This window comes from Paenibacillus sp. GYB004, from assembly GCF_036577605.1.
Classification (GTDB): Bacteria; Bacillota; Bacilli; order Paenibacillales; family NBRC-103111; genus Paenibacillus_AB; species Paenibacillus_AB oceani.
Map to the genome: position 1 here is coordinate 115,344 of NZ_JARBDB010000059.1, position 53,957 is coordinate 169,300.

Genomic DNA, 53,957 nt, shown 5'->3' on the forward strand with positions numbered 1-53,957 from the left:
CTGACAATCGTCTCCTGCAATTCCCTCAGCTGCATCTTGACCAGCTTTAATTCGGCTATGATTTTGTCCGGTTTGGCGGCTCTTTTGACGATTGCGGCTACGATTGCGAAAAAAATAACATTGATTAGCAGAAACATAATAATCGGTCCGAACGCTATGATTGACATAGAATTCTCCATGAATCTCATCCTCCCCTTAACATAAGTGGTATATAGTCCCATCGACCATACTCGTTATACCATATTCAGGCAGGAGAGTCTATTATTCGACCTATAGGAAGAGTAAGGGATTCTGCTGTTCATTGCCGGCATTTCGTCCGGTGTTCGCAGGGAGGCTATCCGATCTATGCGTCGCAGCGGGGCACTGCGCCGGATGGCGGATGGACATTCGCGGGTAAAAGAAACACCGGCATATGGCCCACGTGGGGGCGATACCGGTGCTTCCTTGTGGAAGGCTGACGGAAATGGCGGTTAGGCCGCCGGTTCAGCCGGTGATCCAGTTACTCCGCTGCAGCGGCATTCAAGACGGTGATACGTCCTTCCAACTGCGGAGAAACGGTCGGGTGTTTTTGTAAATATTCGTAGAAAGCGTCCCGCAAGTAGCTTTTCGTCTTCGACAGCAGTTTCGTCTCGTCCTTCAGCATCGTGAACTTGTCCCCGCCTCCGGTCAGGAAGTCGTTGGCTACGACTTTGTACATTTTCGTCCGGTCGATGGGCTTGCCGTCGACCGTCACTTCGATGAGGCGCGAGCCGGCTTCCTTCGAGGCGTCGATCGTATAGCTCAAGCCGGATACTTGCAAAAATCCGCCGGCTGCGCTTGGGTACCACGACACGCCGTGCTCCAGCGCGTCCCACACCGTCTGGCCGCTGGCTTCGACCATGACGACGGTATTGTCGAACGGCAGAGCCGCGTACACGTTCTCCAGCGTAATGTCGCCTTCATTGATACTCGCGCGGATGCCGCCGCCGTTCTGCAAGGCGATGTCCGCTCCCGTCATCTCGCGCAGGCTGTCGGCGACCGCATTGCCCAGATTCGATTCCTTCAGGCGTACCGTCTGCCGTTCGCCGTCCAGCGCCACACGGGTCTTGCCGACGACTTCCTGCATCTTGCCATCCAATTGCCCGCGGTATTCTTCAATAATCGAGGCAACCGCCGCATCCCCCTCCAAATTTTCCGTCAAGAAAATATGAGCGAAGTTCAAGCCGAGCATGTTGCCGTTCATCATGTTCAGGTTGATCTGATTCAGTACCTCGGCATGTTTGCCTGGAGAGATCAGCCACGTATCGCCGATAATCTGCGGAAATTCGACCACGTCTTGTCCCCCGCCGATCTCTACGTCGATGCCGCTAACCTTGGTCGGCAAAACCGGATTGTCGCCGTGCATATGCGCCAGCGCAATGACGACGTCCGCGCGGTCTTTAACGGTGTCTACCGCTTGCCCGGCCGCTTCGAATTCATTTTGAAAGCTGACGCCTTCGACGTTTTTCGGGTGCGTATAGTAGTGGCTTTCGTCGTCGGTAATACCGACGATTCCGATCTTGATGCCGTCGAGCTCTTTGATCACATAAGACTGCAAAAATTCGGGATTTGCCCCTTTGTACAGCGTATTGGCCGATAAGAACGGAAAGTCGGCGCGCTTCGCGTTGCTCTCCAGAACATGAAACGGAAAGTCGAAGTCGTGATTGCCGAGCACCATCGCATCGTATTTCATCGCATTCATGACGTCGATCGTAGATCTGCCCTCGAACAGATTGCCGATGTTCGTATTGTACGGGGCGTCGCCGCCGTCTACGAGAAGCGTGTTCGGCTGGATCGCGCGCGTATCGTTAATGATTTTGCTCATATGCGCCAGTCCGCCGATTTCGCGCTTCGCGTCCTTCGGCTTGTAAGGCTCGAGATGGGAATGGATGTCCGAGGTGGCGAATACGGTAATAACCTTGAAATCCGGATTAGCGACCAGCTTGGCCAGTATGGCTGCGGCTTCTTCCCGCGAGATCAAGTCCGCGCTTGCCGCGTCTTCCTTCGTTGCGATTCCCAACTCTACGGCTTTATCCGCCATATTCACTTGCTGTTCGGCTCCATATACGGTGCGGACGATCATCCCGATCCATTTGGACTTGGAGATGGCTTGATCGGGCATGTACATCCCGCCGTCGGATTCGTCAGCGCGCACTTTCAGAGCGCCCTCGATATAGGCCGAGCCCCAATGACTATGAATATCGGGCGCCGAAGGCATCGTGAACGAATCGTCAATCACGCCGAGCGGATCTTCGTAACGGAACGATTTTTTGAGGGTCGGGTCCTCGGCCGGCAGGGAATGAATTTGCGGCAGCTTTAAGGCGCGTACGAGCATCGCCGCCGCCTCCGCCTTGGTCAGAAGCCGCTTCGGATGGAAGCTGTCGCTGCGTTCCACGACACCCTTCTCCTGCAGGGCAAGGATCGCTTGCCGGTGCGGGGAAGCCTGAATATCTTCGAACCCGACTGCGGGCGCTGGCGCAGCGTATAGGGTTGCTCCCAGAGTGGCGGCCAGTACGAATCCGGTCATACAGCTTGCGAGTTTTTTCTTCATGTCTGTAACAGCAGCTCCTTGTAAGTAGTGATCAGAAGATAAACCGATCGTCCCATAACTGTGTTAGGCGGGTGTTAACGTCATGTTAAGATTTGGATAACCCCGGGACGGAGGGCAATCGGAATTCGGATGGTTTTACCAGCAGTCCGGAAACATTGAAGCTTTGCAGCCGGTAATATACAATGAGCGAATAGACATCTTTGCGAAATGAGGGGATCCCATTGACCGAACAACCACGAAGCTGCTGCGGTTCGACAAGCCGGGCGGCAATGACACCTTCGGCACATGCCGAAGAGACGGCAAATGTTTCGTCAACTGTTGAAGCCGAGGCCGGCAGCGGAGCGCAAACGTCCGAAAACCTGCATGCCGCTGGCCCGGACAAGGCGCGGGAAGGGATGATTTTGCTTCCCGGAGGCGCGTTCTGGATGGGCAATACAGGCAAGGACGGCTTCCCGGCGGACGGGGAAGGGCCGGTTCGGGAAGTGAGTCTGGACCCGTTTTATATAGATGCCTGCACGGTGACGAACCGGCAGTTTGCGGAGTTTGCCGAGGCTACGGGATACCGAACGGAAGCGGAGAAGTTCGGCTGGTCGTATGTGTTCGAGATGTTTGTGACGCCGCGGCTTGCTCCGCATTTGATGGGACGGGTTCAGGGAACGCCGTGGTGGTTCGCGGTGAAGGGCGCTTATTGGTTCCAGCCGGAAGGGCCGGGCTCGGCGATCTCGGACCGGATGGATCACCCGGTCATCCATGTCACGTGGAACGATGCCGCCGCCTACAGCAGCTGGGCCGGCAAGCGGCTGCCCACCGAAGCGGAGTGGGAGTACGCCGCACGCGGCGGCCTGGACCGGAACACCTACCCGTGGGGCAACGAGCTTACGCCGGACGGAAAGCATATGTGCAACATCTGGCAGGGGACGTTCCCGGAGAAAAATACGGTCAGAGACGGCTATGTCGGAACGGCTCCAGCCAAGTCTTTCGAGCCGAACGGCTACGGCTTGTACAACGTGTCGGGCAACGTCTGGGAGTGGGTGTCCGACTGGTTCAGCCCGAGCTACTACAAGGAAGGTCCCGCGGACAATCCGCAAGGGCCGGCTAAAGGCGACCGGCGCAGTATGCGGGGCGGGTCGTATTTGTGCCACAAATCATATTGCAACCGGTACCGCGTAGCGGCGCGTAATGCAAATACGCCCGACAGCTCGTCGGGAAATATCGGCTTCCGGTGTGCGGCGGATGTGAAGCGGTAAGGGGAAAGAGGGGCATGACGTGATTGCCGGAGAATAGCCGAATAATAGCCGAAGAATGCCGGAGAATGCCGGAAAGTGACAGGACGCAGGGCGGACATTCGGCCGGTTGCGGCGTTCTCGCAGGCGGGGTTTACTTGTGCACGGTGACATCTGAGCGAAGCGGAGAAGTCTGAACGCTGGGGAGCGGATGTAAGATGTCCAAGTTTATGAACGGGAAAAACGGCACACGACCGCAGCCGGCAGCCGGACTTGCGGCGGCGGGACCTATAGCCGGGGGCGGGATGCGGTTATGATGACGAGTCTGCTGATCGTTTGTTTGCTGACGGTGCTGATTCATGCGGCGGAGACGCTGTCGTACGCCGTCCGGTTCGCCGGGGTGCGGATGGGCAAGCTTGCTGTCGCGTTGTCGCTTACGGGAGTGATCGTGCTTGTAGCCCGAACCGCCAATCTGGCGCAAGCGCCGCTGACCGGGAAGATGGTCGATCAGGCGTTAAAGGACCCGGGCTTCGATCTGGAGACGGTGCTGCGGCTGATTATCGCCGCGTCCACGCTGGGTACGCTGATTGCGATTACGTTGTTTCCGTCGTTCGTGCGGCTATTTTCGCGGGCCGTCGTTCATCTGGAGGCGGCCGGCTCGATTCCGAAGCTGGTAAGCAGCGTCACGGTGGACAGGCTCCGGTCGGCCCGAACTCATTTTCGCAAGCCGACCTGGTCGATGCTGCGCAGCCTGAGGCTGTATGGCATCCCGAAGCGGTTTCTGCTGCTGAATATGGCGGTTACCGCGATCTATACGATCGGCGTGTTGTCCACGCTGTATGCTTCCTATATGGACCCGGACCATCTTGTCGCAATCTCGCAATCGTCGGGGCTGATCAACGGAATGGCTACGATTCTGCTGACCCTGTTTATCGATCCCCAGGTCGCCATCCATACCGACCGGGCGCTGACCGATCCGAAAGAAAAACCGAAGCTCGGCCGGATGTTCGGCCTGATGATGTTCTCGCGGCTATGCGGCACGATGCTGGCGCAGGCGATATTTTGGCCCGCCGCCTGGTGGGTCGGCGCGCTTGCGAGGTGGCTGCTGGTGTAAATGGGGGAGGCGCGGAGTATTTTGTCCTCCGAAGATCATGGATGCCAAAAGACCAAAGACCGTTTAAGCCTGCGAAGAAGGCTCGGAACGGTCTTTTCGCTGTAAATTCGGCTTGATAGCCAGTTAATGATGCACACGTTCCGTCTGCAAGAAAGCTGCGGCTTGCGTAAGAAGCCGTTGGAGCAGGTCTTTCCGCACCACGCGCAGCTCCCAGCGCGCGGTGCTTCGCTGCATGACGGCGGTCGGTCGAATACCTGCACACGCGCAGGCTTTTGGCCCGCAGAGCCGGTTGATGGGCGGATTCCTGCTCAGCCGCAGGAATTTTTCGCGATATGGCGTCAGCACGGATTCTTCTGGGGGGAATTCCTGCGTTTCAGCAGAAATGCGTTTGGATATTGCCCATGTAAAGGAAGATTCCTGCTGATGAGCAGGAATCTTTAACTACTGCTAATGCTCCCGCATTTGCTCCTCGCCGCGGATCAGCTCATCAAGCTCGCGCCGCAGCGGCTCCAGATCCGGAAACGGCGGCTCGATTTGCAGCAGACGCCGGATAAACAGGCGCACCCCGTCAGGGAGCGTCAGTTCCTCCTCCCAGCCCCGTTCCGGCTGGCCGGGCTGCTCCTCGAAGTCGGCATACAGCATAAACAGCAGACAATGTCCTAGCGCATAAAAGTCGCTGGCAAAGACAGGCTCGCGGCGTATCCGTTTCTCCTCGGGATAGTCGTCGCCCTCTTCCATGTCGGAAACGGCGGTTGGTACGGAGGCCCCGGTCGCTACCGGACAGGCAAGGCCGAAGTCGATCAAGGCGAGCTGCCCGTCCAGCCGGATCATAATGTTCGGGATGCGGACGTCGCGGTGGACGAAGCCCTTGCCGTGAACGTACCGGAGAATATCCGTAATGCCTCGCACGACGCGCAGCGCATCCAGCAGCGTGAATGTACGTCCGTCCGCGAACAAAGCGTCCTCCAGATTACGGCCCCGCATATATTCCATGCACAGAAACAGGTTGCGGCGCTCGGAAAACCGGTTCAGCAGCTTCGGCACGCCGGGATGATCGAGCGACGCCAGTACGGTCGCTTCCCGTTCGAACACCGGGAGCCCTTTCCTCCCTTTTCTGCGGCTGGGCCTCACTTGTTTGACTACGCACTTTTGCCCGATCCGCCTATCTTTGCACAAATAGCTGATTCCGTAGCTGCCGATTCCGAGCACCCGCTCGATCGCATAACGCCCGCCGAGTACGGTTCCGGCCCGCAGCGGGCGGTCCAGCACCGCTTCGCGCACCCGCCGCCACATCTCTTCCGCGAGCGCTTTCCACCTGCCATATCGTCGTGACCCGTGTTCGCTATGCATCGTTCCCGCTCCTTCCAGCCGCCTTCATGTTCATGTCGATTTTAACAAAAATCGGGGCGTATTTCGAACGGGAGCTGCTGAACCTGTAGGCGGGCAGTTGTCAAATCGACTGCAAATTTATGGATTGTCCGGTCTGAAAGGAAATGATATGATCGATTTCGAGGACAAGGACAAGTCGGATGCAACAGGAGGAAGCGGCATGAGCGGTATATCTTTGAATTCCGCGTATTCGCAGTTCAGCAGCAGCGGTCTTCCGCAAGCGATCGGCATTATGATGCTCAGCAAAGCCAAGGAGTCGGCCGAGCTGCAAGGAGCGCAGATGGTTCAGATGATGCAGCAGAGCGTTCAGCCCCATCTGGGCGGCAATCTCGATATCCGCGCATAAGCTGGCAAAGCGGAATAAGCAGTCAGTCCACAAAGCCGATCCTGATCCGGATACCGGATTCATGGGCGGAAGGCGCCAGTTCCTACCGTGAGGTGGGGGCGGCGCTTTTTTTTGACAAGTCTTGATCAGGTGCTAAGTTCTCATCGTACCCAGGCAGACGAGGGGACTTCTTACTTGATAGAGCAGCTAAGTTCTTCATCATACCCAGGCAGACAGAGGGCTCCTTACTAGATAAATCAGGATGTAAAGTTACACCATATACGGTCAGATAAGAGATCCCTTACTTGTCGAGTCAGCTATGTCGTAAGCCGCTCCGTGAGAGGTCGTTCGGCTCTCTGCCCTGCTTCAAGCGGGGAAATCCGCAAAAAGACAACAAACCCCATCAGTGAGTTGAAATAAGGAGTGCAAAACAAACCCCTTCTATTCGTCCCAATTCTCCCCATACGTCGAAAATAAAAGGTGCCAAAGAGGCTGTCGATTCATTATGGACAACCAAGTGGAAAGGGAAAAGATGACCTTCTGGCGAGTTTTGTCTGGAATCCCCTACCTTACAATCCTTATTCAATCAAGGGATTCCGGACAACCTGTTTGAGTAGAAGAAGGTAACTTTTCACTTGGAACGGCCTGCTAACACTTCTACACATTGAATCGACAGCCTCGCCAAAGACTCCTATTTTGTGATAGAGCCCGTACGTCACATTACGCATGGAACATTTTGTAAACATGGAGAAGGATTAAGTTTTCAGCAAAGCCAAATCCGTTTTGTTCGCAAGAAAAGCTACCCTTATGAAGTGCCTTACGCGTGGCAAAAGGCTTCGTATGGTCGTATGGAAGCTTTCCTACAAGGAAGCGGATGTTTCGGGATATAGCGGCTGTTCTCCTCTATATGTAACGGGTCGAACCGAAACGCCGCTGCAGGCAGCCGGTCCAAACAATTTCGCACTCTGGTGTTTCAGCATTCTTCGATCGGGGTAATGATAACCAAGTGGGAAGTGGTGATTATACAAATCAAACGGCGGAAAACAGATCCGAATAAGGATTCAGCTATCCGAAAGGTTGATGGTAACCATGCTATCCCAAGTAAGAAGGAAGCGCTCGAAGTGGTTTCGAGTCGTTACCGGTAAAGTACCCTAGCATATGGAAGACGGCTTCTTAACGTAAGCAAGTCCTAGATCATCACGCGATCCCACTTTGAAGGCCCTTCGACAAGAGCGAAGGGCCTTCTCCAGTTTTGGTGAAGATACGCGGCTCCCGCACAAGTCCGCTCCTGCGCTTGACCATCGTTATGCGCCGCCGCTGCACCGACAGCGCCGGGAACTTCGCGCGGCGCGGGTGCATTCGGCGTTTTCCCCGCCCGTTCAAGCCTTTTCCCCCTCGAATGTAAAGATCCGTGCACCCGATCATAAACTGCAAACCGCCGTTGTAACCGGGCGTACATGGAAAACGCCAACCGGTTATTTCGCGATTCCTCCGCATCCTGTAGCGTTAGAGCCGTGATAGGCGCCGGGCGCGGTTTTGCTCCAGGAAGCCCGCCGTGCCTGATGCGCCTTACGCACAATTGATCAGATCCAAGGGGGATACGCAACATGAATCCAAATCCGAAATGGTTAACAACGGTCGGCGCCGCTGTCCTGCTAGCGCCCATGCTCGCCGCTTGCGGCAGCGACGCGGGAAATTCCGGCGCCCAGCCGGGCGGCACCGAGGCGGCCGGCACGAAGGCGCCTGCCGCAGCCGAAACGGTGTCCGCGAACCCGTTCGCATCCGACGAGAAGGCCGAGATCGTGATCCGGACCGGGATCTCGGACGAGCTGTTCGAGCAGAAGTACCGCAGCCTGCTGAAGAAAAACTTCCCGAACGTGACGTTCACGAAAGCCGGCACGAATATCAAGCTGCAGGATCAGCTGGCCTCGACGCCTCCGGATCTGTTCGACCAGGGGTACACGAACCTGCAGGAGCTGACGAACCTCGACCTGGCGTTGAACCTCGATCCGCTTGTGGCGAAGTATAAGGTCGATCTGAGCCGTTTCGACCCGCATGTCCTTAAAGATGTGCGCTCGTATTCGGTGAACAAAAACGAACTGCTGCTCATCCCGTTCTCGATCCAGCCGTTCGTGCTTCATTACAATAAGGACTTGTTCGACAAATTCGGCGTTCCTTATCCGAAGGCGAACAGCACGTGGCAGGATCTGATTGAGCTGTCCAAAAAGCTGTCGCGCACCGATCAAGGCGTCGCTTACCGCGGGCTGGATGCCGGTCTTAACGTGAACCGGATGCAGAAGCAGCTGTCGCTTCCGTTCATCGACAAGGCCGGAAAGTCGGTTGTAGGCTCGCTGCCGGGCTGGAAGACGCTGTACGAGACGTATGGAAACATTTACGGCGTTTCCGGCAACTTCCCGGAAGGGGCGAAGCACGGGGACGGGCGCAAGGCGTTTCTGGAGACGAGGTCGCTTGCGATGTATCCGCATATCGTCATGCTGACCGACACCGATTTCGTACAGGCGGCGCAAAGCGGGTTCAACGTCGGTATTACCACGTACCCGGTATTTCCGGATAAGCCGGGCGTCGGTACGGGGCTGTTCGGCGGCGGTCTGGCGGTTAACAAGCTGTCGAAGCAGCAGGATTTGGCGTTTAAGGTCGCGATGCACTACGCGTCCGACGACGTGCAGAAAGCGCTCAGCAAGATGGGCTTCGTTACGCCGCTTGTCAGCAAGGAAGTACGCAATGCGTTGTTCGAAGGCAATCCGCTTGCAGCGGGGATCGATCTGAACGCCATCTACGCGACGCGCGTCGCCGATCCGTACGATCGCACCGATTGGGACCAGCTTGCTTTTAACATCGTTAATGCGAGCATGCAGCCTTATTTTACGGGACAAGTGGACTTGAACTCGACGCTGCGGGACGTGGACGAGAAAATTAACAAGATGGTCCAGGAGCAAAAGAGCAAGTAACCGCAGGTCTTAAGTTACAGCATATCCTCCGCGCCCGTCCGGCCGCCTCGCGCAGACTGGCCGGCGGCGCGTCCGCACGTCTTCTTTCTTTCGAACTGCCGGCAATCCGGTCCTTGCTGCCATGCGATCACGGAACGCGGAACCTCTTCCGGTCAACTCGGGGATATTCCAAGCCCGCACCGTTCTGGTATAATGGCGTAAAGCGACCATGCCTCGCATAGAAAAGGGGGACGTCATGGCAAGGGGGAAGCTGAACTCCAAGCTGCTGTACCGGTATATCGTCTCGTATTCAATCGTATTGCTGCTTCCCGTGCTGATCATCGGGCTCGTCGCGTACAACTTCTTCATCCAGCTGCTGGAACGGGAAGTGACGAAGAGTAACATGAATGCGCTGACGCAGGTAAGGGATGCGGTGGACGTCAATATGACGGAGCTGAACAACATCGCCTTTCATATCGCGGGCAATACGAATCTGACGCCTTACAACGTAACGAAAAGTCCGTTCGCCGAGCTGAACACGATCGCCCAGCTCCGCAACTATGTAAGCGCCAACCAGTTTATCGACCAGCTGCTCCTGTACTTTCACGGACACGATACGCTGTATACGCCTTACAGCACGTATGACGTTCATACGTTTACCGATAAAATCGTCGGTTATGACAAATGGAGTCCGCCCAGCTTCGTCCGGGATCTGCAGACGGCAACCTATCCGTATATGCGCGGAGCGGAAGACGTCACCAGCTTCAGCGGAATCCGGGAGCGAATCGTTACGTATGTGATGCCGCTGCCGCCGAATCATCCGACGCCCTACGGAACGGTTGTGTTCCAGCTTAAAGAAAGCGCTTTCCAAAGTTTGCTGGAGAAAAAGTTCGGGGACGACCCGGGCGACACGTTCATCCTGAACGAAAAAAACGAGCTGATCGTATCGACGCACGGCTTCCCGGCCGAAGATGCGAAGCGGCTGGCGGAAGCCGGCTACGGCGTGCCGGCTGCGGATCAGGCGAAGACGGTCCGGCTGCACGACCGCGATTATTTCGTCTACGACGTCCGCTCGGAGCGGCTTGGCTGGACGTATGTCTCGCTGGTCGATCAAGAAGCGGTGCTCCACAATGTGAAGCTCGCCCAGCGAAGGACGCTGTACGCGATATCGGTCGTATTCGTGCTGGGCGGCGTACTGATCTTTTTCGCGACGCAGCTCAGTTACAAGCCGATCCGCAGGCTGCAGCGGTTTGCCGAGAGCAAGGCGAAGCGCGAATTCGACGGCCTCGGCGAGATCGAATCGATCCAGTCGGCGCTTTCGCTGATGTCCGATAGTAACGAAGAGCTGAACCGGAACATCTCAAGCAGCAGACCGGCGATGAAGCATTACACGCTGCTGACGCTTCTTCGCGGCCGGTTGCCGGATCAGGCCGAGCTGAACCGCCGACTGGAGCTTGCGCATATGCGGCTGACGAAGCCTTATCATCTGGTAGCCGTGCTGCAGTTTCCGAGAAGCTTCGCGGTGCAGCCCTCCGCTCGTTCCACATTGCTGGACGATCTGGAGGCGAGCTTTCCGGACGGTGCGGAAGCGTACGGGATGGAGAGCGTTGAAGGCGCAAGCCTGATCTTCATCCTCGGAACCGACGACCCGGGCGGAGTCGAGCATAAGCGGCTGCTGATCGACGCACACCGTACCTTAAGCGATAAATGGCAGACCGGTCTGACGATCGGCGCCGGGACCGCCTACGGCCCATGGAGCGAGCTCGGGAAGTCGTACATTGAGGCGTGTGGCGCGGCCGATTACCGTCTGATCGCGGGTTACGGCCAAGTGCTCTTTTTCTCCGACATCGTCCCGAAAACGGAGCTTCCGCACGAGGATTATTCCAAAGGCGACTGGAACCAGCTCCGGCTGTATATGTACCAAGGGGATGCAGGGAGGATCGAGCAGTACCTGGAAGCGATGATCGGCACGATCCGGGAGCGTCAACTGCCGCTGTTTCTGGTCAAATGCATGTGCTTCGACCTGATTCATGTCATTCTGTCGATGCTGAGCGAGCTCCGGTGGGCGGATGGAGCACTGGCGGAGCAATATCCCGACGTCTGGTCGCTGTCCGAGTTCGAGACGGTCGAAGAGCTGATCGCGCTCGTGAAGCATATATCCGAGGACATCTGCCGGATCGTGGCGGAGCGCAAGGAGAGCGGCAATACGGATCTGGCGAGCAAAATGATGGCTTATCTGAGCGAGCATTACGGCTCGAGCCAGCTGTCGCTGCAGCAGGTCGCGGACGAGTTCGGCATGTCCGCCTCGTACCTCAGCCGGTATTTCAAAGACCAGACGGGCCAGACCGTGTCCCAATACATTCAGACGCTGCGCATGGAGAAGGCCAAGGAGCTGCTGCGCGCGGGGGCGGACAGTCTGCAGGAAGTGGTCGAGCGGATCGGCTACGGAAGCGTGTCCGGCTTTATCCGCAAATTCAAAGAAACCGAAGGCGTCACTCCCGGGGAATTCCGTACGATGCATCAGAAATAACCGGGGAGCTGCATACAGGAATTCCAGACAAAAGGGGGAGCGGCGCATGGAACGGACATGGAGAAAAGCGGCGGGGCTTGGGCTTGGAGTGCTGGCGGCGGTCTGGATCGCAGCCGGCTGCAGCGAAGAGGAGAAGCCGGAGCTGCTATCCGCCGATTCGAGCTTGAATCCGGGCTTTAACAAGACGGGCCTGCCGGTGGTCGACCGGCCGATCAAGCTCAAAATTCCGGTATACCGGCAGCATTATCAGAAGGACTACTACGAGATGGTTACGCTGCAGGCGCTGACGGACAAAACGAATATTCAAGTGGAGTGGGAGCAGATCCCGGCCGAAGGCTGGAAAGAGAAAAAAAACTTGATGCTTGCGAGCGGCAATTACCCGGACGCTTTCTTTACCGGCCTCAACCTGGTCGACGTGGTCAACTACGGCTCCCAAGGGATCATTATCCCGCTTGAAGATTTGATCGACCGTTACGCCCCGAACATCAAGCGGATCATGGAGCAGCATCCGATGCTCCGCCGGATGGCTACCGCGCCGGACGGCCATATTTATTCGATTCCGTGGTTCGAGGATCAGCAGCATTTTCAATACCGCAATACGTTTTTGATCAACAAGAAATGGCTCGACAAGCTCGGGCTGCCGATCCCGCAGACGACCGAGGAGCTATACCGGACGCTGAAGGCGTTTAAGGAAAACGATCCGAACGGAAACGGCCTCGCCGACGAGATTCCGGCCACATTCCGCCACGGTACGACGACCAACGGTTATTACGAGCTGTACGGCTCGTTCGGGCTGATCGACGCTTTAACCGGATTTTCCGTCGACCCGGGCGGCAAGGTCGTCTTCGAGCCGGTGCTGGACGCCTACAAGGATGCGGTCCGCTATCTGCACCGACTGTTCGCGGAAGGACTGCTGGACCGGGAGACGTTCACGCAGGACGTCAAGCAACTGCTGTCCAAGACGAGGAGCGATCTCGACGTCGTAGGGGTGATCGCCTCCTTCAACGGCGTATACGAGCTCGGCTACGAGCGGCTGGAGGACTATGAAGCGATTCCGGCCTTGATCGGGCCGTACGGAGACCGGATCTGGAGACGGCAGGACAACCGGATCATTTTGAACTATTTCTCGATTACGAACAAAAATAAACATCCGGAAGCGACGATGCGTTTCGTGGATACGATGAACGAGCCGAGGAGCGTGCTGGAATTCAAATACGGACCGTTCGGCACCCATCTGCTGGAGAAGCCGGACGGCCGGATCGAGATCGTAAACCCGCCGAAGGGGCAGGATACAAGCAACTGGATCGGCGCCACGACGCCCTCCACCTCGATCCCTTTACTGGCTTCGAAGGAGTGGCTGCAGAAGCTGGAGCCGAGCGCAAGCGACTTGTACCGCAACCGGTTCTACGAGTTATACAAGCCTTACATTGCTCCGGAAGAGCGGGTCTATCCGACGATGTACATGACCGAAAGCGAGAACAAGCGGCTGAGCGTGCTGGAGACCGAGGTGATGACCTACGTGCGCAGGATGGAAGCTAAATGGATCGTGGAAGGCGGTATTGACGCCGAATGGGACTCGTATGTACAGGAGCTGAGGAAGATGGGGCTTGGCGAGCTGCTGGAGATCAAGCAGATCGGGTATGACCGGTTTAAGCGGTAGAGGATTAAGCCTCGTGAAGGTTCGAAGAAGCGTCCCGTTTGAAGCGGAAAACGAATGGCCGCCGTACAATCATCGATATCAAGCGCAGCGCATCGGAGCTTCCGAATCCGATAGGATGAGGTGAAGCCCTATGGCTCAAACGATATTCCCTAACCCGGTCCGGCCGGCTGCTGACGACTACGTCACAGTGTATGAATCGCCCGACCCGCAAAACGTATACGCATATTCGCCTGCTGTCATCGCGCTTCCTTCGGGAAGACTCGTGCTGACGATGGACATCGGGGGCAAAGGAGTCGCGGACCTGCCGGGTCCGAAAGGTTCGCGCCACGGCTATATCGCGCAAGGCAAAATATACGTCTCCGATGATAAAGGGCGTACGTGGAAACACACGCACGATTTCCCGTTTCTGCATGCGCGGCCTTTCGTCGCGGGCGGCACGCTGTACGTGCTGGGCCATTGCGTCCAGATGATGATCATCCGTTCCGAGGACGGGGGCGAGACCTGGTCGGAGCCGTCGCTGCTCACTACGGAGGGAGACTGGCACCAAGCGCCGTGCAACGTCCATTATGCGAACGGCAATGTGTATCTGGTCATGGAAAATATACGCGAGAACGATCTGACCGTCTGGCCGGTCAGCCAGATGGAGCCGGTGCTTATGCGGGCGCGGACCGATGCGGACCTGACCGATCCCGCCAGCTGGACGTACGCGTCCAGGCTGTCCGCGATCGAGGCGTTTCCGTCAAGCGGGCTCGACTACTTCGGCGTTCCTTTTTTCACGGAAACGCCTTATTACGAGAAGGGGCAGCTGCACTGCGCGCTGGTCGGCTGGCTGGAGACGAACGTCGTCCAGTTCACCGATCCGGACCATTACTGGCACGATCCGGCGGGCAAGACGTTCCATCTGTGGGCGAGAGCCCATACCGGCGGGACCGGTTATGCCGCGATCGCCAAAGTGGTGGAGCACGAGGACGGCTCGATGACGACACAGCTCGAGACGACTCCGTCCGGCAAAAAGGCGGTTTTCGTCCCGTGTCCGGGCGGGCAGATGAAGTTCCACATCCTGTACGACGAGGAGACGAAGCTGTACTGGCTGCTCAGCTCGCAATCGACCGACAGCATGACCCGCAAGGAGCGGCTGCCGAAGGAACGGTTCGACTTGCCGAACAACGAGCGTCACCGGCTGCAGCTGCATTTCTCCAAAAACTGCATCGACTGGTGCTTCGCCGCGCTTGTAACGGCGGGCGCTTCGCCGAAGCAGTCGCGGCATTATGCGAGCATGGCGATCGACGGCGACGACCTCCATATCGCGAGCCGCTCCGGGGACGCACGGGCGCGCGACGCGCACAACGGCAACCTGATCACATTCCATACGGTGCGGAACTTCCGCTCGCTCGTGTATTAAGCCGGCGGCCCGGAGCCGGGCGGTCGCCGAAACGGATGCACACGAGGAAACTTATATACGCGGGCTCTGACCAAAATAGGAGTCTTTGGCGAGGCTGTCGATTCATTATGGACAACCAAGTGGAAAGTCCACCCACCACAAGAGGCTGCTTTCTGGGTTCGGAATGTGTCAGTTCGCTTTAGCGCTTTGGCGAACTGCTCTGGTATTGTTCAAAAAAAGACGTCTTCGATCCCACGTTAGCCGTGGGAACGGAGGCGTCTTTGCGTGAATCCGGGCGATTGATCCGGAAAGCCGCACACTCACCTTTTCGCAAAACGGAACTCGAACTTGTTCAAATCCGTCTGGCCATGTCGCAGTACGTAAATCATCGCTGCAGCCTCCTTCAATACTATTCGCGGCGGATTCCTTTCACCTGACTTGACTTCATTGTTACGATGCCGCCGCCATTTTGATCGGCTTCACACGTCAACCGCGAGCGGCGCCATTTTTTCCCGGTTGCCGCCTCGTTATGGAATTCACCGTATCCTCCCCTCGTTCCTGCTTATCCCGGCATCCCGTCCGGCCTGCATTCTGCATCGTTGGCCGTTACCCGAGCGGGTTCTATGCGGGCAGTTCCCTTTATCTTTCGGGTTCTTTTGGCCGCACCCGGCCGTTCAGGCTGTTTTTTCACGGTGGACAGGACGATGCTGAGCAGGACAAGAGCGGCGCCTATGTATCCTTTGGGCGACAGCTGTTCGCCCGCAAACCAATACCCGATGACAGCGGCGAAAACCGGCTCCAAGGCGAACAGCAGCCCCGTTCGGGTGGGAGAGATGTATTTCTGGGCAACGGTCTGCAGGATATACCCCAAGGCGCTGCATACGACGCTGAGCATGAGGATGGCCGCCCAACCGCCGGGCGACCCCGGAAGCGACGGCGTTTCAAAAAGCAGCGAGAAGACGAGGCCGTACAAGCCCGCGAAGCCAAGCTGCAAAATGCCGAGGTTCAGCGTATCGACTTTCTGCGCGGCGATGCCGACGACCATAATATGGATCGCATACATAAAGGCCGCTGCCATGCATAAGAGGTCGCCCGTCGTCATCGCGAAAGGCGGCTGAACGGTAAGCAAGGCAATTCCGGTTATCGCGAGTACAACGCTGAGGATCAGACTCGGCTCGATTTTTTTTCTGAATACGACAGTGCTGAGCAAAGGAACGAATACGACGGTCAGGCTGACCAGAAAGCCCGCGTTGGACGTTGTGGTCGTATGTAAGCCAAACATAATCGGGGTGAACACAAGAAACAATAAGAACCCTAGCAGCATGGCATACCGTACGGTTTGCATATTGACTGTCAGCAATCGTCGGCCAAAGATCGCCGCCGCCAGAAGAAAGGCGATTCCGAAGCGAAGGGCGATCAAATTAAACTCTCCCAGCGAATCGAGCCCCATCTTCATAAACAAATAAGACGCCCCCCAACAAACGGTGACGAATACGATCAACAATTCGGCTTTTAGCGGTTTCATGCTGCTCCTCCTTCAATTCCAAAAACAAATCCAGTATACTAATCGAAAATAAACAAGTAAAACGAATGTTTCTTATTAATATCATGAGAAAAATTCATGAAAATTGACGGCGGGAGGCTTACGCTTGAGCATTAACAAATACAAAGTATTGGTGAAAGCGGTCGAGCTCGGAAGTTTGACCAAAGCGGCGGATGTGCTGGGATTTACCCAATCCGGGGTCAGCCACGCGATTAACAGTCTCGAAGACGAGTTCGGCTTTATGCTCGTCACCCGAAGCCGTTCAGGTGTCAGGCTGACGACGAATGGAGAACGGATCTTCCAAACGTTGCGCGAAGTGTTGAGGTGGAACGAACATCTGGAGCAGGAAGTCGCCTCGATTCAAGGGATCGAGCTGGGCACGATTCACATCGGTACGTTTACGAGCGTGGCGGTTCACTGGCTGCCGGGCATTATCAAAGATTTTCAGCGCGATTATCCGAATATCGAATTTAATCTGGTCGAAGGGGATTATCGCCAGATTGAGGAGTGGATTCAGGAGGGGAAGGTGGATTGCGGGTTTTTGTCGCTGCCGACCTGGGACAGCTTTGATGTCATCCCGCTGCAGCAGGATCAGATGCTCGTCTTGCTGCCGGCGGATCATCCGCTGAGCGGCCAGACGGCCGTGAAGTTTGCCCAGCTCGGGCAGGAGCCGTTCATTATGCCGAGCCGAGGCTCGGACGACGATGTCAACCGGGTGCTGGCAAAAGCATCCGTGCAGCCGAATATCAAGTATACGGTAGGCGACGATTACGCGATCATGGCGATGGTCGAGAAAGGACTCGGGATCAGCATCCGTCCCGAGCTTGTGCTCCGGGGGCAAAGCCGCAATATTCGGCTGCTTCCGCTTGAGGAGCCCAGCTACCGTACGCTCGGCATCGCGGTCAGCTCCATGAAACACGCATCCCCTGCCGCCAAGCGGTTTCTGAGTTACGTCCGGAGCTATCCGGGACTGGGCGAGTAGTGCGGATTTTGGCAGCGGACGCTGGGGTATTCGCTGCCGCAGGAGCCTTTTTTGCACCTCATATAGCATACAGGCATGAACTTTTAAGCTAATGTATACACCTCATACAACGCATACTGCTGGTTTGCGTGAATCGCGGTCCGGACCTTGGTTAGTCCTGAAGCGGGCGCCGAATGCACGTAATCGCGAATAATCTGCCGCGACAAGCCGACCACCTCCGGATCGTCCAGCACCTCGTCTATAGGGAGATACCGGGCTTCGGTTATTTCCGAGCCGTCTGCTCCGGGGGTGCCGGAAATCGGCTCCATTTCATAGACGAGATAGACGCCATGCTCGCTTTGCCCGGGGCGCAGGGAGACGCATACGGCAGGATCGGGCGAACCGGACTGGAATGCCGTTTCTTTGATGCTTGATCTTACTGAAATCAGTCTTCGCGGCTGAGCTGTAATCCCGGTTTCCTCGTACACTTCCCGAATGGCGGCCATCTCGAACGTCTCTCCGGGCTCGACCATTCCCCCGGGAATCATCCATAGTCCCCGGTTAGCACCATACGTTGTTTTTACAAGCAGAACCTTATGGTTCCGGACAATCAGTCCTCCAGCGGCACAAACGACATTCATGCTTGACTCCTCCCTCCTTTTTCTGGATCGTACCATAGATGGGATTATAATTGGAAATTCTAATATCTTATTTACGCTATAGGAGAAACCTATAGTCGGGTCGATCCGCTGCCTTGCCTCCATTCCGGTTGCTGCCTTTGCGGGGATACAGCATCGTTTGCCCGGTCAATCCCATTTCCCCCAAACGCAAGGAAAACTAGTAAATGCTACATTCTGACCGGCATATCAGTTATAATCGAGAGAAATGGAAGGGTCCGTATGTAGAGAGAATAATTAACATGGATTCCTGGGGGGATACCTGGGCTTATGCCAAGTAAAATAAGTCTTTTGCTTACCTGTAATTACGAAGCGCTGACCGCCGAAGCCCAAAAGGAAGTGTACATGGAGTTTTATAAACTGATGTACGGGGCGATCTTGTTCATGGTCAAAGAACATGCCGGTACGGAAGATGTCATTCAGGAAGCGTTCCTGAAAGTGATTAAACATGTACCGGATTTTGACGAAGAGGACCGGTTGAAAGCATGGATTCGGGTCGTTGTCAAAAATTGTACGTTTAATTATTTGCGAAAACATAAAAAAGTTCGTAACGAAGTCGATGTTGAAAGTGTATTTATTCATGACAGCATCAGTTATGCTACCGTCGCGGGGACGATCGAACAAGAGGTGGAGCTGAAAGCGATGACGGAAGCCGTAGATAAATGCCTGCAGGAGCTGAAGCCGGAGTATCGCGTTCTGATCGAGCTCAGGTGGAAGCAGTCGATGAGCTACAAGGAAATTGCCGATTTCCTGGCTACCAATGAGCAGACGGTCAAATATAAGCTGCACCGGGCAAGAGAACTGATCAAGAAACGATTTTCCAAGGATTGGGGTGTCTGAGGTGAACCAGAACGAATTTGACAAACTATTTGATCAAGCCTTCGATGCAGCCGCCAGCACGCATACCGCCATACCGGACCCGACGCCGTCGTGGGAGAAGGTCGAGCGTTTACTGCAACGCCGTCGCCGAAGAATCCAACGATTGAAAGTCGTCCCTTACGTAGCGGCTTCGTTTGTGCTGGGAGCGATGATTTTCGGTTCGCCTCCGGTCACCAATGCGTTTAATCCTTTTTTTCAGTCGATCAAAACGATCCAGTCGGATGTCGTGAGCCTCATTTTCGGGGTAAAGCCGATCGAGACGACGAAGCCGAAAACAAGTCCGCCCCAAACGGCGGCCGGCCCGGCGGGGACCGATCTTTCATCGGAAGTGAAAACAAGCAAAAAACTGGACAATTGGGAAGACGCGGCGCCGCTTCTCGCCTTTCCCCACGTTAAGTTCGATCACGTACCGGACGGATTTGTACTGACGGAGAGCCGTTTGCTTTTTAAAGCTGCTCAAACCCAATCGACGGAAGCCGTATTATTGTATGTGGATGGCGCTGGTAAACGATTTCGAGTCATGCTTCGCCTCCTGGAGTCGAATGAGACGATGACTTCGGTTGCCGGTAAAGATACCCATACGGTTGAAGAGGTAGAGGTAAACGGATCCAAGGCTTTCCTGGTTGCAACGGATACGCGCAAAAGCAGTTTGGAGTATTTGTACAGGAACTTGTATATTTCCATATCCGGCGATTTGACGAAAGATGAAATTTTGGAGATCGCCAGAAAGATGAAATAGACAAAAGAGGAGGGGCGGCTGCCCCTCCTTTATAGTTTAGCTTCGCTATGAAACGGTCGTAAAGCTTTCCGGAGGCGTAAGATTAAACGCCTCGTTCCAATCTGTGTCGTCGATTTCAATGTTCAGCACTTTTATCTCCATGGCCGGTTTAGGAGAATCGCTATTTATAAGAAAGTGGAGCAATATACCTGTTTCGGTATCAACCCGCATTGTAAACGTTTTACCGGCACTTCGCTTCTCTGGCAATACCTCCCCCTCGATGACGGTCGCGTCCCTATTTAAATACGTTTCATGGCCAACAATTTTATACTTGCCATCCTTAAGCCAAAAAGCAAGAGCTTGAGGGAATGTAACATTGCCGGCGTCAATGGGGGCTGCGGGGTCGTTGCGGTAAATATAATAAGCTTCTCCGTCCTTATTCTGTTCTCTTTCAGTTGCAGGCGGAACTGGATTTTGGGAGATCGATGCTAATTTATAAGATTTGTCTTTTTCGTTCGTAATCAGAATTTGACCTCCGCTAGCTGTCCCGGTTTTATGAACGATACCTTGTTCATTGCTGATCCGTACATGGCTGCCCGGATTATTGCCCTGTCTAACATCGAAGCTGATCTGTTCGAGGCTTCCAGAAGAAGACCGATAAAGATAGGTTCCCTTGGCGGTGGTGTAGTGGTCGATTGCATTCAACATTTTTTGTTTAATCATTAGACTTTCTGTAACCACGGACGGCTGTGTGGTATTGGCAGAAATGCTGCTGATCCAATAAACGCCAAATACTATTAGCACAGCCAAACCACATGAGGTTATCCATTTGTTCCGTATCAATTTCAAGTCCTCCGCTTTAATTGTCTTGGATCGTGCAGGTTACCAGCTAGGCTGTAGTACTATCCGTATCGGCCATTCTTCTAGTGCTGAAGTGAACTTCCGCTATCAAGAAACAAGTCTGCTGTCGCTAGTCGTTTCCCCTTGCTCGTACACACCGTTGTGGTTGATCCAATGCACGACCCGCGCTCTGAAGTAATACCCCTGCTCCGCGGGTTTCACGACCTCGCCCGAGAAATACCAGTCGTTGGAAGCGCTGATTGTCGAAGCGGAGCCTACATTGATCCACTGGGTGCCTGTCCATTTCTGCAGATAGACGGTTCCGCCGATGGAGGCAACGCTGGACTTGGCTTCGGTGATGACGCTAATCTTTACCGTCTGATTGCCATTGTCACTGATCGTAGCCGTGCCCTGATCGAGATAGGTGTTGGAAGAGTCGAACAGTCCCTGAATCTGAAAATCGGCAGGCGGCGGCGCTGTGCGGGCAAACGGCTCCATCTTCACGGAAGCCATCGATGTGCCGGGTGTTATAACGACGGCAACTACCAGCATGATACAAATCACTAGTGCATGTCTCCAAACTCTCACAAAATACACCCTTCCCTCTTAAATGAAATGGTTTACATAGATAATAACGCCTGAGCACGACTTCAGGTTGTAAGAGGATATTCGAAATTTTTCTAGTTGACGACGGGTGATGGATGGGGCAGCGGAAGCGGACCTGTTTTTTCTGTTGACTTGCTCCGCGATCGTGCTATAATCGCATAATCTCAGTAGCCGTTATGATTCTCGATTCGGCCGTGAAGATTAACTTGGGAGATGAACAGCATGGCAAGAACGGCGAACCAGGCAGCACCTGTCTCAAAAACCGTATTTCCGATCCTGTTCGCCATCAGTATCGTCCATCTGCTGAACGATACGATGCAGTCGACGGTATCTGCACTTTTCCCTATATTGAAAGAATCGCTTAGCTTGTCCTACAGCCAGATCGGCTGGATCGCCTTCGCGATGAACATTACGGCGTCGATTTTGCAGCCGATTATCGGCTCGTATGCGGACATCCGTCCGCGCCCGTACATTTTGCCCGCCGGAGTCGTATTTACACTGGCCGGTATCGTCTCGCTGGCGATGGCCCCGAACTTTACGACTATTTTGCTGGCGGTCATTCTGATGGGGATCGGATCGGCCATCTTCCATCCGGAATCGTCCCGGGTCGCTTATCTTGCGGCGGGAGGGAAGAGGGGCCTCGCTCAATCGATCTTCCAGGTGGGGGGCAACATCGGCAGCTCGCTCGGACCGATTATGACGGCTGTGCTGTTCGTTCCGCTCGGCCAGTTCGGCGTGATCTGGTTCGCCTTTGCGGCGCTGGCGGGAATCGCCATTCAGTATTATGTGGCAGGATGGTACAAACAGATGCAGGCGGCTCCCAGGCCGTCTTCGAAGCGCGGCGCTGCGGGCGAGCGGAAATTGCAGCTGAGTCAGTTTCAGATCGTGTCCGCTATCATTATTTTAGTGTTTCTAGTTTTCTCGAAGTATGTGTACATGTCGAGCATTACAAGCTTTTTCTCGTTTTATTTGATCGACGGCTTCGGCGTCACAGTCGAGCATGCGCAGCTGTTTCTGTTCGCCTTTTTGTTTGCGGCTGCGGCCGGAACCTTTTTTGGCGGACCGCTCGCCGACCGGTACGGAAGAAGGAATATGATCTGGTTATCCATCTTCGGTACGGCGCCTTTTTCGATAATGCTGCCTTATGCCGATCTGTTCTGGTCGTGCATTCTGGTCGCTTGCGCCGGTTTCGTCTTATCGTCGGCGTTCTCGATCATTGTCGTGTATGCGCAGGAGCTGCTTCCAGGCAATGTGGGACTCGTATCGGGGCTGTTTTTTGGCCTCGCCTTCGGTCTTGGCGGCCTCGGTTCGGTCGTGCTCGGCTGGATCGCCGATGCGACCAGCATCGCTTATATTATGAAGCTGTGCGCATATTTGCCTTTGCTCGGCGTACTGGCCGTTTTTCTTCCGAAGGATCGGAAGGACTAAGGAAGCGGTCTGGAACGAGCGTTATACCCGGGTGGATTGCTCGGCTAAGTGTTACCCGAAAAATGAAAAAGGGACCGGTCCTCAGAGGCCGGTCCTTACAGTGGAATTGGAAGGGGAAGGGTTGTTCCGGGTTTGCCGGGGCAGCCCTTCTGTCGGTTTCGCCGATAAGAGCACAGTCGAAGCTACGATAAAGATCGCCCCCGCCGTTTGCCACATCCCGAACGGCTTCATCAGCCACAGCACGGTCGTGGCCACGGCCGCAAGCGGCTCCATACCGGACAGAATGCCCGCTACAGTCGGGCTTAAAACCTTCAGACTTGCTGCACATAACGTAAAGGCGCAAGCCGTCCCGAACACGATGACGAATGCGATCAAGACGAGCGAGACGGCATCGAACCGGCCTGACGGAAACCAAGCGGCTCCCGGAAGCAGCATAGAGACTCCGCTGTAAAATACGCCTCCGATCAGCATTCCCCAGCCGCTGCACAACAGCGCTCCCCAGCGGTCCAACAGACGGACGGGGTAGACTGTGTAGAAGGCAAACGCAAAAGCCGTACATACTCCCCACAGCACCCCGGCTTTTGAGAAAACAGTCTCTCCGAAGACTCCGTTCGTCAAGACGAGGACGATCCCCGCGAGTGCGATCAGAAACGACGACCATTCCGTCAAGAAGGGCGCACGTCTGCTTTTCCATGCTATATAAACCGCTATGAGGGCAGGACCTAAGAATTGAAATAAAGTCGCCGTTACGGCGCTCCCGTTCTCCACCGTCTGCATAAAAGAAAACTGCATGCCGAGTATGCCGCCGATCCCGTATGCAACGATGCCGCTTCGCGAGTAACGATCCTTCCAGATCGCCCATAGGTCGTGTCCCCGCAGCCGTAGATAGAGGAGAAGCAGCAGACCGGACGGGATCAGCCTCAGTGGGACGAGTCCCCCCAGGTCGAAGTGACGATTCGTATGTAACCATTCCAGTACCGTGCCCCCGATTCCAAAAAAAGCCGAACCGAGCAATATAGCCGCGAGTCCGAATGAACGTTTATTAGCAAATGCCGCCGACATGAAATGTTCCACGCTTTCTGCTTGATTTCCTGGTTCCATCCGAGTATAACGGAAAGTGATACCGTAGATAAGCACCAGAATTTGACCGATGGATGGTATCAGATGGAGGGATGGCGATGATCGGACTAACTCCCTTTTTTGTAGCGAAAGGGGCAGGCCCGCTTCACCGGCAGCTGTACCGGTATATCCGGAGCGAGATCGAATCCGGCGCGATCCGGCCTCATGCGAAGCTGCCGTCCAAGCGCAGCTTGTCCGCTCATTTGAAAATCAGCCAAAATACCGTACATGCCGCCTATCAGCAGCTTGTCGCGGAAGGATATATCGTCGCGCGCCCGCGCAGCGGTTATTATGCCGGCGAGATCGGGATGTCGGGGGGCGGTGGAGCGCAGGCGGTGGAGCGTCGTCCTGCGGCCCCGCCGGAGGAGACCGGGAAGAAGCAGACGACGCCGGATCTATCGTTCGATCACGCGGCGGTGGATATTGCGGCTTTCCCGTTCGGCGCCTGGCGGAGACTGTATCGGGAAGTGCTGTCGGCGGACCGGTCCGATCTGGCGACTTTGGGTGATTCGCGCGGAGAGCCCGGGCTGCGGCGGGAGCTGTCGCGGTATTTGTATCAAGCGCGGGGCGTTGTCTGCTCGCCGGAGCAAATCGTCGTAGGCGCCGGCACGCAAACGCTGCTGATGCTGCTCGTCCAGCTGCTCGGACTCAGGAGCAGCTATGCGATGGAGAATCCGGGTTATTCGCGGGTACGCCATCTGTTCGAAGCGATGGGCGTCGAGCCGGCCTTCGTGCCGCTCGACCGGTACGGGTTATCCGTCGGCGCGTTAAGGAAGTCGGATGCGGATATCGTGTACGTGACGCCTTCGCATCAGTTTCCGATGGGTATGGTGATGCCGATCGCGCGAAGAACGGAGCTGCTGCGGTGGGCGGAGGAGAAGGATGGCCGGTATGTGATCGAGGACGACTACGACAGCGAGTTTCGTTATGCGGGCATGCCGATTCCCGCGCTGCAAGGGCTCGATGGAGGCGGCAAGGTCGTGTATGTGGGGACGTTGTCAAAGGCGCTGATGCCATCGCTGCGGCTCAGCTATATGGTGCTGCCGCACGCTTTGCTTGAGGGATATAAGGAGCGGCTGACTTTTTATCCACAGACGGTATCGCGGGTGGATCAGCTGGTGATGGAGCGGTTTATCCGGGACGGACATTGGGCGAAGCATCTCCAGAAGATGCGAATCGTCTACGGCCGGAAAAAGGAAGCGCTGGTCGCCGCGCTGAAGACGACCTTCGCGGAGGACGTCCGCTTCGTCGGAGAGGAAGCGGGACTGCACATCGCAGCCGCGTTTGCCGGCAAGCTGCGGGAGGCGGAGCGGATCGAGCTGGCGCGCCGGGCCGGGGTCGTCGTGCACCCGGTGTCGGTTCATTATGCGCCGGGAACGGATGTAAGCGAGAGCATGGGTGCGGATGCGGAGATTGCGGTTACGGGGGCGAGTACGAGGATGGGTGGCAGTGCGGATGCGGTTGGGAGTATGGGTGCGGGTGCGAGTAGAGATACGGCTGTGAGTATGAGTAGGGTACCGAATATCGGCGCTTCCGTGCTGCTGCTTGGCTTCGCCAATTTGAGCGAAGAGCAGATTGCGGTGGGTGTCTCTCGGTTGAAGGAAGCGTGGGGAGCCGCGGGCGTTCAGTAGGCCGGCAGGATGAACGAGATGAGAGGGCAAGAGCGGGAAGGGCAGGAGCGGGAATGGGCTACAGTCACGGGCAGTCAAGTGGTGGGATCGCGGTGCGATCAAAGTGGAATCGCAGTACGCGGGCCGGCTCAGTTGAGGCCAGCTTAGCCCGGCTGGACTGGGTTGGGACCGGACAGGCCGGGTCCCTAGGGTGACTTAAAGACAAGTGTGCCCCCACCACTCCTGCGGAACCATACCAAGGGCCGCCGGCCCGTTTCTTCCAAGTGGAAGAGACAGGCCGGCGGCCCTCACTGGTACGGCGGCTAAAAACCCAGATTACCGCGACGTCCTGCCCCCGGCTAGTCTCACGAGCCGGTAAACGATCCACAGCACGCTGGAGGCGAACATGATATCGAAGCAGACGTTAAACAGGAACAGATGCTTGCTCAGATCGGCTTCCCCATCGCCGATAATCGGGATGAGGAACGAGATCAGGCCGATGAGGCCGACGAGAGCGAACGTTTCCGTATATATTTTGCCCCCGAGCGAGGCCGCCCTTCGGCGCTCCAGCGCGATAACGGCGTAATAGACCAGGCAGAACGGGATCAGAAACCACAGCGTGTTCGGCAGCACGTTTTTTTTCCATTCGCTCCACCAGTCGAACTTGGCCGATACGGCACCTCTCGACATGCCTTCGCCTTTCTCGTACGTGCCGAGGTAATACGGCCGGATCGTCATCCCGTTTTGCGCGGCCACCTCCAGCTTGGCTATCAGCCGGCCGGGATGCTTCAAGTAAAACAGCGCGATTTTCCCATGGCTGATCCGATCGTAAAACTTCTCGTACATCACCGGGTCGCGCTGCGGAATCGACGTCTCCTCAAAAAAGTTCGTCCCGGCCAAAACGGCCAGCTCCTGCGGAATGCCGAGCTCCTCCAGATCCTGCTCGGGCGTAGGCGAATCTTTCAGAACGCCGTAAAACACCGTCTGGTACATATTGATTTCTTTAAGCTGCTTCGGCGCCAGTACGTACATCGCCAGCGAGCCGACGGCCAGAAAAGCGGAGAAGCCGATGACCGTCTTGCACCAAGCCCCGTCGCTGCGCATCCGCAGGAAACGCAGGCCGAGCAGGGCGATCAGTACGCCTACCGGAGCGTTTTGCACCTTCGAGCCGGTCAGCAATATCGCACAGACGAAAAACAAGATCAGCAGCCTTCGCGTGGGGTGTTCGCTTGAAGAGAGGCCGAGCGCCAGCCCGACGGTCAGCAGCAGAAAAACGTACGAGATCGGCTCGCCGAACAGCGAGTTAAAGTAGCCGATATAGCCGACGTCTGCGAATATGAACACGAGTACCAGGCCAAGCGCGATGCGGGCAATGAGCGGCCAGGCGCGGTGATAGCGCAGCATCACCCAGAACGCGGCAAGCAGCAGCACCGAGTACACGACCGCCATCGAGCGCATGTCGAACACGGTTGTACTGAAAATGAGCCGGTTCAGCCAGGTCGCCAGAATGACGAATGGAACCTGAGTCGAAGCGTAACCGCCGATCCCGAGAGGAACAAGTTTGAACTCCCGGATAAAATGGCCGAAATATTTATCCTCGTAGGACAGATTCGGATCTAAATAATCCAATCCGACGGACGTCATAATGCGCAAAAAATCCCCGTTGTCGGCGATGCCCACGATTGGTTTCACGAACAGAACATAAATGAACACGGCGACAGCGGCCGCCATCGTTCCAAGCGATACAGGCGATATGCCGGATGCCCGCCTCATGACGATTCACCTGCCCGCCGCGCAACCGTCCCGGACGGACGAAACGTAAAAAATTTATGTCCCAGGTAGTTCATGATGGTATACAGCCCTGTGCCGAACAAAGCGGACAAGTTTTCCAGCAGCTTGGCCGAGAACCCCGGAAATACGGCCGCCAGCAGCCGGCCGCCGGCGAGCCCGGCCCCGTAGGATAGACCGTAACAGATGAATGTGATTAGGAAAAACTTCCACAGGCTGCTGCGTATGCTCGTATTCGAACGGAAAGTAAACCGTTTATTCAAAAAGTAGCTGACCACCGCTCCGATCGTGTTGCCGAGAAAGGTCGAAGCCCAATAGCCGGCATGGACCACATTCAGAAAAAAGGCGATGGAGGACAGGCCGACAATCGTATTCAGCACGCCTACGAGCAGGAAACGGAGAAACGTGCGATCCACAAGCGCCGTCAGCTTCATGACCGCATCCCCAGCCCGTGCCCGAGATCGGAAGGACGGGGCTCATCCGACGCCGCCAACGGCGAAGTCCGGTTATCCGACTCTGACTCCGACGCGGCGTGCAGGTCTTTATCGACGATGTAGAGCGGCCGGCGCTTGACTTCTTTGTAGATTTTGCCGATATATTCGCCGATCAGCCCGAGACTGATGAGCTGGATGCCGCCGATAAACCAGAGCGACAGCATCAGCGAGGTCCAGCCGGTGACGGTATTGCCGGCCAGCTTTTGGATGACGGAGTACAGCGCGGCGACGACGCTGATCAGGAACAGGATGAAGCCTGCGGCCGTCACGAGACGGATCGGCGTCACGCTGAGCGACGTAATGCCGTCCCAGGCGAAGGCCAGCATCTTCTTCAGCGGATATTTGGATTCCCCGGCGAACCGTTCCTTCCGGTCGAAATAAACCCGCGTCGCGTTGAAGCCGATCATCGGCACGATGCCGCGCAGAAACAGATTAACTTCCTTGAATCGCTCGAGCTGCTCGAGCGCCCGCTTGCTCATCAGCCGGTAGTCGGCATGGTTGTATTCGATGTCGGCGCCCATTTTGCGCATCAGCTTGTAAAACGTCTGAGCGGTGCTGCGCTTGAAGGCGGTGTCGGTTTCGCGGCTTTGCCGGATGCCGTAGACGATGTCGAACCCTTCATGGTACTTGATCATAAACTCGCGGATCACTTCCGGATCGTCCTGCAGGTCCGCATCGATCGAGACGGCGCAGTCGACCCGGCTTCGGGCCCGGTTCAGTCCGGCGAGCAGCGCGTTCTGGTGACCGGCGTTGCGGGCAAGCTTCAGGCCGGATACTCTCGGATTCGAGCTCCGGTACTTTTCGATCAGCTCCCAGGTCCGGTCCCGGCTTCCGTCGTCGACGAACAGCATAAAGCTTCCGTCCGCGATCAGTTTCTCGCGTACCAGCCGCTCCAGCATCCGGGTAAGCTGCGATACGGTCTCGGGCAGTACTTCTTCTTCGTTATAGCAAGGTACGACGATGCCAAGTACGGGTAAATGCCCTTGCTTCTCCATACGTATTTCCTCCAGCCATCCAATTTTTACTATTCTCTCTATGTAGGGGGACGCTCATACCTTCGGGACAAACCACCCCTATTATTGACGCCGAAAGGGGGATGAAAGTTCCAAGGCGACATGTATACATTACAACATTTGGCGTTTTTGCGAAACAGGTTGCCGGTGTGAAACATTCGGAAAAGCTTAGAAACCGGAGGAAGCTATCGCGTACAAATACCGCTCTTCGCAGAAGGAGGGAGGCCGCTTGGAACGAGGGCTTACGGTGAAATACGTGAAAGTAGGATCGGCGAAGGGAGAAACAAAAAAACGGGTTCATTCGCCCTACCGGCTGCAGTCGGTAGGTTGCAGACGGATGGATGGCTGCCAGTTGTCTGTCGCGGATGTGATGAAGCGATTACACAGATGCTGGACGCTGGTCGAGATCGCCTCGTATTTGGCGGTATAGGGAGATAGATAGCAATTTAAATAGTAGGAGGCTGCCGTCGTCACGAGATGCGTCATCTTCGTCCGCATCGACTCGAATTGCTTCATCAGGCAGACGTTCTCTTCGGGAAGTTGCTCGATATGATGACGGAGAAGCTCGGACAGCTCGATCAATTCTTCTTTCAGCCGGTTCTTGATCCAGGAAGAGCTGCAGTCGGGCTGAGTCATGTCGGGATGGATACCTCGATTCGCAGGTAGAGTGTGCTGAAACGGACAACGATCGACGCATTTTTCTAGTCGTTACCAGTTCGGTCCCTAGTGTTTGCGTTCCTTGAATCTTTTATCCGAATGGGCGGCTGCTTGAGCGAATTTCGGGTTCCCAAGCAACTTTCGCCCGATTTCGGCGTATTTACATAAGCTGGAAAACGAATGAAAAGGGGAATGTCTTCCATGTTCGAACGATTTGCCGCCGTCATCCTGGTAGTTGGATTGCTGCTTCTGTTCACGCCCGTGCATGCGGAGCAACAGGCGCCGCCCAAGCTGATGCTGAACGGATATACGATCGAATTCGAGGTTCAGCCGGTGACTGTCGAAGGGATTACGCTCGTTCCGCTTCGCCACCTGTTGGAGGAGCTTGGAGCCACGGTCGAGTGGAATCAAGAGATGAAAGCCTTTAAAGCGACCCGGGGAGATCGCGTCCTCCAGTACAAAATCGGAGATACGGCGGCGTACCGGGATGAGCAACTGATCGTGCTGCCCGTTCCGGGACAAGTAGTCGGGGGCCATACGCTGATGCCGGTTCGCTTCGTAGCGGAATCGCTTGGCGCGGAGGTGGGATGGGAAAGCTACACCCGGACGATTCTCATCAGTTCGCGTTCCAAACGGGCCGGGGTCGTAAGCAAAGCGGCGGATGGCGCTGCTGTAGAGGTCCTGCCGATCGGAGAGCAGCACCCGGCAGCGGAAACGGTCCGGCTCATCGGCGTGAACATTCCGGCGCCTGGCGGAGAAGGCGGCGAGCAGAGCTTGCAGCTCGGCAAGGCGGCCGCCGGCTCCATCCTGGAACAGCTTGAAGGGAAAACGGTCGGTATCGAGATCGATACGAAAAAGCGAGATTCGGAAGACCGCGTCCCCGCCTACCTATATCTCGACGACGGGACGATGGTTAACGCCATGCTGATCGCCGAAGGTTACGCGTTAGCGGAAGCCGTCCCGCCGGACTTGCGCTGGAGGGAGCTGTTCCAATCGCTGCAATCGGACGCCCGGGTGAACGGACGCGGCATCTGGAAGCAAGAGGCGGCTTTACCGGTATCGCCGATGTGAAGCGGCCGTCCGCTTTTTTAGGCTCCGATGAGAGTATAAGTAGGCTTCAACGAAGCTGATCCTTCTGCTCGCGAGAACAGCCTGCCTCTCTTACTCCGAGCACTAGATATGCGGAAAAGGCTTCGAATAGTCGATTAACAGCTTTCCTTAACCCGAATATACTGCTGCTGCTTCCATTCGAATTCTTCCCTCAGCTCGAACGTATTCAGCTCCAGCACGAGGTCCAGCTCCGGGTTTCGGGGCTCGGGGAACCGGCCGCTGTTATCCGCCCAGCAGGCGAACAGCTCCGCTTCTTCGCCGGGTTCCAGATGCCGGTTCCAAATAGGCAAACAGCTCGGTTAAACATTTTTTACTCGTAGCATAAGAGGTCGGAGCGCGTTCCCGAAGCTCCCTGCCGATCCGGTAAGAACCCAAGTTCGGGTCGGCCTGATAGCTGTCGCGGGATCGATCGTATTTTTGAGAATTATGTTGATAGCGACTTGGTTTACTTTTATAATATTTATAGAACTTAGTTCTCTATAAAAGAACATTGCCCGCCGAATCAAGCTGGCCGGCAGAACGGAGATGCTCCTATGAAGCAGCGCATCGGATTTATCGGATCGGGTAATTTTACCGATAAGCATCAGAAGCTGTTAGCCCGTATGGACGGTGTAGAGGTCGTAGGCTTTTGCGGCAAAAGCATGGAACGGGCGGAGCAAGCGGCGCGCAATTGGCCGAACGCCAAGGCTTACCGGACCGCCGAACAGATGATGGAATCGGCGGAACTGGATGCGCTGTATATCTGTGTTCCTCCTATGGCGCACGGGGAGTTGGAACGCAGTGCGGCCGAACGCGGAATTCCTTTTCTGGTCGAAAAACCGCTCGGAATCGACCCTGCTCCGCTCCGACCGGTACGGGATCTCGTCGTCCGCAGCCAGCTCGTAACGTCCGTCGGCTACAACTGGCGTTATCTCGATTCCGTTACCAGAGCGCGCGAGCGGCTGCAGCAAGCGACGACAGGTCTGGCTCTCGGCTACTGGATGGGGACGATGCCGAAGACGCCTTGGTGGAGACGGATGCAAGGCTCGGGCGGCCAGTTCATGGAGCAGAGCACGCATGTGGTCGACCTGGTCCGTTATTTGTGCGGCGAGATTACCGAAGTGTATGCGGTCTACGGGAACGTGCATGTCCATCGTACACTGGAGGATATGGATGTGCCGGATGTCGGAACCGTCACGATGAAGCTTGCGGGCGGCATAGCGGCGACGATCTCCAACACGTGCATGCTCCCCAGGGGACATACGAACGGGCTGGATGTGTACACAAGCGAAGGCGTACTGGAAATCCGCTTCACCGGGCTGAAGGAAATTGGCCGGGACCGTACGACCGAATACCGGAACTTGACGGACCCTTACGTTCAGGAGAACACCGCGTTCCTGCACGCGGTGCGGACCGGAGACCGGTCGCTGATTCGTTCCGATTACGCGGATGCGTTCCGCACGTTCGAAGCGACGGCCGCCGCCAACGTGTCTGCGAGGGAGGGGCGTCCTGTCCGGTTGAACGGATCGGATGGCGATCCGCAGCTTGATTCCTGATTCAGAGGGGCCGGGCCACCCCCTAAGCAGCGGTCCTCATGAAGACTGCCGAGCCCATCGGCAGTCTTTTTTCAACGTCTCGGAGGAAAAGAAAAGGTCCATGGAGCGCGGTGGTTATTCGGCCTTCTGGCTGGATTCAAATGGGGAAAGACCGAGTAAGAGCGGTTTGTAACCTTTATTTTGTCCGAACACTCGCTTGAACAAGAAATAAGAGCGTTGTAACTGCTAATATCCGCAAGAAGGTAGACGACCCCGCCAGCGGGCTGAACATAACCCATACGGGAATGAAGGAAGAGCATAAGGAAGGTACCTCCTTAGACGGCGCAGCGGCGGGCGTTTGAACGGAAGCGAGTTAACTGGAGAGATTGCCGGGTCGTTCGCCCAAAAATGGGCTTTTTCATCAGGAACAAGAGCGGACGTTTCCCCATAAATTGAATCATCACTCGCAAGCGATCCCCAAACGTTTCGCATCAGCAATCGGAATTCAACATAACGGAGGTACTGACACAATGAATGAATTCAAAAACGAGCTTGAGCAGCTAAGCGTTTCCCAGTTTCAGACCGGTCAGGTGACACCCTGGAATCAGCAATACCCGTATCAGCCGGGGCAACCTTATCAAGCGGGACATCCGTATCAGCAGGGGTCATATCCGGCCGATCCGTCCCGGCTGTGCGTCGGGTTCGGCGGGTTTTGCGTCGGGTTTTGCGTCGGCTTTTGCGGTGGTTTCTGCGGGGGCTTTTGCGGCGGTTTCTGCAATAATTGCGGAGGCTTCTGTCATAACTGCGTCGGAAACTGCCATCACCGCTGCCGTTAATTCCACCAAGTCGTCACACCCGCAGGAATTTGCTCCAAACCAGGGGAAAGACCGTTTTATAGCCATTTACAGGCTAAAGCGGTCTTTTTTTTAATGATTACACGCCTGAATAGGAGGTTCTGCGGGCGGGCGGCCGTCTGTGCCTTCAATCTGCTCGCAAGCAAGATGTTATAGCGCGGCGTCCAGAGTCAAGCTGGTTCCCTTCGTGAAATCAGGTAATTTACGGTACTAGGAGGAGGGACTTGTTCAGCGGCCGCCTCTTCCGCTTACCCAAGCCCTGTTTGCATAATTCAACTCATGAGGGACAAAGAGGTCTACATAAGATGACAAAGAACGGGTATTACCGCCTAATCGGATAGCTGGGGGGAATGGAATGAACCAATTGACGCAAGCGGCGCGACTGAAAATAAAGGGAGATACGTTTTATCTCCCTGATCCAGACGGGGGCGTTTATTTCCGCAATAACGTCGGCACCTTCCGTATGGAGGGCGAGATGATGGACCGATGGATCGAGAAGCTATTCCCGATGTTTAACGGAGAGCATACGCTTGGGGAACTGACGGACGGGCTGTCCGCTCCTTACCGGGAACGGGTATATGCGATCGCCGAGACGTTGTATCGCAATGGCTTCGCCCGGGATGTCAGCCAGGACCGGCCCTGTCTGCTGCCGGAGACGATTATGGAGCGATACGGCTCGCAGATTGCCTTTTTGGACAGCTTCGGCCCTTCCGGGGCGTACCGGTTCGAGCGTTACCGCGAGGCCCGGGTATTGACGGTGGGCTCGGGTCCTTTTGTCTTATCGCTCGTGTCCGCCTTGCTCGAGTCCGGGCTTCCCAAGTTTGACGTGGTCCTTACGGATGCGGTCCCGACGAACCGGAGCCGGTTGAACGAGCTGGTGCGGCACGCCTATCAAGCGGATGCGGAGTTGGAGGTGAAGGAGCTCGCTTGGCCGGGCGGCGGGGAAGCCGCTTGGCGGGAGCTGGTGCGGCCGTTCCAAACCGTCATGTACGTGTCTCCGGACGGCGACATCGGGGAAGTGCGAACGCTTCAATCGGTTTGCAGAGAGGAGGGGAAACGGCTGTTCCCGGCGATGTTCCTGCACCAGGCGGGGGTGGCGGGGCCGCTCGTCGCGCCGGGTGCCGAGGTGACCTGGGAGTCGGCCTGGCGCCGCCTGCACCGGACGGAAATTCACAAAGATCCGGAGCTGCACGCGTTCTCGCCTACGGCAGCGGCGATGCTGGCGAACGTGCTCGTGTTCGAGCATTTGAAGACCGTTACGGAAACCGGGGAATCCGGACTGAGAAATGGGGTGTATATGCTCAATCTGGAGACGCTTGAAGGCAGCTGGCATCAAGTGCTGCCGCATCCTTCGGCGGACGCGGGCACGCAATTAGCGCCAGAATGGATTCCGGAGGCGGAGGCGAGGCTGGTAGATGCATCTGCAGGAGGCGGAACGAACGGGCTGCTCCATTATTTCAATCAGCTGACTTCAAAGCAGACGGGGATCTTCCACGCTTGGGAGGAAGCGGATCTGCGCCAGCTCCCGCTCTCGCAATGTCTCGTTCAAGCGGCCGATCCGCTGGGCGATGGACCTGCCGGACTGCTGCCGGAGACGGTATGCAGCGGATTTACTCATGAGGAAGCGCGGCGGGAGGCGGGATTGGCCGGGCTTGAGACGTATGTGTCGAGGCGGACAAACGGCCGTCTGGGCGAGGTCGCCGGCGTCGGAGCGGGGGCGACGGCTGCGGAGGCTGCTGCCCGGGGAATCCAGTCGTGTCTGGACGGACAGCTGGCCAAGCGGCATGCCGGGGCGGCACCTGTTATATCTCCGCTGGAGCTGGGCGCAATGGAGGATGAGCGGTGCCGGTTTTACTTGCAGGCTCTGACGATCATGCGGGGGATACCGATAGTCGGTTTGGGAGAAGAGTTGTTCGGATTACCTGTCGTATGGGTCGGCACAGGCGGCCGCTGGTACGGCAGCGCGGGATTGAATCTGACCCGGGCGTTGCGAAAAGCGCTGCAGGGGGCGCTGATGAACGGGCAAAATGAAGCCGGCAGGGGGGCTGCCCAAACGGTGGAAGCTTCGGCGATTGTGCAGGGCGGAGGAACGTACGGCCCCGTGGCGATCCCGGCAAGCGGGGAAGTCGCGACGCCGGCCGATGTGCGGGACGCTCTGCATGTGCTGCGAAGGAACGGCAAGCAGCTCCATCTGGCGGATCTGGCGGCGGAGCCTTTTCTGAAACAAATGCCGGGAGTTGTGCTGGGCGTTGCGCTGCGGGAGGTGATGCCTTGATGAACCGGGTCGTTGCTGTTGTAGGGAAAGGGTTATTAGCCGATATGGCGGGCAGGGAGCTGGCGGACGTATGCGAGCTTGTACGGCTGCCGGGGTTCGGCGCGGGGGTGCCGGCGGAAACGAGCTTTGCGCTGGTGCTGCACGACGCCTGGTCTCCTTCCGTCCATCGCGAGGCGGAACAGGTTATGCAGGCGGCGGGCATTCCGTGGCTGCGGGGGTTCGTCGCCTTCGGCGAAGGCCGGATCGGGCCGCTCGTCCGGCCGGGAACCGCCGGCTGCTCCGGATGTGCGGACACCCGCATCCTGATGGCGGGACGCGACCGGAAGGAGACGTGGAGGCTGCAGCAGCTTCTCGACAAGTCCGGCGGCATCGCTCGCGATAGTTGGGCTTCGCGAACAGGGCTGCACCAGATGGCGCAACTGATTGCCGCGGAAACCCGGAGCGTGCTGGAGGGGGCATGTTCCCGGATGGGAGAACGGGTGTTCGTTATCAACATGAAGTCGCTGGGCGTCTCCGGCCACGTCATCCTGCCGGACCCGGAATGTCCGGTTTGCGGCAACGTGCCGGACGACACGGCAGAGGGGGCCCGGATCGTACTGCGGCCCAGTCCGAAGACAAGTCCGAACAGCTACCGCAGCCGTTCGCTGGCCGACCTGAGGCAGGTTTTGACGACCGATTATCTGGATTACAGGACCGGCCTTCTGAACAGCAAACGGATGGACTTCCTGTCGCCGTTCGCCGATGCGAGCGTCACCTTGCCGATGTTCGGCCACGATGAGGCGACTGCGGGGCGGACGCATTCGTATGCGGACAGCGAGCTGGCGGCTATTTTGGAAGGCCTGGAGCGCTACTGCGGGATGGCTCCCCGCGGCAAGCGGACCGTGATCCGGGACAGCTACCGCAATTTGGCGGATCAGGCGCTGAATCCTGCCGCCGTCGGATTGTATGGCAAGGAGCAATACGGGCAGCCCGGTTTCCCGTTTACTCCGTTTGATCCGGACCAGCCGATCGATTGGGTTTGGGGGTATTCGTTTTTGCAGGAAAGACCGGTTCGCGTGCCGCAGCAGCTTGCCTATTACAGCTCGAGCTGCGGACAAGGTTTCGTCTACGAGACGTCCAACGGCTGCGCATTGGGCGGAAGCCTCGAAGAAGCTGTTTTTTACGGCATTATGGAGGTGGTGGAGCGCGATTCGTTTCTGCTGACCTGGTATGCGCAGCTGCCGCTTCCGCGCCTGGACCCTAACTCCGTCGGCGACCGGGAGCTCGAGCTGATGATAGGCCGGCTGCAGGCGGTGGCGGGCTTCGAGCTGCATCTGTACAATGCGACGATGGAGAACGGAATACCCGGCATCTGGGCCATCGCGAAAAACCAAAAACCGAAAGGGATTCATATGATTTGTGCGGCGGCGGCCCATCCGGATCCGGTGCGGGCGGTGAAGGGCGCCCTCCATGAGCTGTCCGGGATGATGCTGACGCTGGATGAGAAGATCGAAACGAACCGCTCGGCGTACGAGAACATGCTGCACGATTCGGCGCTCGTGCGGACGATGGATGACCATTCGATGGTCTACAGTTTGCCGGAGGCTGAGAAGCGGCTTCACTTCCTGCTCGGAGGCGACCGGCCGCTGCGCACGTTTGCGGAGGAGTTCAGGCGTCCCCCTGCCCGCGCCGACCTGACCGACGATCTGAAGGACGTGCTTCATACGTTTCGCGAGCTGGGTATGGATGTGATCGTGGTGGACCAGACGGCTCCGGAGCTGAGACGCAACGGACTGCACTGTGTCAAGGTGCTCATACCGGGGATGCTGCCGATGACGTTCGGCCACCATCTGATCCGGGTGGAGGGGCTGGAGAGGGTGCTGAACGTTCCGGCGAAGCTCGGTTATGCGAAGCAGCCGCTCTGCAAAGAGCAGCTCAACGTGCATCCGCATCCGTTCCCGTAGCCGGTCCGAGGAGGGATAGGGATGAGTCTGGAAGCTTATCTGCGCAATCTCCATGCGAGTCCTCGCGAGTCCGGACCGTCCGATTGGCAAGTGGACTGGGAGGATGCCCCGCTCAAATATAAGCTGTACCGGGGCTTGCCGGCTGTGCCGTTATGTGCGGAAGCGCCTCTTGCTCTCGCCGGACGGAGCACGCCCGCCTCTCCCGATCTGACGAGGATCGGGCATATGCTGTGGTATATGTACGGATTGACGCAGTTCAGTCAGGTGTACGTTCCCGAATCGATGAGTCCGGGTTTGAATTCCATGCACCTGCACCGCCGGTTCGTTCCTTCGGGCGGCGGGCTGTATCCGAACGAGCTTTATGTGTATTTGAAAATCGACGGCGCTCCGGAAGGGGTCTATCATTACGATGCCGCCCATCACCGGCTTCTCCTGCTTCGCCAGGGCAACTTTGATCCGTATATGGAACGTGCTTTGGGCAACCGCTGCAAGATGCGCTCCTGCTTTGCCGCAATTTTCATATCGACCGTGTTCTGGAAAAATTATTACAAGTACAATCAATTGGCCTACCGGCTGCAAGGACTGGACACCGGCGCGCTGATCGGGCAAACGCTCGAGGTGGCGGACCGGTTCGGCTTCGCATGCGGGCTGTGCTATCAGTTTCTGGACCGGGCGGTTCATCGTCTGCTCGGGTTAGCGGGCGAGGAAGAGAGCGTGTATGCGATCATTCCGCTCTCCACGGAGCCGGCCGACGACTGGTTTCTGGACGGAGGACGGGACGAAAGCGATGTCCGGGCGGCGGAGCTGAGCCGGGAGCTGGACCCCATCCGCCCTGTTGTTCTAGAGCGATCGCGTAATAAAAAGCCTTATCCGATGCTGGTCCGCATGAACGAAGCGTCCATGCTGGAGCGTTCGGGCGTTTTCCGGCAGGTTGCGCCGGAGCCGCAGGCGGACAGCGCACTGCGGGCGGTTTATTTGCCCCGTACCGGCGTTCCGGTAGGCGATCTGGCCGACAAGTGCCGCCGCCGGCAGTCGCCGGAAGCCGGCTTCGTGATGAGCCGCCCGCCGGGGGCACGGGTTGGCGGGATGCTGCAGGAAGCCGCCGCCCGCAGGTTCCGCAGCGATCTGGATGCAGCTCCCGGCGTTCCCGCTTCGCGCGTTCAGCTGTACGGCTGTTTCACCCATGTCGAGGGCGTGCCGGACGGAGCTTACCGCTACGATCCGGACGTACACGCGCTGCGGCGGCTTAACCCCGGAGATCACCGGGCTGATCTGCAGCGGGGTATGTATCTGGACAACGTCAATTTATTTCAAGTGCCGATCTGTCTGCACGTGGCGGGTCCGCAACATTTCTACAAGGCTGAGTTAGGCTACCGCGGCTACCGGATTCAGCAGATGGAGGCGGGTTTGCTCATACAGCGGCTGCTGCTGGCGGCGTCTTCGCTCGGCATGGGCGGGCGCCCGCTGCTCGGATTCGACAGCGCTACCTGCGATGCCCTCTACCGGTTCGATCCGCAAGGAAAGACGTGCCTCATTCAGCTCCCTGTCGGATCCTATCGCCCCAGCGCCCGTCTGGAGGGAGGGCTGCGCACTTGAGCGGGCGGGCGATCGTACCCCTGTCTTCCGTCGCCGAAAAGCAAAGCAAGCTGACGCCGCACGAGCGCCAGCTTGCCGCTTTGGGCACCCTCGAGTGCTGATCGAGACTAGATGAACGCTCTCGATACGATAACGAGCAGGATGAACAGGACGAGGATCACACCCGTGCTGGTAAAGCCGCCTCCGCAGCTAAAGCCTCCGATACCGGACATATTAGTTTCACCGCCTTTCTCTTCTTGATCACTACAACGACATAGTATGTGTGCAAATCCATATGGTTTGGACGTATGCCCTATACGATCGGTGCAGCCCATTGCATCCGTTCCGTTTTTCTTCCGGATTCGTATCGCTCTTCATCTTCGGCGCAGGCCGCTGCAACAGGAGGATTTCGCTTGAAACATACCGTGCCGGTTGTCGGCAAAGGGACATTAGCGGATTTGGTAGGCAGAGAATTATCGGGCTCCGGCCCATTTGAGGTGATCCGGCGGAACGGTTTATCCGCGGATATCCCGGGTGCGGCGAAGCTCGCAGTAGTGGTGTACGACGGCGGATACGCCGACGATTATGCGGATGCGGAGGAAGTGCTGGGACGGACCGGCGTTCCTTGGCTGCGCGGATTTACGGTGGATGACGAAGGATTCGCAGGCCCGCTGGTGCGCCCTGGAACAGCGGGCTGTTCCAGGTGCGCCGATCAGCGGCGGCTTTTGATCGGACGCCGGCCCGAACGGCGGGACTATGTATCGTTGATCGAAGACGCTGCTTCCGGAGGCGGCATACTGGCGGCGGGCCCGCCGCCGCTGGCCGGGTTATGGCAGACCGCCCATATCCTTGTCGGGGAAATCCGAAACTTGCTGCTGGGGCGGCGCTCCCGCTTGCAGGAGCATATGGCGATCGTTAACCTGAATACGCTCGAGAGCTCGCTTCACCGCTTCCTGCCGGAACCGCTATGTCCGGCCTGCGGTCAACTTCCCGCCGATTCGAAGGAGGCTGCCGCTCTTGTACTGCAGCCCAGACCGAAAGCCCATGCGGACAGCTATCGAAGCCGCAGGCTGGAGGATATGCGGGATCTGCTCCTTTCCTATGTGGATTCGCGGCTCGGACTGATTAATGAGAAAGTGTATGACACCGACTCGGTGTTTGCCTCGGTACGAATGAGCCTTCCGTCGTTTGCACTCGGGAGCGAGATATCCGCCGGGCGAAGCCATTCCTTCGCGTCCAGCGAATTAACCGCCGTGCTGGAAGCTTTAGAGCGGAACTGCGGCCAAGGACCGCGCGGCAAACGGACGGTCGTGCGCGACAGCTACAACCATCTGGCCGGTCAGGCGCTGAATCCGGTCCGGGTCGGCTTGTTTTCGGCGGAGCAGTACGCGCTGCCCGATTTTCCGTTCGAGCCGTACGAAGCGGACGCCCCGATGGACTGGGTATGGGGGTATTCCTTTCTGCTGGAACGTCCGATTCTTGTCCCGGAATCACTCGCCTACTACAGCTTGAACTACGGGGGCGGATTCGTCTACGAAGGGTCCAACGGCTGCGCGATCGGGGGGAGTCTGGAGGAAGCGATCCTGCACGGTGTATTGGAGGTGGTGGAGCGCGATTCGTTTCTGCTGACCTGGTATGCCAGGCTGCCGCTTCCCCGGCTGGACCCCGGCTCCGGTGACGCGGAGCTGCAATTAATGGTAGCCCGGCTGCGCGCGGTAGCCGGTTACGAAGTGTCGCTCTACAACATGACGATGGAGAACGGCATTCCTGCGATTTGGGCGGTGGCGAGAACCATCACTTCGGGGGAGGCGAAGCTGAACCTTCTGTGCGCGGCCGGAGCGCACCCGGACCCGCTGCGGGCTGCGAAAAGCGCCGTACACGAGCTGGCGGGCATGCTGTTTCAACTGCAGGACGTTTTGGCAGAGGCTCGCGAGGAAGCGGAGCGGATGGTGGGGGACCCGTCGCTAGTCACGCATATGATGCACCATGTCCTGCTGTACGGATTGCCCCAAGCGGAGGAGCGTCTGCATTTTCTGCTCGCCCCGGATCGTCCGCTGCGGACGTTTCGGGAACAGTTCGGCGATGGCGCGACAGCCCTCCGCGCCGATCTGACCGGCGATCTGTTGGATCTGGTCCGGCGGTTTCGCCGCTTGGGGCTCGATGTCATCGTGATCGACCAGACTTCGCCGGAGACGGGGCGCAGCGGCTTGTTTTGCGTCAAGGTGCTCATCCCCGGGATGCTGCCGATGACGTTCGGCTATCAGCAAAGCCGGGTAGCCGGGCTGGAGCGGGTCTATCGCGTGCCGGTCCGGCTGGGGTACGCGGAGCGGCCGCTTACGAAAGAACAGCTGAACCCGCATCCGCACCCATTTATATGAATGTAAGGGGAAGCAGGGGAAGGAACCGTTTCCGGCGGCGGTCTCTTTCCTTTTGGGTTCGTCAGCAGCGAGGCTGGTCATAAGCCAATTTTATGAATCGCGAGGCAGGAACCCAGCAGGCGTCCGGTAAATAGTAGAAGGAACGCCGGGGATAAGCAAACGGCGCTCCGCCCTCCCCCTACTTCGGCAATAGGAGTGGAGAGTGGCAGCTGCGGAAGCCGTATGGACAAGCTTGTCTCGCAGACGATACCAACCCGCTGAAGGGGGAAGCATGTTCTCGGCAGCACGCGCAGCTGCGGGCGGCAGACGTATTCACTCCGGCCGCAAAATCCTTTGCAGGCTGGCAGCCGATGTTTTTCTTAATTTGTAGACGGTTCCGGATTCTCTCACCTTGGCAATTTCGCCGAACGATTGCTTCGGGAGCAGCCATAAATAGTACTCCTCGTGATCGAGAACGAATTTGTAAGCAGGAGGCGCCATCTTGCCTACGCCCGGCTGTTTGTTGGCGAATCGGACGGCGTAGGTGAAGGCGCGTATCGTTTGTTTATCTTTGAAAATGATTTCGTTGTTCAACTGTTCCGGGTTCATTTGCTCCAGAGAGTAGACGACAACTTCGCTGCCCGTTACCCGAAACATATACAGCAAAGCGCCGATGAGAACAACGACAGCGGCACACCCAGTGATGATTCTGGCCTTCCGGCTCATGGCACCCCTCCTGTTATTGAGATCGCTTACTCTTAGACGCAGGTAAACTTCCGGAAGTTGCAGAATTGGAGTTTTGTGGATGGTGTCGTGCTGCCGAAGGAGAGGTGTTGGAGGAAACAGGGGGACAGGGGGGACGCGCGCACGGGAAACATGGAAAACACGGAAAACGGACACGGAAGCAGGTTCAAGCTCCGCCCGCCTCCCGTCTACCGTATCCGGTTAGTTCGATTGCGCCTTATGTTTCTCCGAGATACCGTAGGGGCTTCGGAGAAGAATATCGGTCCGGCTGGAGGCGCGCTCCAATAAGTCCAGCAGCGATTGCCTTGATTTGTCGCCCATGCCTTTTATTTTGTTCAGTTGGATTTCGTTCATGTCGAGAACGTCGCCGAGCGATTGGTAACCGCTGGAATGAAGCGTATGGACAATTTTCAGAAGCAAAGGCCGGTAATCGTCTTCGCGGGCCAGCGATAAGAGGCAGTACAAGTCGAGCTTCCGGCATTCTTCCGCTACAACAGGGATAAATTGCTTCAGTGGCACACGTCTGGTGGCGATCGTGTTCATATCCGTTCACTCCGTAGTAAGATTTTAGGTATGCCCCGGCGGAATGTCCGCGACAAGGCCGCTGCCGTATATGGAAGAGTATGTAATTCATTGTACCGCCGATAGTAGAGAGAGAATGTGATATTTATCACACCGGGAACGGTGAAAGTTTTCCAGCGTATGAAGGGAAGGTTCCAGCTTCAGGTTGCACGCTTTTGTGAAGATTCCATGGTCGGAGAGGGAGGATACCGGATGATTATTTTACTGCTTGGACTGCCGGGCGCCGGAAAAGGGACGCAGGCGAAACGGATTGCGGAAGATTTGCGGATTCCGCATATTTCAACAGGGGAATTGTTTAGAAAAGCGGTGCAGGAGCGGACGGAGCTTGGTCTGCAGGTGCGCGAATATATGGAAAAGGGGGAGCTGGTGCCGGACGGGGTGACGATTGGATTAGCGGTTAAACGGTTGGCCGGGGCCGACTGCGAAAAAGGATTTCTGCTGGACGGTTTTCCCCGGAACGTTATTCAAGCCGAGGCGCTGGATCAATATTTGGCTTCCCGTTCCATGCGCATCGACCGCGTGATTGATGTTGCAGTGGACGAGACGCTTTTGCTGGAACGGCTGACGGGGCGAAGGGTGTGCTCGGGGTGCGGCGCTTCGTATCACCAAATCTATCAACCTCCCCAAAACGCCGACCGCTGCGACTTGTGCGGGGAACGGCTGATTCATCGCGAAGACGATCAGCAATCGACGGTTATAGAGCGGCTGCGGATCAATAAAGACCTTACCGACCGTTTGGCATGTTATTACAAAGCGGCAGGAATCTTGCGGACGGTTGACGGATCGCAGGAGGTCGGCGCGGTGTCAAGTGAGATCTTGGAATGCCTGGACATCCGGTCTGATGGAAAGTGAAGGATGGCGGAGAAGGGCGGCTGCATCGCTCCCGGGAGGCGTGTGTGAGCAGGCCGCCGGCATCATTAGCAAGGGGCAGGGCTGTTCTACAAGGCTATATGCGATTTTTGGAACCCGTTTAGAACCGGTTTTCTTTGAGATAAAGGACCTTAATCTCCCCTTTGCAGCGGAATTTGAGGTCCTTTCGTTTGGAAATGAGGACGTTCCCGTGTCAGGCGAACCCTCTGGGGGAAAAGTCTCCCTCGCCTCCCAGCCGCAAGCTTCTCCGACAAGCTCCTCTCCGGGCATTCCAAGAGCCAAAAAGGATTTGCCAAACAGAGGTGGCTCCCGTATGATATATTAATCAAATAAATTTATAAACTAAATTGATTATATAGAATCATTGAAGCCGATTGAGGGATGAATGGGATGAATCAAGCGCGGAATGTACGGGAATGGGTCGTCAAGCAGGAGGAAGCTTTCCGGGTGGCGCCGGGCGTTTATCATACGAGCCGCGAGCTGAGAGGACGGGACCTGCAGCTGTCCGTGCAAATGACGGAGGTGGACGTGTCCGATCCTTATCTGCGTCTGGAGGCATATTCGTCAGGGGGCGGTGTCACCGGTCTCGAAACGGTCGGGGAGATGCTGTGTCAGCTGGAAGCCGAGGGCAAGCGGATTGTCGCCGGATACAACGGGGATTTTTTCAGCTATGCGGGCGTTCCGTCCGGGCTGCAGGTGACGAACGGAGAGGCGGTTACGTCGCCGCAGACGACGAAAGTGCTCCTGGCTGTCAAAGGGGACGGCACGGTTAGTCTTCATGAAGCGGTCCCGATGGAGATGACGGTAACCGGTGAGGACGGGGAGGCCCTGCGCGTAGACATGCTGAACCGGGCTTGGGGTTCTTCCGGCCGGGAGCAGGCGGTACTGTATAATTTCCGGTACGGCAAGTCGACCCGAACGTCCGGCGATCAAGTGGAGGCGGTTATTGCCGTCGAAGGAGGAAATGCTGCGATTTTGCCGGGCAGGACGATATCTGGTACGGTCGCACAGGTTGCGGCAGCGTCCGATACGGCGATCGGGGAAGGGCAACTGGTGCTATCGGCCGCCGGAGTGAAGGCGGAATGGGTGGGCAGACACCTTGTTCCGGGTATGAGGGTGCGGTTCGATGTGTCGTTCGGTTCGGACATCGACGGAGCGATCCAGGTCGTATCGGGAAGCTCGACGCTGGGCTGCGTTCTGCTGAGGGACGGCGAAGTGCCTTCCGGGCTGCTCGACCCGGCGATCCGTCATAACAGCGACCGCCACCCCCGGACGATGATTGCGGTGAAGCGGGGGAAGCTGTATCTGATCTCGGCGGACGGGCGGCAGGCCGGACATTCCGACGGGATTACGCTGGCGGAGAGCGGCTATTATATGCAATCGCTCGGCATGGAGCAGGCCATTAATGTGGACGGCGGCGGCTCGACTACTTGTTATGTGCGCAGGCCCGGTGAGGAGCGCGCCGCTTTGTGCAACCGGCCGTCCGACGGATTCGAAAGAGCGGTAGGCAACGCGGTCGCCATCGCGAGCACGGCTCCGGCCGGTACACTGAAGGAGCTCGTGCTGTTGCCGGGGCGGCAAGTGCGCGTTTTGGCGGGCGGCGCGATTCCGTTCGTCGTCAAAGGCCGGGACGCTTACGGCAATGCGGTTGCGATCCGGCAGGAGGAGCTGCTATGGAAGCTGGGCGGGGAGATCGGCCGTCTGGACGAGGCGGGGGCGTTCACAGCGGGATACGCGGACACTAGCGGCTGGGTCTCGGTTAGGTGCGGGGACATCGTGCAGAGGACCGAAGTTTCCGTGTTATGCACGGTCTCCCGGCTGCAGTTGGAACCGTCCCCGCTTGTGGTAGAGCCGGGCGGCGTCCGGCCGTTACGGGCGTATGCATACGACGCGATGGGCGAGCGGATCTGGCTCTCTCCGGAGCAGCTCGTCTGGACGGTGGAGGGCGGATCCGGTTACGTGACGGCGGAAGGGATCTTTCACGCAGCAGGGCAGCTCGGGCAAGGAGTCGTCTCGGCTGCTTATAAGGAAGCCAAGGTCGAGGCCGCGATCCGGGTCGGGCTTCTGCCTGATATAATCGCTGATTTTGAGCAGTTGGACGGTATAACCGCGGACGGGGTGAACGCCGTTGAAGGTTCGGTTTCGCTCGTTCGCGCAGCTCGCCCCCAGCCGGTGCGGTACGGCACCTTTTCCGGGAAGCTGACCTATGATTTCACGGACTGCAAGGGCGTATCGGAAGCGGTCATCCGGTTGACCGGTGAAGACGGTGAAGATGGCAGTGGCTGGGATGGCGGCGTTGGCGGAGATGGACGTCGTATCGGCGGCGCTCCCTGGCGATTCGGCGTCTGGGTGTGCGGGGACGCGAAGGGGCATATGCTGCGGCTTAACATGACCGATGCCGAGGGGCACCTATATCGCCTGAACATGACCGGAGACGAAGGAGTGTACTGGAAAGGGTGGAAGTACGTGCATGCCGGCGTTCCCGGGACGGTCGTATTTCCCGTGAGGGTACGCTCGTTGTCCTTCGTCCAGGCGGAAGCCGCGCGGAAGACGGCGGGCACGATTTACCTGGATCATTTTAGAGCGGAGTATATGGACTTGAACGAAGACGTGGAAGGCCCGCTTATCGAACCGCTGTCTCCCGCTCCGGAGGAGACGTGTCTGGAACGCAGGCCGGCAATCTGCGCGGCAGTCGCGGACGAAGGAAGTGGCGTTCATCTGTCGACGATCCGGATGTGGCTGGACGGCATGGTTGTGGAGCACCGGTACGATCCGCTGTCGGGGCGTGTCCGGTTCGTGCCGGACGCGGACTTGGCCGAGGGCGAACACCGGGTCGTCGTCGAAGCGGCCGACAATAACGGAACCGCGGCCGTGCCGCCCGTCTCCTGGACGTTTAGAATCGGGCGGGACGAGTAGCGGGGCGTTTCGCGCTAACGGACAGGCGGGGGCGTTTAGGCGGGGAGGCTGGACCGGGAGGTTGGAGTGTCGATGCGGTTCGGCGTTGTCGTGCAGAGTGGAGTGGCAAGGTGGGGTGACCAGGCCGGACGGATAAGAGCGCCATGGTGGGTTACTGAACCGTGTGGATTGGAGCGGCAAAGCGAGACTGCGGTAACCGTGCGGATTGGAGTACTGGACGGGTTTGCGGTGCGTGCAGAATGGAGCGCGGGGCGGTAGATATAAGTAGAGATTGGAGCGGAAGAGCGAGTCTGCTGTGCTGCGCAGAATGGAGTAACAAGGCGGGTCGACTGAGCCGGGAGATCGGAGTGACTGGAAGGAGCTGTTGCGCCCGCAAGTTGGTCTCGGATATCCACGAAGGGTGCGGCCGTTAATGCGTCAGTTTGGAACGTTACTGTTTCAGACTGCCGCGCGTGTCGTTGGTGCATTCTGCACATTGAATCGACAGCCTCTCTACTAGCTCTTATCTTATCCGGTTACAGCCCAATCCCCCACACCCCGCACCCAGCACCCCGCACCCCAACTCCCCTTACTCCCAATACCTCCCATATACCCAACTCATATGGTCCCGCGTACCTGCCGACTATTACTTTTAGTTTCCCATCCGCTAGTCGGTCTTTAAATGGACAAGATACTCCCTAATGTCGTACAATTCCGTCTGCCCACGATCGGCTTGGTACGGAGATCGTCCATGCCTGAGCACGGCAAGCGCGACTTCCGGAACGCGGTGCCCGGTTACGCGCCGGCTCTCCGGCTTTGTTTGCCTCAACTCCTCAACAACTCCTCATTCCCTCCTACGCCTAGACTCCAGGCGAACGGCGATCTCCCACCGCCCCTCGGCGTTAGGCAATTTCATTAATATATTTGTGCAAATGAATGTGAAAATTGCGCGTTTGTGTTTGATTGTGTGCAGAGGCTGCTCCCCCCCGCGCCATACGGCCTATTCTCTGTAAGAATCAACAATGCCTAGCAACAGTTATGAAGTTTATGTAATTGTATTGACTACACGCTATGGCAAATATATACTGGAAACGAGTGAATATGAACAATTATAGTAGAATATCGAGCTAATTCGCGCACAAAGAGAGGGGGGTTCTCATGTTGCCTGCAGAAAGGAAATTGCGCATCGTAGAGTTTGTGAAGGAGAAGCGGGTAGGAACCGTTGCCGAGCTGGCTAAGGAATTCCAGGTGCACGAGGCGACGATTCGCCGCGATCTGGCGGAGATTGAGCAGGAAGGGTTGCTGCGCCGAACGCACGGCGGGGTAGTCGTAGACCGGGGAGCCAATATCGAGCCTTCGTTTTCGGAGCGGGCGGGCGATCAGCTCGAGCAGAAGAAGCGGATTGGCAAGAAAGCGGCTGAGCTGGTCGAGGACGGGGATCATATCATTTTGGATTCGGGGACGACAACGCTTCATATCGCCCAAAACTTGATCAACCGGTCCAATCTGACGGTCGTGACCAACGATATGAACGTGGCCGCCGAGCTGCGTGACGCTTCCGGCGTAACGGTCATCGTGACCGGGGGGCAGCTGTACCGCTCCAGCTATATGCTGAACGGCATGTTCACCGATCACGTCCTCGGCTCGCTGCACGTCCAGAAAGCGTTTATCGGGACGCCGGCGATCCATCCGAAGTTCGGGCTGACCCATCCGGAGGCGCAGCTGATTCCGGCCAAGCAAGGAATGATCCGGGCGGCGCAGGCGATTATCGTCGTAGCGGACGATACGAAGATCGGCAAAGTATCGCTGCATAACGTAGCGCCGCTCCATGCCATCCACACGTTCGTGACGGGAGCCGAAGCTTCCGAGCTGCAGTTGAAGCCATTCCGGGAGTCCGGCGTAGACGTCATCACGGTATAACGGCGCGGTCCGCGACCCGCTTCTCCCGGCCCCTCTCTTGGCGGGCGGAGAAACGCTCGAACGATTTTGGCAATTAGGAGTAAACGTTCATATCGCTCAATACTGGAAGAGGGGGCTGTGCATGAAAGAGCAGACAACAACAACCATCGTTCCATCCCGAGCTTATCGTCTGCTTCAACCGAAACTGATCCGTGAAGTCGTTCTAGAGCACACCGTTCCTGACGGTTATGTCGTCGTCGAACCTACGCTTGCGAGTATCTGTCATGCGGATTTGCGCTATTACACCGGGCAAAGAAGGCCGGAAGCGCTCGCTCGGAAGCTGCCGATGTCGCTCCTTCACGAAGGAATCGGCAAAGTGGTAGTCAGCAGGGATGCAGGATGTAAGGAAGGGCAGAACGTAGTTATCGTTCCGAATATGCCGGGTTATATGCTGGACGGAACGAAGCGTGAGGATTGCTGCCCGGCATGCCGGGGAGCTGCGGGAGACAATTATTGCTACCGGGGACGTTTTCTCGGAAGCGGCATAGACGGAATCGCCCAGCGGCGAATCGTCGTTCCGGCCGGCTGCGCCATTCCGGTGCCGGAAGAAGTACCGGATGAGATCGCGGTGCTCACGGAGTTATGTTCCGTGTCGTATCAAGCGATCACCCGCGTCAAGGAACGCTGGGGGAATATGAGCGCGGCAGTATTCGGCGACGGGCCGGTAGGGTATTTGACGGCGGCGATGCTGCATCATGCGGCCGGACTCGGCCAGGATCGGCTGCTCGCGTTTGGCGCGATCGAAGAAAAACTGGAGCAGTTCCAGTTTGCAAGAAGAGAGCTCGTTCAGCAATTCGATTTCGGCGCAGCCGAGCCGGTTGACGTGGCGGTCGAATGTACGGGCGGACGTTTCAGCGAAAGCGCGGTGAACCAGGCGATCGACCTGCTGAAGCCGGGAGGCGTATTGATCCTCATGGGCGTGACAGAGGAACGGGTGCCGATCAACACGAGGGACATTTTGGAGAAGGGCATAACGGTCATCGGGAGCAGCCGCAGCATGAGCCGGGACTTCCAGGCGGTTATGGAGCTGATGAGACGTCCGACGTGCCAGGAGACGCTGCGAAGATTGCTGCCGGAGCGGACGAAGCCGGTCCGCAAGGTGGAAGACTATATCGAAGCGATGGAAGAGGCGGCGGCCCATCGCGATTGGAAAAAAACAGTGCTGCAATTCCACTGGTGACCAGACCGTGAAATTCAACAGCACCGCACAAAGAAAAACAAACATAACCATAACCAGTATAAGGCAAATCCGCACGGATTGCCAATGAAACGAAGAAAACGGAGTGATCGGACGATGACGGAGACGAATCAAGTATACTGGCAAGCGCACCGGGGCGGCGGAGCTTACGAAGCGCCCGACAATACGATGGGGGCGAACCGTTATGCGTGGTCGCTGGGAGGGATTCCGGAAGCGGATATCCGGACGACCAAGGATGGGGTCATCGTCTGCCTGCATGACGCGACTCCGGCCCGGACGACGACGGCGCCTGCGGACGTGAGTCATCTCCCGATCTCCGAGTTTACCTTCGATGAAATTAGCGCTTGGGATGCCGGCGTCAAGTTCGACGAGAAATTCCGCGGAGAGACCATTCCCGCTCTCCGCGAGATGTTCGAGGAGATGAAGGGGAGACCGGAACGCCTCGTTTATCTGGATCTCAAGCAGGTCGATTTGGAGCAACTCGGTAAACTGATCGACGAATACGGTATTAATAAACAGGTGATTTTCACTCATAATATTCAGGAAAATTGCAAAAGTATGAAGCGCATCGCATCCGGCGTGCGGACGATGCTGTGGATCGGCGGCAGCCCCGAGCGGATTATGGAGACGTACCGTCAGGCGCGCGATTCCGGATTCGAAGGGTTGGATCAGATCCAGTTCCATATCAAAGCCGGCGGAGACGAAGGATGGCCGTTCCAGCTGGAGAAACCATTTTTGCGGGAGGCATTGTCCGAAACGTTGGCGGCAGGAGTGGACTTGGAAGCGCTGCCATTTACCTTCGACGGCAAATCGATGGATCTGCTGCTGAACTTGGGAATCCGCTGGTACGCGACGGACGAGCCGGCACGGTTTCTGGAATGCGTGCAAAGCTGGCAAAGCCGGCAAAACGAGTAAGCATGAAGGCGAGAGGGGAAACCAACACATGAATTATAAGAAATCTTTATATTTGGGGATGGCCGCATTGCTTCTTGTTCTAACCGCTTGCGGGCAAAATGGCGGAGGTTCGGCGAACCCGGCCGGAGAAGATCCGAAAAAACCGGAGGAGCCGCCGCAGCCTGTCAAACTAACGATCGTGAACAACGGAGCCGGCATTACCCCGGACAACCTGGAAGAGTTCGTATTGAAGCCAGTTCGCGCCAAATATCCGCATATCACCGTTGAGCTGCTTACAGGACGGTCGCTGGATCAGCTCATTACGGCCGGCGATACCCCCGACCTGGTGGCGACAAGCAACTATTACATGCACGACATGATCGACCGGGGACTAGCCAGCGATTTGAACGAGTTCGTCAATAAGGAAAAAACCGATCTGACCAAGTTCGAGCCGGAGACGATCAACGTTCTGAAGTCGTTCGGCGGCAAGGGCGAGCTGTTCGGAATGCCGTTCGCGATGAACTACGGAATTCTTGCGTACAACAAAGACCTGTTCGACAAGTTCGGCGTGCCGTATCCGAAGGACGGGATGACCTGGAGCGAGACGATCGAGCTGGCTAAGAAAATGACGCGCAAGGACGGCGATACGCAAATTATCGGTCTCGACTTCACGTCGGCAACCGCGCTTACCCGCGCCTACTCGCTGGCGACGGTCGATGCGAAGATGGAGAAGCCGATTCTGGACTCGGAAGAATACAAGAAAGTGTTCTCCGTCATTCGCCAAATCTATGACATTCCGGGCCAGTTCGACCCGAAAACGAATTATGCCAAAGACAATATCGACTTTTTCCTGAAGGACCAGAAGGTAGCCATGCAAGGGTACTGGCTCGCGGCGCTCGCCTCGCGTGTAAAGCCGCTCAAAGACTCGGGCAAGGACTTCAATTGGGATCTGGTCTCGTTCCCGTCCTTTGACGACCGCAAAGGCGTCGGCCGCGAAGTCGACTTCCATCTGTTGACCATCACCCCGGCCAGCAAAAACAAGGCGGCGGCGTATCAGGTCATTCAGGCGATGATTACCGACGAAGCGCAGAAGGAAATGAACAAGGGCAGCCGGATGACCGCCTTTAAGGACGAGGAGCTTCGCAAGCAATTTGCCAGCAGCATGGATATTTTCAAAAACAAAAACCTCGCAGGCATATTCAAAGTAAAACCTGCCGTGCCGCCGATGGGCACGAAATATGACGCCAAAAACTATACATACGTCAACGATGCGATGAAGGCGGTGCTGGGCGGTACGGATATCAATACGGCGCTCCGCGAAGCCAACGAGAAAGCGGTTAAGGCGATGGAGGAAGAGAAGCAGAAGGCTAAATAAGCCATAAACGTCAAACAAGGCACGGAAGCGGCGAACGGACAAGCCCCCGGGTACGACGCGAAGCAGCACCCCAGCATGAGAAGCCCAGGGGCTCCCATTGCCGTCTGCTCAACCGACAAGGGAGGAATGGGTAACGTGAATAAGATACACGGGGAACGATCCGGCAGTTTGACTCCGGGCAAGGGACGCGCGATCAGCAGGAGAGCGCTGTTGTCTACGATGGGCGCAGCGGGCATGGCCGCCGCTATGGGGAGCTTCGCCAAGGCGGCGGGGGCGGGCCCCGGCGTAACGGATTCGGTATACGGCGGGGTTATCGCAGGCGGTCCGGACGGCGAGTATGCGAGGCTGACTCCGAATGAGCTGATGAAATTGAAGTTGTGCCTGTCCGCTACGATCGGCGAGCTTCGCGCCGGCAAACGTCCGCTGATGTCCAACGTTTATTATGTAACCGACCTCGGCCGTGAAGGAGTGTTCGTATACGACGCATCGGATACCACTTCGGCCGACAATGACGGGACGATCGTCGTGACGGCTTCGGGAGACCGGTATATCCGAAGGACGGAAGCGGCTTCGCCCATCGACGTCCGCTGGTTCGGGGCGAAGGGCGACGGAGTCAACGATGATACGGATGCGATACAGGCGGCGCTGGAGGAGGCGCTCCGTTTGGGAAGCGCTGTCATCCGTGTCCCGGCCGGGCGATACAAGCTGACCCGGAGCTTGAATCTGTACCGCAATACCCGTCTGCTGTTGGACGATACGGCTGTTCTTCTTCGCTCGCACCGGGGCGCTCTGCTGATGAACTACAAGACGAGCGATATTTTTTACGGGTATGAGGGAAACGGCAATATTACGATTGAGGGCGGAGTCCTCGACTGCAATGCGGCCGGGTTCCTTAATCCGAGCGTGGGTATCGCCTTGGCCCACTCCAGCGGCATCACGATCCGGAAGGTTACCCTTAAGGATGTCCCGCTTGGCCATGCAGTCGAGCTGACCGGCGTCGAGAACGTGCGGATCGACGAGTGCGCTTTCCTAGGATTCGTAGGCGACAAGGACCGGTACTACGTAGAGGCGATCCAGCTGGAACCGGCAACGCAGGCAGGCTTCGGCGGTTTTGCGAAGGATCATACCGCTACTCGTCTAGTAACGGTGACCCATTGTTATTTCGGCGGCAGCGGCACGCCGGGCACGGCTCCGTGGCCTTGCGGCATCGGCGCTCACAGCGCGGGGGCGGATAAATTTTACGACAACATCACGGTAACGAACAACACGTTCGAGGGCAGCAGCTACTGGGCGATCCGGCCGTTCAAATGGAGAAACTCGATTGTCAGCGGCAATTATATCCGGCAGGCGGCGGGCGGCATATTCATTACGATGCCGGCGCCGGGTTCGGCTTCCACGAAGGATGAGCATGGCGTCGTATGGCCGACCCAGCCGGCGAGCAATCTTGTTGTCGAGAGCAATATTATTGAGGGAGCAAGCGGCACCGGCATTTATGTGGAGGGACAGCAAGCGGCTCCGATCCATAACGTCGTCATTACCGGTAACGTCTTCAGACAGGTGGGCGGGCATGTCATTCAGCTGAAATCTTGCGATTCCAGCATCGTTTCGGACAATATTATGGAGACGGGCGCCAAGAACGGATTGATCGTGGCAGATTGCACGAGAACGGAGTTGACCGGCAACGTGATGCGGGATATCGGCTTCTATGGATTCAATGTCGGAGGTGCCGCGTCGCTGCTGACGATCCGGGACAACAAGATGATCAATGTCAGCCAGATCGGGGACAACCGGTACGACGGAATTTATTTGTCGGGTGCGTCCTCCGACTTCCGGGTGATCGGCAACCAGATCCGGACTGAGCCCGGCAAGGCGAAGCCGCGCTACGGCATGAACATCCACAACACCGTTACGAACGTAACGCGCTACGGCAACGATCTGCGCTGCGAAGCGGTGTCCGGGTCGCTGCGCGATTTATCTCCGGAGCCGGTCACCTCTCCGGTGGATATGGAGTAGAGACAACAATAAAGGCATAAAGCCCCGATCCGTTTATATAGGCGGACGGGGCTTTTTGGGCGTGGCGGCAGGATGTTATATGAATGAAGAAGACAAGGATTTTGGAAATAATTGTCGAATGTATTTCTAATATGCTTGAACTAGTGGGCGAGTGGTATAGGTAAGGATTTTGAATGATTATTTTGCCGAGGAGACGTAAAAATCTTTCTAAGGAAAGGTGATTTCGATTTGAATATCTTGTTTGCTTTCGCCGACGACTGGGGACGCTATGCCAGCATTTATGCCGAGCACGAAGGACCTGATTCCATCAATAAGCTTATCTCCACT

At 57.0% G+C, this 53,957-nt stretch carries 42 protein-coding genes (1 of these 42 only partly in view); 25 read left to right on the forward strand and 17 right to left on the reverse strand.

What is annotated here, in order from left to right; genetic code table 11:
- A protein-coding gene (locus tag PV433_RS25685; protein ID WP_332074882.1) for a hypothetical protein crosses the window boundary here: on the reverse strand, positions 1 to 179 show its 5' portion. The gene continues 52 nt to the left of window position 1, outside the view; the window shows 179 of its 231 coding nt (coding positions 1–179); the start codon lies at positions 177 to 179; its stop codon lies beyond the left edge, outside the window.
- A 320-nt stretch (positions 180 to 499) separates the two neighbouring features.
- Entirely contained in the window at positions 500 to 2,569 is a 2,070-nt protein-coding gene (locus tag PV433_RS25690) for a bifunctional metallophosphatase/5'-nucleotidase (RefSeq protein WP_332074883.1), read from the reverse strand.
- Between the two features lie 221 nt (positions 2,570 to 2,790).
- Here PV433_RS25690 and PV433_RS25695 point away from each other — a divergent pair, with 221 nt between their 5' ends.
- On the forward strand, positions 2,791 to 3,816 hold the full coding sequence (locus PV433_RS25695; protein ID WP_332074884.1) for a formylglycine-generating enzyme family protein: 1,026 nt from the start codon (positions 2,791 to 2,793) through the stop codon (positions 3,814 to 3,816).
- A 289-nt stretch (positions 3,817 to 4,105) separates the two neighbouring features.
- Positions 4,106 to 4,906 carry a lipid II flippase Amj family protein gene (locus PV433_RS25700; RefSeq protein WP_332074885.1) on the forward strand — a complete coding sequence of 267 codons (801 nt, stop codon included), beginning with the start codon at positions 4,106 to 4,108 and terminating at the stop codon, positions 4,904 to 4,906.
- Between the two features lie 447 nt (positions 4,907 to 5,353).
- Here the strand turns inward: PV433_RS25700 and PV433_RS25705 are convergent, their stop codons facing one another.
- Positions 5,354 to 6,256 carry a serine/threonine protein kinase gene (locus tag PV433_RS25705; protein ID WP_332074886.1) on the reverse strand — a complete coding sequence of 301 codons (903 nt, stop codon included), beginning with the start codon at positions 6,254 to 6,256 and terminating at the stop codon, positions 5,354 to 5,356.
- 199 nt (positions 6,257 to 6,455) lie between these two features.
- Here PV433_RS25705 and PV433_RS25710 point away from each other — a divergent pair, with 199 nt between their 5' ends.
- The 5 genes from PV433_RS25710 to PV433_RS25730 all read left to right on the forward strand — a co-directional run bounded on the left by PV433_RS25710 (position 6,456) and on the right by PV433_RS25730 (position 15,160).
- Positions 6,456 to 6,641, forward strand: coding sequence for a YjfB family protein (locus PV433_RS25710; RefSeq protein ID WP_332074887.1), 186 nt, complete (start codon positions 6,456 to 6,458; stop codon positions 6,639 to 6,641).
- Between the two features lie 1,586 nt (positions 6,642 to 8,227).
- Positions 8,228 to 9,589 (forward strand): ABC transporter substrate-binding protein, encoded by a 1,362-nt coding sequence (locus tag PV433_RS25715; protein ID WP_332074888.1) that lies wholly within the window; start codon positions 8,228 to 8,230, stop codon positions 9,587 to 9,589.
- Between the two features lie 235 nt (positions 9,590 to 9,824).
- A complete protein-coding gene (locus PV433_RS25720; RefSeq protein WP_332074889.1) occupies positions 9,825 to 12,098 on the forward strand; it encodes a helix-turn-helix domain-containing protein in 2,274 nt (757 codons plus the stop codon).
- 46 nt (positions 12,099 to 12,144) lie between these two features.
- On the forward strand, positions 12,145 to 13,758 hold the full coding sequence (locus PV433_RS25725; protein WP_332074890.1) for an extracellular solute-binding protein: 1,614 nt from the start codon (positions 12,145 to 12,147) through the stop codon (positions 13,756 to 13,758).
- Between the two features lie 130 nt (positions 13,759 to 13,888).
- Entirely contained in the window at positions 13,889 to 15,160 is a 1,272-nt protein-coding gene (locus PV433_RS25730; protein WP_332074891.1) for a sialidase family protein, read from the forward strand.
- A 541-nt stretch (positions 15,161 to 15,701) separates the two neighbouring features.
- Here PV433_RS25730 and PV433_RS25735 read toward each other — a convergent pair.
- On the reverse strand, positions 15,702 to 16,664 hold the full coding sequence (locus PV433_RS25735; protein WP_332074892.1) for a DMT family transporter: 963 nt from the start codon (positions 16,662 to 16,664) through the stop codon (positions 15,702 to 15,704).
- 124 nt (positions 16,665 to 16,788) lie between these two features.
- Between PV433_RS25735 and PV433_RS25740 the strand changes: the two genes are divergently transcribed.
- Complete coding sequence (locus PV433_RS25740) at positions 16,789 to 17,664, forward strand: LysR family transcriptional regulator (RefSeq protein ID WP_332074893.1); 876 nt, start codon at positions 16,789 to 16,791, stop codon at positions 17,662 to 17,664.
- Between the two features lie 83 nt (positions 17,665 to 17,747).
- On the opposite strand, the gene PV433_RS25745 is transcribed toward PV433_RS25740, so the two are convergent.
- Positions 17,748 to 18,284 (reverse strand): NUDIX domain-containing protein, encoded by a 537-nt coding sequence (locus PV433_RS25745; RefSeq protein WP_332074894.1) that lies wholly within the window; start codon positions 18,282 to 18,284, stop codon positions 17,748 to 17,750.
- 306 nt (positions 18,285 to 18,590) lie between these two features.
- Between PV433_RS25745 and PV433_RS25750 the strand changes: the two genes are divergently transcribed.
- Together PV433_RS25750 and PV433_RS25755 are read left to right on the forward strand one after the other, a co-directional pair.
- Positions 18,591 to 19,160 carry an RNA polymerase sigma factor gene (locus PV433_RS25750; protein ID WP_332074895.1) on the forward strand — a complete coding sequence of 190 codons (570 nt, stop codon included), beginning with the start codon at positions 18,591 to 18,593 and terminating at the stop codon, positions 19,158 to 19,160.
- 1 nt (position 19,161) lies between these two features.
- Positions 19,162 to 19,938, forward strand: coding sequence for a DUF4367 domain-containing protein (locus PV433_RS25755; protein ID WP_332074896.1), 777 nt, complete (start codon positions 19,162 to 19,164; stop codon positions 19,936 to 19,938).
- A 45-nt stretch (positions 19,939 to 19,983) separates the two neighbouring features.
- On the opposite strand, the gene PV433_RS25760 is transcribed toward PV433_RS25755, so the two are convergent.
- Both PV433_RS25760 and PV433_RS25765 read right to left on the reverse strand, forming a co-directional pair.
- Complete coding sequence (locus tag PV433_RS25760) at positions 19,984 to 20,760, reverse strand: hypothetical protein (protein ID WP_332074897.1); 777 nt, start codon at positions 20,758 to 20,760, stop codon at positions 19,984 to 19,986.
- Positions 20,761 to 20,865: 105 nt separating this feature from the next.
- The gene (locus tag PV433_RS25765; protein WP_332074898.1) at positions 20,866 to 21,321 is read right to left on the reverse strand and encodes a hypothetical protein; all 456 of its coding nucleotides are present in this window, start codon (positions 21,319 to 21,321) and stop codon (positions 20,866 to 20,868) included.
- Positions 21,322 to 21,585: 264 nt separating this feature from the next.
- Here PV433_RS25765 and PV433_RS25770 point away from each other — a divergent pair, with 264 nt between their 5' ends.
- Entirely contained in the window at positions 21,586 to 22,791 is a 1,206-nt protein-coding gene (locus PV433_RS25770; RefSeq protein ID WP_332074899.1) for an MFS transporter, read from the forward strand.
- 81 nt (positions 22,792 to 22,872) lie between these two features.
- Here PV433_RS25770 and PV433_RS25775 read toward each other — a convergent pair whose 3' ends face one another.
- Entirely contained in the window at positions 22,873 to 23,865 is a 993-nt protein-coding gene (locus tag PV433_RS25775; protein ID WP_332074900.1) for an EamA family transporter, read from the reverse strand.
- A gap of 104 nt (positions 23,866 to 23,969) precedes the next feature.
- Here PV433_RS25775 and pdxR point away from each other — a divergent pair, with 104 nt between their 5' ends.
- Positions 23,970 to 25,541: a MocR-like pyridoxine biosynthesis transcription factor PdxR gene (gene pdxR / locus PV433_RS25780; protein WP_332074901.1), complete on the forward strand. Its 1,572-nt coding sequence runs from the start codon at positions 23,970 to 23,972 to the stop codon at positions 25,539 to 25,541.
- 315 nt (positions 25,542 to 25,856) lie between these two features.
- Here the strand turns inward: pdxR and wsfD are convergent, their stop codons facing one another.
- From wsfD to PV433_RS25800, 4 genes are all read right to left on the reverse strand, one after another.
- Positions 25,857 to 27,293, reverse strand: a complete 1,437-nt coding sequence (gene wsfD / locus PV433_RS25785; protein ID WP_332074902.1) for a glycan biosynthesis hexose transferase WsfD — start codon at positions 27,291 to 27,293, stop codon at positions 25,857 to 25,859.
- Positions 27,290 to 27,742, reverse strand: a complete 453-nt coding sequence (locus PV433_RS25790) for a GtrA family protein (protein WP_332074903.1) — start codon at positions 27,740 to 27,742, stop codon at positions 27,290 to 27,292. Before PV433_RS25790 ends, wsfD begins: the two co-directional genes overlap by 4 nt.
- The gene (locus tag PV433_RS25795) at positions 27,739 to 28,797 is read right to left on the reverse strand and encodes a glycosyltransferase family 2 protein (protein WP_332074904.1); all 1,059 of its coding nucleotides are present in this window, start codon (positions 28,795 to 28,797) and stop codon (positions 27,739 to 27,741) included. The genes PV433_RS25790 and PV433_RS25795 overlap by 4 nt, the downstream gene beginning before the upstream one ends.
- A gap of 324 nt (positions 28,798 to 29,121) precedes the next feature.
- A complete protein-coding gene (locus PV433_RS25800) occupies positions 29,122 to 29,451 on the reverse strand; it encodes a diadenylate cyclase domain-containing protein (protein ID WP_332074905.1) in 330 nt (109 codons plus the stop codon).
- Positions 29,452 to 29,673: 222 nt separating this feature from the next.
- On the opposite strand from PV433_RS25800, the gene PV433_RS25805 reads away from it, so the two are divergent.
- Positions 29,674 to 30,543: a stalk domain-containing protein gene (locus PV433_RS25805; protein ID WP_332074906.1), complete on the forward strand. Its 870-nt coding sequence runs from the start codon at positions 29,674 to 29,676 to the stop codon at positions 30,541 to 30,543.
- Between the two features lie 134 nt (positions 30,544 to 30,677).
- Here PV433_RS25805 and PV433_RS25810 read toward each other — a convergent pair whose 3' ends face one another.
- Entirely contained in the window at positions 30,678 to 30,872 is a 195-nt protein-coding gene (locus PV433_RS25810; RefSeq protein ID WP_332074907.1) for a hypothetical protein, read from the reverse strand.
- 243 nt (positions 30,873 to 31,115) lie between these two features.
- Here PV433_RS25810 and PV433_RS25815 point away from each other — a divergent pair, with 243 nt between their 5' ends.
- Complete coding sequence (locus PV433_RS25815; RefSeq protein WP_332074908.1) at positions 31,116 to 32,117, forward strand: Gfo/Idh/MocA family protein; 1,002 nt, start codon at positions 31,116 to 31,118, stop codon at positions 32,115 to 32,117.
- Positions 32,118 to 32,761: 644 nt separating this feature from the next.
- On the opposite strand, the gene PV433_RS25820 is transcribed toward PV433_RS25815, so the two are convergent.
- Positions 32,762 to 32,941: a hypothetical protein gene (locus PV433_RS25820; RefSeq protein WP_332074909.1), complete on the reverse strand. Its 180-nt coding sequence runs from the start codon at positions 32,939 to 32,941 to the stop codon at positions 32,762 to 32,764.
- Positions 32,942 to 33,305: 364 nt separating this feature from the next.
- On the opposite strand from PV433_RS25820, the gene PV433_RS25825 reads away from it, so the two are divergent.
- Genes PV433_RS25825 through PV433_RS25835 form a run of 3 tightly spaced genes read left to right on the forward strand, consistent with a single transcriptional unit; the run spans position 33,306 to position 38,764 of the window.
- Entirely contained in the window at positions 33,306 to 35,225 is a 1,920-nt protein-coding gene (locus PV433_RS25825; RefSeq protein WP_332074910.1) for a putative thiazole-containing bacteriocin maturation protein, read from the forward strand.
- The gene (locus tag PV433_RS25830; RefSeq protein WP_332074911.1) at positions 35,225 to 37,168 is read left to right on the forward strand and encodes a TOMM precursor leader peptide-binding protein; all 1,944 of its coding nucleotides are present in this window, start codon (positions 35,225 to 35,227) and stop codon (positions 37,166 to 37,168) included. Before PV433_RS25825 ends, PV433_RS25830 begins: the two co-directional genes overlap by 1 nt.
- A gap of 21 nt (positions 37,169 to 37,189) precedes the next feature.
- Positions 37,190 to 38,764: a SagB family peptide dehydrogenase gene (locus tag PV433_RS25835; RefSeq protein ID WP_332074912.1), complete on the forward strand. Its 1,575-nt coding sequence runs from the start codon at positions 37,190 to 37,192 to the stop codon at positions 38,762 to 38,764.
- Between the two features lie 107 nt (positions 38,765 to 38,871).
- On the opposite strand, the gene PV433_RS25840 is transcribed toward PV433_RS25835, so the two are convergent.
- Complete coding sequence (locus tag PV433_RS25840; protein ID WP_190932408.1) at positions 38,872 to 38,976, reverse strand: sporulation protein YjcZ; 105 nt, start codon at positions 38,974 to 38,976, stop codon at positions 38,872 to 38,874.
- A 180-nt stretch (positions 38,977 to 39,156) separates the two neighbouring features.
- Between PV433_RS25840 and PV433_RS25845 the strand changes: the two genes are divergently transcribed.
- Positions 39,157 to 41,121 carry a TOMM precursor leader peptide-binding protein gene (locus tag PV433_RS25845; protein WP_332074913.1) on the forward strand — a complete coding sequence of 655 codons (1,965 nt, stop codon included), beginning with the start codon at positions 39,157 to 39,159 and terminating at the stop codon, positions 41,119 to 41,121.
- A 312-nt stretch (positions 41,122 to 41,433) separates the two neighbouring features.
- Here PV433_RS25845 and PV433_RS25850 read toward each other — a convergent pair whose 3' ends face one another.
- Positions 41,434 to 41,826 (reverse strand): hypothetical protein, encoded by a 393-nt coding sequence (locus PV433_RS25850; RefSeq protein WP_332074914.1) that lies wholly within the window; start codon positions 41,824 to 41,826, stop codon positions 41,434 to 41,436.
- A 219-nt stretch (positions 41,827 to 42,045) separates the two neighbouring features.
- On the reverse strand, positions 42,046 to 42,387 hold the full coding sequence (locus PV433_RS25855; protein ID WP_332074915.1) for a DNA-directed RNA polymerase subunit alpha C-terminal domain-containing protein: 342 nt from the start codon (positions 42,385 to 42,387) through the stop codon (positions 42,046 to 42,048).
- 231 nt (positions 42,388 to 42,618) lie between these two features.
- Here PV433_RS25855 and PV433_RS25860 point away from each other — a divergent pair, with 231 nt between their 5' ends.
- The 7 genes from PV433_RS25860 (at position 42,619) to PV433_RS25890 (ending at position 53,630) form a co-directional block, all read left to right on the forward strand.
- On the forward strand, positions 42,619 to 43,278 hold the full coding sequence (locus PV433_RS25860) for an adenylate kinase (protein ID WP_332074916.1): 660 nt from the start codon (positions 42,619 to 42,621) through the stop codon (positions 43,276 to 43,278).
- Between the two features lie 408 nt (positions 43,279 to 43,686).
- Positions 43,687 to 46,212 (forward strand): phosphodiester glycosidase family protein, encoded by a 2,526-nt coding sequence (locus tag PV433_RS25865; RefSeq protein ID WP_332074917.1) that lies wholly within the window; start codon positions 43,687 to 43,689, stop codon positions 46,210 to 46,212.
- A 1,137-nt stretch (positions 46,213 to 47,349) separates the two neighbouring features.
- A complete protein-coding gene (locus PV433_RS25870) occupies positions 47,350 to 48,111 on the forward strand; it encodes a DeoR/GlpR family DNA-binding transcription regulator (protein ID WP_332074918.1) in 762 nt (253 codons plus the stop codon).
- Positions 48,112 to 48,232: 121 nt separating this feature from the next.
- Positions 48,233 to 49,330 (forward strand): zinc-binding dehydrogenase, encoded by a 1,098-nt coding sequence (locus PV433_RS25875; RefSeq protein WP_332074919.1) that lies wholly within the window; start codon positions 48,233 to 48,235, stop codon positions 49,328 to 49,330.
- 114 nt (positions 49,331 to 49,444) lie between these two features.
- Entirely contained in the window at positions 49,445 to 50,263 is an 819-nt protein-coding gene (locus PV433_RS25880) for a glycerophosphodiester phosphodiesterase (RefSeq protein WP_332074920.1), read from the forward strand.
- 28 nt (positions 50,264 to 50,291) lie between these two features.
- Positions 50,292 to 51,617 (forward strand): ABC transporter substrate-binding protein, encoded by a 1,326-nt coding sequence (locus tag PV433_RS25885; RefSeq protein WP_332074921.1) that lies wholly within the window; start codon positions 50,292 to 50,294, stop codon positions 51,615 to 51,617.
- A gap of 135 nt (positions 51,618 to 51,752) precedes the next feature.
- Positions 51,753 to 53,630 (forward strand): right-handed parallel beta-helix repeat-containing protein, encoded by a 1,878-nt coding sequence (locus PV433_RS25890; protein WP_332074922.1) that lies wholly within the window; start codon positions 51,753 to 51,755, stop codon positions 53,628 to 53,630.
- Positions 53,631 to 53,957: the final 327 nt, after the last annotated feature.

Excerpts from the sequence above, each read along its gene's own strand:
- PV433_RS25875 (WP_332074919.1), top strand. The coding sequence starts at position 48,233 with ATGAAAGAGCAGACAACAACAACCATCGTTCCATCCCGAGCTTATCGT.
- PV433_RS25750 (WP_332074895.1), top strand. The coding sequence starts at position 18,591 with ATGCCAAGTAAAATAAGTCTTTTGCTTACCTGTAATTACGAAGCGCTG.
- PV433_RS25815 (WP_332074908.1), top strand. The coding sequence starts at position 31,116 with ATGAAGCAGCGCATCGGATTTATCGGATCGGGTAATTTTACCGATAAG.
- PV433_RS25790 (WP_332074903.1), bottom strand. The coding sequence starts at position 27,742 with ATGAAGCTGACGGCGCTTGTGGATCGCACGTTTCTCCGTTTCCTGCTC.
- PV433_RS25710 (WP_332074887.1), top strand. The coding sequence starts at position 6,456 with ATGAGCGGTATATCTTTGAATTCCGCGTATTCGCAGTTCAGCAGCAGC.
- PV433_RS25840 (WP_190932408.1), bottom strand. The coding sequence starts at position 38,976 with ATGTCCGGTATCGGAGGCTTTAGCTGCGGAGGCGGCTTTACCAGCACG.
- PV433_RS25720 (WP_332074889.1), top strand. The coding sequence starts at position 9,825 with ATGGCAAGGGGGAAGCTGAACTCCAAGCTGCTGTACCGGTATATCGTC.
- PV433_RS25870 (WP_332074918.1), top strand. The coding sequence starts at position 47,350 with ATGTTGCCTGCAGAAAGGAAATTGCGCATCGTAGAGTTTGTGAAGGAG.
- PV433_RS25860 (WP_332074916.1), top strand. The coding sequence starts at position 42,619 with ATGATTATTTTACTGCTTGGACTGCCGGGCGCCGGAAAAGGGACGCAG.
- PV433_RS25705 (WP_332074886.1), bottom strand. The coding sequence starts at position 6,256 with ATGCATAGCGAACACGGGTCACGACGATATGGCAGGTGGAAAGCGCTC.
- PV433_RS25795 (WP_332074904.1), bottom strand. The coding sequence starts at position 28,797 with ATGGAGAAGCAAGGGCATTTACCCGTACTTGGCATCGTCGTACCTTGC.
- PV433_RS25830 (WP_332074911.1), top strand. The coding sequence starts at position 35,225 with ATGAACCGGGTCGTTGCTGTTGTAGGGAAAGGGTTATTAGCCGATATG.
- PV433_RS25800 (WP_332074905.1), bottom strand. The coding sequence starts at position 29,451 with ATGACTCAGCCCGACTGCAGCTCTTCCTGGATCAAGAACCGGCTGAAA.
- PV433_RS25690 (WP_332074883.1), bottom strand. The coding sequence starts at position 2,569 with ATGAAGAAAAAACTCGCAAGCTGTATGACCGGATTCGTACTGGCCGCC.
- PV433_RS25745 (WP_332074894.1), bottom strand. The coding sequence starts at position 18,284 with ATGAATGTCGTTTGTGCCGCTGGAGGACTGATTGTCCGGAACCATAAG.
- PV433_RS25865 (WP_332074917.1), top strand. The coding sequence starts at position 43,687 with ATGAATCAAGCGCGGAATGTACGGGAATGGGTCGTCAAGCAGGAGGAA.
- PV433_RS25855 (WP_332074915.1), bottom strand. The coding sequence starts at position 42,387 with ATGAACACGATCGCCACCAGACGTGTGCCACTGAAGCAATTTATCCCT.
- PV433_RS25885 (WP_332074921.1), top strand. The coding sequence starts at position 50,292 with ATGAATTATAAGAAATCTTTATATTTGGGGATGGCCGCATTGCTTCTT.
- PV433_RS25805 (WP_332074906.1), top strand. The coding sequence starts at position 29,674 with ATGTTCGAACGATTTGCCGCCGTCATCCTGGTAGTTGGATTGCTGCTT.
- PV433_RS25725 (WP_332074890.1), top strand. The coding sequence starts at position 12,145 with ATGGAACGGACATGGAGAAAAGCGGCGGGGCTTGGGCTTGGAGTGCTG.
- pdxR (WP_332074901.1), top strand. The coding sequence starts at position 23,970 with ATGATCGGACTAACTCCCTTTTTTGTAGCGAAAGGGGCAGGCCCGCTT.
- PV433_RS25735 (WP_332074892.1), bottom strand. The coding sequence starts at position 16,664 with ATGAAACCGCTAAAAGCCGAATTGTTGATCGTATTCGTCACCGTTTGT.
- wsfD (WP_332074902.1), bottom strand. The coding sequence starts at position 27,293 with ATGAGGCGGGCATCCGGCATATCGCCTGTATCGCTTGGAACGATGGCG.
- PV433_RS25700 (WP_332074885.1), top strand. The coding sequence starts at position 4,106 with ATGATGACGAGTCTGCTGATCGTTTGTTTGCTGACGGTGCTGATTCAT.
- PV433_RS25825 (WP_332074910.1), top strand. The coding sequence starts at position 33,306 with ATGAACCAATTGACGCAAGCGGCGCGACTGAAAATAAAGGGAGATACG.
- PV433_RS25715 (WP_332074888.1), top strand. The coding sequence starts at position 8,228 with ATGAATCCAAATCCGAAATGGTTAACAACGGTCGGCGCCGCTGTCCTG.
- PV433_RS25730 (WP_332074891.1), top strand. The coding sequence starts at position 13,889 with ATGGCTCAAACGATATTCCCTAACCCGGTCCGGCCGGCTGCTGACGAC.
- PV433_RS25770 (WP_332074899.1), top strand. The coding sequence starts at position 21,586 with ATGGCAAGAACGGCGAACCAGGCAGCACCTGTCTCAAAAACCGTATTT.
- PV433_RS25850 (WP_332074914.1), bottom strand. The coding sequence starts at position 41,826 with ATGAGCCGGAAGGCCAGAATCATCACTGGGTGTGCCGCTGTCGTTGTT.
- PV433_RS25880 (WP_332074920.1), top strand. The coding sequence starts at position 49,445 with ATGACGGAGACGAATCAAGTATACTGGCAAGCGCACCGGGGCGGCGGA.
- PV433_RS25835 (WP_332074912.1), top strand. The coding sequence starts at position 37,190 with ATGAGTCTGGAAGCTTATCTGCGCAATCTCCATGCGAGTCCTCGCGAG.